Genomic DNA, 43,635 nt, shown 5'->3' with positions numbered 1-43,635 from the left:
TGGCCAATGGTTCCGATATTGATATGCGGTTTGGTTCTCTCAAATTTTGCTTTTGCCATTTTTGTTTTCCTCCTAATTGTATAACGTTATTTTTTAGAAAGGCGGACTTGGGCGTCCCCAAATCTGCTTATTGGGTTTTGCTCAAACCTAAAAAATATTTTAGCATAGTTTTCTGTAGTTTACAAGTCATTTCCATGGTAAAACTGCGGTAAAACCAAAGCAATCTGCCAATGAATACAGCTGCATCAAAAAAGGACGTTTTACATACGTCCTTTTTCACTGTAGCTCTACTTGCGTCTATTCTATTTCCGTTTATAGATTAGTGCTGCACAGCCAGTCCCTGCTGCTGCCAGAATCATCATCCATACTGCCAGCCACAAAAATGCGTCATCTCCGGTCTTTGGGGAACTGTTCTTTGCAGTACCGTTGTCATTCTTCTTTTCAGTTTTATTCGGTTTATCAGCCTTTGGAGTATCAGGCTCGTCAATATCAATGCCAGGTGCTAAAGGTACATCCGGCTCATCAATATCCACATCGCCAGGATCGTCTGGATTTTCTTCTCCCGGATTTGGATCAAGGGGAACATCCGGATCCTCAATTTCTGTCGGCGGCGTTACCGGAATATAGGTACTCCGGTACTGCGCTGTGACGGTCAGATCCTCCTGTACATTGGTAAATTCTTTATCCCATCCCGTAAAGCGGTAGCCGCTGCGCACAGGATCTTCAGGAGCTGCTGCATCCTGACCGGCGAGCACTTCTTCACTCTTTAAAACGTTGCCGTTATAATCCACAAAGGTTACAGTAAAGCAATCTGTATATCTCGGTGTAACATAAATATCACCCTGACGGAATCTCAGGCTGGAAGCATCGCTTTCGTCAACCTTTTCAGTACCGCTGTTCACCCACTGCACATCAAAATCATCTTTCTTTGTGGAAAGGGTATAATCCAGTCCAACTTCCCGCGAATCCAGCTTCGAAGTCTGAATCTGACTCATCGTCTGGTCATACTGATAAGTCTGCAGATTGAGACTTGTAATCTTTTTGCCTTCTACATCAAAACGATTTCCTAAAAGTTCTGCAAATCTGATTTCATTATCCTCATGATAATAATCGTATGCAGCAACTCTCACCCACGTACTCTGTGCCGCATCCCAAACATTTACAGTAAAGAGAGTTGGCTGGTAAAAGATTTCTTTAGAAGACACGTTGTTTCGTCCCACATTAAAAACAATATATCGATTTGAATAATCAGTTTTATCCGGACTGTCTGTAATTCCCGTTTTAATATATCCGCCCACTTCCATCGGCGCAAAGTTTTCCTGCGCACGTACATAGATTTTCAAATCTGTATTTTGTTTTGTCAGATAGGTTCTTGAACCTGTCAGGCGGAAAGATTCTGGCTTTACTGTAGCTCATAGCCAAGATAGCCGGTCTTGTAGTTTGCTCTGTGCTCCACATTGGCAAAACGATAATCCTTCAGATAAGTGGATTCTTTCTCTCCCTGAGGAACCGCCGCCGCAAAAACGAGTACAGGCACAGAATAGTAAGAATCCTGGGAATCCAATCGTGCACCGACAATCCCTGAGCTTGCGTCAGCCTCGTTTCTTGCTCTGAAAGTCAAAGTACCGATTCCGTTTTCATCTACTGTATATTTGTTATCATTGGCAGTCGATCCGACCAGTCTCGGCACCTGCGCAATCCAATTTCCCGATCCGGGCCTACTCTCTCTGTCTGGCAAAGCGGCAGGCAGCACATATCCTTCATCTGCCTGCAAGGTCAGTGTAACCTGCAGACCATCAAACTTATAATCAGTAACCTGTACGTTCCATCCATCAAAATGCAGCCGCGCATAGGTTCCAAAGGTTTTTTCATCTGTGTAATCCGGCGCAATTACATTGTCTCCGTTTAATTCCGCCTCCATTGCATCTACGTAATCATTGTAATTATCTCTTGTAATTTTTTCATTGGAAATCGAAGGGCTTTCTCCATCCGAAATCTCTGCTGCTGCAAAACTCAGCTGCAGTGACATTGCAATCATGAGTGCCATAATCAAGCAGCTAAACTTTTTTAATGTTTTCATATTTTCTTCCTTTCTCCTATAAAGCCCTTATTCTTTTCATTGTTGATTTCACTGCAGCCGCAGCACACCGGCAATTCAACTGCATGAAATTATAATATTAACTCAGTGGACTTATCATATCATGATTTAGGTTAGATTCTTGTTATATTTTGTCACCTACTCCCAAAAATTTCAATTCCTTTAATAAACAAAATATTTCTTTTATCATGCTAACTGCATTTAAGCCGCGCTAAGCCGCGTTTAGGATAGCTTCAAAATATATTTACATTTATTTTTGTATTCATTTTTTAGCATTATTTTTTGAATACATACAAATCATATCACAGCGAATACAATTATGTAAAGAAAGGATTTGAATTATGGCAAAATTTATTCCACAGAAACAAGATAAAGAAGTAATTTCCATACGGCTTACCTCTGACCTATTAAAATCCATCGATGAAAATGCAGGAAAGGCAGACCTAAGCAGAAATGAATTCATCAATCAGTGCATCATCTTCGCCCTGCAAAATATAGAATTTGAGAATTAAATGAGTACCTGAGAAGTAACAATGAAGCTGAAACCTCGCCCTTTTCTGATTCTCTGCAATTTACAAGAGGCAATCTTTCATCACACAAAAACAAAAGACGCTGGAATTCCAACGTCTTCTATACTTGGAGCTGTTGAGCAGATTCGAACTGCCGAACCTCTTCCTTACCAAGGAAGTGCTCTACCTACTGCGTCGCTCCGCTCCGCTGGTTGAACGCGAAAACGTTAAAATTCCAATAGTATTGTTCAATCTTTTAGTTTTAAAGCGCATGATTTATTACTAATTAGACCGCTTCCCTTTTCTATTTTAATTATATCATATTTTTGAGCAAAATTCAATCCAATTTCCGTTGGTTTTTCAACGTTTTATAAAGGTTTTACAACATTTTTTAACATACCAGAATATCCTTTTAACATCTTTCAACATCTTCCATACATCTCTTTACATCTACTCACCTAAAGCAAAGTCATTTCAATAAACATAAATATTTTATTATACCATATAAATAATTTTTTTGCAAAATTTGCAACTGTAATTTTAGTTTGCTATGATATATTCAGAAATTGAGAAACACAAAATTTCAAAGATATAATTAGGGTTGCGACCGAACGCTACGCCACAGAGATGGCAGAAAGGAAGAAGAAAATGAAAGCAGTTATTATGAATTACACAAACAACACTATTGAAGTCTCCAGCGCATTTTACAAGAAAGCCTGCAAGTACGGCTCTCCAGAATACAAAATATTAAAAGACGCAAAAAAAGACGAGCCTGACTTCATCGTTACAATCAAGCAGACCACAAAAAAGACATATAACAAACTCACCTTTGAAGCTATGATTGCTCATATCAAGCTGATAGAAGTAAATGAAGAGGAAAGAAATAAAGCATTAAATGAGTTTGAAGAAATCAAGACCTACTCTGCCGCAAGAGGTTCCTCTTATCCCTTCACCAAGAAATGGTTCTTAAGCAAATATAAAGAGTCATACAATAACGTTTTGGACATGGCAGAATAAAACAGACAACAAATACCACTATATTATAAATGTAAAAAGAAAGGAATTAAAAAATGAATAATAAGAATTATAAAATCAATTTTACCGCAAAGACAATTACTATTTCTAAGAATTTCTGCAAATTGGCGCAAAACCCTGCCAATGAAGAATATAACTTGTTAGTAAAAATCAGAGAAGATTTCAAAGACTTTAGAATCATCACAGAAACTACAAGGACGAGAAAAAAAAATAAGCAAATCACCTATGACAAGATGGTAAAGTATATCTCCTGCCAGCCGGATTCTACAATTCTCTTGAAGAGGTTTGCAGAGGTTAGAGAACTGTCAAAAGGGACATCTTCCCCATATGCTTTCGTCAAGAACTGGTTTAATGCAACTTTCCCAGCCTATGAAGAACTCCCACAATTTGACGAAAAAGGCAATCTGATTCCGCAATATGACCTTACCGCCGCCGACCGCATTTTAAGGGAAGTAACCGCAAATGCCGCATAAGAAAAAGAAAAGGTATGACTACAAAAGTAGCCACGCCTTTTCTGCGTTTTTGAATCATATGTTAATCGTCAGATTTCCTAATCCTTTCAAAAGTTCTTTATAAATTGCGTCAGAAACTATCTTTCTACATTTGCTACTGCTAAAGATATCCCTACCATCATCAAAAGCAATATTTACTGCTGTTTCAATATCGTACTGTAGCCCTCGCAATATATTCTTTATCGACGCTTTATAAATCTGTAATACCATCTGCGGCACAAGTGCCTTTATTTGCTGTTCAGCGACTTCTGCGGCTATCTGCCGCATTTCTTCCCTATGTTCGCTACCTCTGCCACCGTGTCCGTCCATTGCACCATTTGGAAAATATCCTGTTTTTCCATTTCCAATATCTCCAAAACTCCCTCTATAACGCTTGCTCATATTCTGTTCTCCTTGATACTTAAGCTATCGGGATACATTCTGGGAAAAGAGCAAATTTTTTAAAACGAAACTGCCCTATCCTGCAACATATACCCCATGAAAAATTTCTATAATCTCGCTTCTTCTCGTCCTTCTTAGAACCCTAAGTCTTTTGCCGTCACTATATCTCCATTACTATTTTCTTTATCCTCTTGAGAAGTAGAATAGAAATCAGAATGAGAAAAAGAATGTGAATGAGAAAGATAATTGCGCCCTGTTTCTATACTGCTTGTTGCGGTATCTGCGGTATCGTCATCAAAAAAATATTCTTCTGGTGGCAAAATGTTTAAACCATACTCCTTGATTCTTCTTTGAATCGTATCTACTGAACAATTAAATATCTCTGCAATTTTAGCCTGCGTCATTCCCTGTCTCAAATAATTTTCAAGGTCTTCTTTTGGAATATTGATTTTCTTTCGATAGTTTGACTTGGCGCTATCAATACTCGCTATCACATTATCAAGACCATAAAGCCATACCTCATCTTCTTCATCTGGCACTACTCCATATAACCCATACTGCATCACCGCATCTATATAGCGGTTCGCGCCCTCTAACTTCTCTGCTTTTAAAAGCCGCTCAAACTGCGCATATACGCTTTCGTATAGTACAAAACTCTGTTTGTAACTCATTTTTATTTCTCCTTTTGATGTATTTGAAGAGAATAAAAAAGAAACGTGCGACAAGTAGTGGATTGCCGTACGTTTCACATATATCTATAACGGCTGAGCCGTAGAAAAGAAATTTAATTTAATATATTATATCTATATATATGTGAGTATTTGGGGCGACCCCCTCCACTAATTTCAGGCGGTAAAAGCACCGAAAATTTTAAAGTCAATTCCTTCGCGGTAAAATTGCACCTGCCGCAGTTTCTTCTTTATTCACTTTCTATAAATATTATATATGGATTTTAAAAGACTCTCAAATTTTGAAGCGGGTGGAAATTCAGATAAAAAAATCCACACAGCCACCGCCATGTGGATTAATTCCCGATGAAGTTAAAGTGCAGATGATGTGCTTACATCACCATAAATCTCAATCGTATAGTCATCAATCAAGTTAATAGAAGAATCTAAATAACCCTCTGGAAAAACTGATTTTTGAAGTTTTATTCTATCTCCTACTCGAACTTTATCTGTGGTAAATCTCCCTGAGTCCACCACATATCCTTTTGAATCATATACTCTATAGTTTATTCTTCCATATCCTTCCGTTTTAGTTCCCCCATAACTACTTGGTAAAATGCCAGTACAAACTCCCTCAATATTTATCCTGAGAAGACTTCCTTTGTATTCAAGCTTTCCATTTAAGGAATCCACGCGAAAAATTACACCCGAATTGCTTATACAGGCACAAGGCAGTGGAGTTATACAAGTTACACTACCAGTTTTAGGCGGTATATATACATGTATTTTACATGAATACATCTTTCCTTTATATTCAGCCCATACTTTTGTATCTCCCCCTGCAATACCATTCACCTTACCATCACTGGATACAGTTGCTATATTTTCATTTTCACTCCAAAAGTCAACCTTTTGAGGAGAGATTTCTTCTTCTGGAAGATATTTGCACAATTTTACAACTTTACTTTTTCCAACATCAATAGTATATTGAGAATACTTAAACCTATAATCTGTCACCGTGACCCTAAAAGTATACGTTCTTCCTTTATAAGTTGCCTTTAACTTTGCTGTACCATGATATTTTGCTGTAATTTTTCCAGTTGATGAAATTGTAGCTACCCGCGTATAACAACTTTTCCATTTGACTTTAGTTGATTTCACAGTTTTTCCATTTGACAAAATAAGCTTTTGCTGATATGTATCACCTGCCTCTAACGAAATCGCCTTTTTCTTCAAATGCGTTTTACTTGCCGCAAAAGTTTCATCTGTAACAAATGCCGTCATTAAAGTCAAAAGCAATGCCAGAATAACAGAAATTGTTATACTTCTCTTAATTACATCTTTCATTTTCATTTCTCCTTTATTTATTTCTTCTTTATAGGTCGTGGACATTTTGCATCTTTGGGAATACGCCAAGGGCTACCTGGTGCATCTTGGTCAACACCTGTAATCTTTTTCTCTCTACACCATTTCCTTATGGTGGCTTCTGAATAACCCCATTTTTCTGCCATTACTTTTACACCAACCGAATCACTCATTCAAAAAACTCATCCTTTCTTTTTTCAAACTTCTTCAATGCTTTCTCCAGTTCCTTTAGCTTCCCCGCTTTTTTCCAGTTATCCCTTTCCAAAGCAACACTTCCCACTACGAGAAATGCGCAAAGACATACAATTAAGTACGACACAACACGCACTATCCCCGGAATGATACTTCCGAAAAACAAGAAAGCGCCTGCTCCAACCAGCGCACAATAAAACACACCATCTATGTTAGTTTTTTTCATTTCCAACCCTGCAACATTGTCTATTTCCCTAAGTTCAGGAATTTCAGTTATACACTGCGTATATACTTTTGGTTTTTCTAGCCTTAATGCAAATAGCTCCCGTGACTGCATCTGAATTTCTTCATATTTTGAAAATTCCGTTCCCTCTCTTTCTCTAGTAAGTATTTTATCAATTATATCAATTCGCTTTTGCGCCAGCCTACCCCACCTTGACTTCGCCATTATCCAGTCCCGTTCTTCCTCTAACTTTTCTTTTTCCAAGGAATGTTCCTGCCAAAATGAAGTAGTCCGCATTTTTCTATATGCTGCTTCTTCTTGTTCCTTTTTCGCTTTCTCAGCAAGTTCTGCTGCTTTGGCACTATCCTCTTTCCATTTTTCTTTAGCTAAAAAAGCTTTGTACTTCGGGTCTTCCGTATCAGCTTCCCATAGAAAATTAATTATGACGTGATACTGTGAAAACTCCGTAATCCCAGCAGCTCTTTTGGTTCTCTCAATATGAATTACTCTCTTACCCTGTGAATTTAGACTTTGTATAGCTTCACTCTCAAATGCGTCAACAAATGTGCGTTCAGTTCCTTTTACTAAAATCGGAACTTCTCTGCTATCCTTTCCTTGAACAATTGCCATAAGCACTCCTCCATTTCCTAGTATCCGTTCTAAAATTCACTTTCCAAAAGTTTCTGTGTTACTTTACAACTAATATTAGATTTCCCTATAAAGTCCACTTTTTCAATATATCCCTCTTGCTCCATATACTTCACCAATTCTGCGCGCTTCTCACTACGAACGTCAAGAGAAACAGAAACTAAAAATCCGTCAGTAGTTTCTTCCGCCTTTTCTTTTATCTTTTTTAATACTTTCATATAGTCTTCATTCATATCGATTTATCCTTTCTTTTATTCATTCCGATTTATCCTTATTATATTCCAGCTTATGACTTGTGTCAACAGTCATAATACTTGTTTTACAAGGTTTATTCCATTTAAAAAACACCATAAAATTATAACGAGGTGAATAGAATGAACAAAACCTATATCAAAAGCTATAAAAATTTAGGATTGAATATCGCATTTTATCGAAAAAAGCAAGGATTAACTCAACTACAGCTTGCGGAACTGTTAGACATTGACCGCAGCCATATGAGCGCTATAGAGTTAGCAACCGTTGGCGTCTCTTTAGATGTCATTTTTAAGCTTTGCGAAGTTTTAGAGATTACACCGAAAGAATTATTTGATTTTAGAGATTAATTTGAAGAGGTACATATTATGAAATCTGACAACCAAAAAGCTCGGCTTTTCGCCGTCTATCAAATTCTAAAGAAATACACTGATGAAACTCATGGACTTAGTATGCGCGAAATCCTGCACCACTTAGAAAGGGATTATGATATTCACAGCACGCGCCAAACTGTTACCAGTGATTTTGCACTTTTGGAATATCCTTTAAATATTGATTTAGATTCTACCTTTGATACTCCCCAAAGGCATTTTTTATCTTCGCGCATTTTAGAGTATAAAGATTTTATAGATGTTCATATATGTTAAAAGATGTTAAAAAATGAAGAGGGAAGTTCAAAGTTCTTCCCTCTTCGTTCTATTTTGTATTGAGTTCTTCAGCTATGAAGATTCCATCTCTAACGCCCTCTTTATAGGCGCAAGTTACCAGACGGTTTAAAGCTTCCAACTCCACTTCATTCATACCCTCTGCTACATCTTCATACTCCCACTTTGTCATATATCCGTAAAGTTCAGTGTTCTTACAAATATCAGGCTTATCTATCATTGTACTTCCTCCTCATCAATATCCCTTAACGCTTTATTCGTTTTCCTTCTCTTTGTATCTGGGCTAGTGGGGAAAGCTGTTCATAGTTGTTTGCAATATCAGAATCAAATATAGCGCAATAATGTTTTGTCATCTTTAAAGTCGAATGTCCAAGTATTTTTTGAAGGGTGAAAGCATCTCCTCCGCAATCTATCAAATACTTTCTCGCGAAAGTATGCCTGAATAAATGAATACTCGTTTTCTTTACTCCTCTTGAATTGTTATAATGCACTATAGCCAGACGCAAAGCATTGTCTGTGAGTTGCTCGCCATATTGATTGCAAAATAGATAATCAGATAGCTTCCCTTTTCTGATTGCCATATACTCCGAAAGAATTGAACACATCACATTGCAAAGTGGAATAATCTGTACTTTTTTATTCTTCGTGTGCCTGAAATTAACTTGCTTTGCCGCTATATCCACATCTTCATTTCGTATATTTCTTATCGTCGCCGCACGGCAACCGCTATTCATAAGAAAATTTATAATTACCCAATTTCTATATTCACAAAAGCCACTCTCTTTCTTCGGTTTTTTTAAGAGTTTTTCCAGTTCTTCATCTGTATAAGTCGGCTTGATTGTTTCAATTTCCTTTACACCTTCTATGCTTAGTCCACTAATACCTTCTTGATTACACCAGTTCAAAAAAGTTTTCATGACTCTAACATAACTGCTGACACTATTTTGCGCCAGTCCTGCTTCTCGCATGGATACCACCATTTTATTCAGTTTCGCTTTTGTTAATTCGCTTAAAGGCTCTTCAATGTCTAAATGCTTTGAAATACTCTGTAAATGCTCATAATATTTCTTAATTGTAACACCAGCTCGACCTTTTGCCTTTGCTGATAAAACAAAGTCGTCAAAAACTTTTTTTATTGACTTTTCAGCAACATCATTCATCATAATTTTTTTCATAGTTAAACCGCTTCCTTTCCAAATTTTCCACATTTACGGAAGCGGTCTTTCTTCATCACACAAAAACAAAAGACGCTGGAATTCCAACGTCTTCTATACTTGGAGCTGTTGAGCAGATTCGAACTGCCGAACCTCTTCCTTACCAAGGAAGTGCTCTACCTACTGAGCTACAACAGCATACCAATCGTTCTATATATTACTATATTTTCGGCTCTTTGTCAATGGCAAATTTACAAATCTTCACCGCGGTCATGAAAATCGATAAAAAGCGGTTGCGCACAAGGTTTTATGCCTTTGCTACGTATAAAGCCTTTCTTCCCGCTTTCTCCAATTCAATTTTCTAAAAATCGCTGTATCTTTTTCTTGATTCGCTGAATAGCATTGTCCACTGTCTTAGTAGAGCGGTGCAGATGCCCCGCAATTTCCCTATACTCTTCTCCTTTGAGCATATGGTTCCACACCTTTTTTTCCAGAGGACTAAAAATATCATGCTCGTTGGCTTTCAGAAAATCTACAACTTCTCTCATCAGCATCATCGCTTCTGGGTCCGTGTCTGCGCTATTTGCCGCAAGTCGCTCTGACAAAGCGGCTGCTTCCCCATTTTCAGCATTCTCCGCCTGAGAGTTCGGGGACACAGACTCATTGAGAATCTGATGTTTCTGACGATTCGCCGCTTTAATTGCAGTAATAATCTGGCGATTGACGCAAAGCTCCGCAAAGGTACGAAAAGAAGCTGCCTGGGTCTCGTCATAGTCACGAATCGCTTTAAAAATCCCAATCATACCTTCCTGCACTACATCCTCTATATCACCGCCAGCAATAAAATAAGTCTTGGACTTCATCTTGGCAAGTTCTTTATACTTGTCAATGAGATATTCATAAGCAGTACTACTTCCCTCCTGCGCCATTTTTACAATGGATTCATCGGTAAGGATATTTAAATCTTTATTATTTTCCATCTCTCTGTCTGCGCACCTCATATAGCAAAACTGCCGCCGCATTGGAGGCGTTCAAAGAAGTGATATTTCCAACCATCGGCATGGAAACTGTAAAATCACACTTCTTTTTAACCAGCGGGCTAATGCCAGCCCCCTCACTTCCAATCACGATTGCAAGTTTTCCGGTTAAATCCTGCTGATAATAGGTCACACCGTCCATATCACAGGCAGCAATCCAGAATCCATCTTCTTTCAGTGCATCAATTGCCTGTCCAATGTTGGCAACTTTGACACAAGGCATGTACTCGACTGCACCAGCAGAAGATTTTGCTACGGTTTCCGTCAATCCGCAAGAGCGGCGTTTTGGAATAATCACGCCATGAGCACCTGCGCACTCGGCACTACGCATGATTGCGCCCAGATTATGCGGATCTTCCAGATTGTCGAGAATCACAATTAAAGGCTGCTCTCCCGCCGCCTCTGCTTTGGCATAGATATCCTCCATCTCACTATAATGGTAGGCTGAAGCATAGGCAATGACCCCCTGGTGAGGCGCACCGCCGGCAATTCTGTCCAGAGTCTGTTTATCGCTCTGATAAATGGGAATTGCCTTTTCTTTTGCCATGGCAATAATCTTCGCAATGGAGCCCTCTGCGCCTTTTCCGACCAGAATTTTTTCCATTTCTCTGTCATTTCTAAGCGCTTCTATCACAGGGTTTCTGCCTAAAATCGCGCCTGCCGGAAGTTCTGCCTGCCAAAACTTTTCTTCACCTTGTCTCGTTTTAGTTCCCGCAGACTTTGTATTTCTCTCACTTCTGCGGCTTGCCTTCGCTTCCTCTGGCGCTCTGTAGGCTTTGCCCTTGCGGGCGTTAATAGATGCCCAGTCTCTTTTATTTTTTGCCATCTTCTTTTCTCCTATATTCAAAAAACTGGTAACAGATTCCTTTTTCCTCCTGCAGTTCACTTTCCCAAACTACCTCAAATTCCGGCATTTCATCCAGATTGACAAACCAGGTATCTGCCGGAAATTCCGCGTAAATCTTAGTAATATAGCAGGTGTCACATTTAGGCAAAAAATCTCTGTAGACCTTTCCACCGCCGATAATCATGACTTCGTCAGAATCCAGGCCTGCCAGCACCGCAGAAAGTTCTTCTTCAGAATGCACCACGGTTACGCCGGAAGGCGCGTAATCGGCTCTGGTGGAAAGCACAATATTTTCACGGTTTGGAAGCGGTTTGCCGCCGGGCAAACTTTCCAGTGTCGCTCTGCCCATCACCACAGTTTTTCCGGTCGTTCTCTCCTTAAAATATTTCAAATCACCTGAAAGGTGACAGAGCAGTCCGCCCTGATTGCCAATGGCCCAGTTTTTGTCTGTCGCAAGTATCAGTTTCATAAAATCTCCCTTCGCCCTAGTGGATGCTATCTTTCGATCGGCAACATTGACAAATTATTCTTTTTCCTAATTTTTTGTCAATGTTCAGCCGATATTTATCGCGCAAACAACGATATTTTCCTATCAACTTTGACAAAATTGCCAAAACTTTTGTTTTTTGTCAATCCAGGCAATGTTTTCACTCCAAAACCTTGACAAAATTGACAGATTTCCGATTTCTTTTCAATTTTGTCAAAATTGCATCGAAAACCGCAATATTAGCCGAGATTTTTGCCGATTTATTGACAAAACCGCAAAAAATTTCAAAATTTGGCAATGCCATCGCAGCTGAAATACCATAGCTGAATTACCGCAATTAAATCGCCACAGGGATGTTTTTTACCTGTGGATTTTTCTGGTAATCTTCGATTATAATGTCGTCCACGGTAAAGTCATAAAAATCCTTTACGTCCGGATTGAGTCTGAACTTCGGCGCCGGATACTGAGGTCTTTCGATTAGTTCCTCTACAATCGGCACATGGCGATCGTAAATATGGGCGTCAGCGATAACGTGCACCAGTTCGCCAGGAACCAGTCCGCAAACCTGCGCCAGCATATGTACCAGTACGGAATACTGCACTACATTCCAATTGTTGGCGGTCAGAATATCCTGCGAACGCTGATTCAAAATAGCGTTCAGTCTATCTCCCGTCACATTAAAAGTCATACTGTATGCGCACGGCTCCAGTCCCATTTCCATTAAATCATTGAAATTATAAATGTTAGTCATAATCCGTCTGGAGTACGGCGTATTCTTAAGCTGCCAAATGACATTGTCCACCTGATCCATCTCGCCTTGGGCAAAGCGATATTTCACACCTAACTGATAGCCATAGGCTTTTCCAATAGAGCCGGTTTCATCAGCCCAGGAATCCCAAATATGGCTGTTCAGATCATTTACATTATTTGACTTCTTCTGCCAAATCCACAGCATTTCATCCACCGCAGACTTGATTGCAGTCGGGCGCAGGGTCAGCGCCGGAAACTCTTCCTGTAAATCATAGCGATTCACTACCCCGAAATTCTTGATGGTGTGCGCGGGAGCACCGTCTGCCCATTTTGCACGAACCTGCTGTCCTTCTGTAGAAAAGCCATGGTCTAAAATGCCGCGGCACATATTGACAAATAACACATCTGCTTTACTCATTCTTATCTCCTTCTATTCTGCCCACGGCTTCCTTTACTATTTCTGTCATGCGTTCATCCTGTCCATCCAGATATAGATATCCGATTAAAGCCTCAAAAGCCGTCGCCAGCTTATACGCCACCGGTCCTGCGCTTCTGGATTTTGATACGCTTTTGTGATTTCTGGCACGCTTTACAATCGCAGTTTCCTCTTCTGTGAGAAAGTCCCTCATCAAGGATTTTATAGCTTTTGCCTGCGCCTCCGCTCGCACATAAGTCACCGCCATCTTATGCAGCATGTCCGCATTTTTCTGACCGCTTTCCATCACATGTTTTCTTATAAATACTTCATAAACGGCATCGCCTATAAAAGCCAATGCCGTTGTGTTTATTTCCCTTGGATTGAATTGTTCCATATTACTCTTTTATTATCTGCACGCCCTGTGGGGTGTCCTTGAGTGTAATGCCCTTTTCCTTCAACAGATCTCTGATTTCGTCAGCTCTTGCAAAATTCTTTGCCTTTCTCGCTTCCTGCCTCTCATCAACCAGCTTCTGAATTTCTTCGTCGATGGCGCTGTCTTCTTCTACCTGCAAAAGACCTAGCACGTCAGCAAATTCCATCAGCGTATCCAAAGACGCTTTCGCAAATTCTCTTGTCGCGCCGTCCTTTACTGCAGTATTTGCCGCGGTTACCAGCTCGAAGACTGCACTGATTGCGTCAGCAGTATTCAAATCATCGTCCATAGCTTTCACAAATGCCGCCCGGAATGTATCGTAACCTTTCAGCTGCTCTTTTTCTGCCTCGGTCATAGGACCTTCTGCCCCTGCTGTCGTCAGATACGTCAGGTTTTCTTTACAGTTTGCCATTCTGGAAAGACCGTTCTTCGCCTGCTCCATCAGAGCGTCAGAGAAGTTAATCGGGCTTCTGTAATGACCGGAAAGCAGGAAGAAGCGCATAACCTCTCCGCTATACTCCTTTAGAATGTCTCTTACAGTAAAGAAGTTGCCCTTGGATTTAGACATTTTCTCGTTGTCAATGGTGATATAACCGTTGTGCATCCAGTAGTGGGCAAAGGGTACGCCATTGCAGCACTCAGACTGTGCAATTTCGTTCTCGTGATGCGGGAACTGCAGGTCCTGTCCACCCGCGTGGATATCGATGGTATCGCCCAGGTGCTTTTTGGACATAGCAGAGCACTCGATGTGCCAGCCAGGTCTTCCCATACCCCATGGGGATTCCCATGCGATTTCATCTTCAGTTTTTCTTGCCTTCCACAGTGCAAAATCCAGCGGGTCCTGCTTTACTTCGCCCACCGCAATTCTAGCGCCGGACTCCAAATCATCGATGTTCTGCTTAGAAAGCTTTCCGTATTCAGGAAACTTTCTGGTAGAGAAATATACGTCGCCGTCCGCCTCATAGGCGTAGCCTTTATCGCAGAGCGTCTGTACGAAGTCGATAATTTCCTGAATGTGCTCAGATACCCTCGGGTGTACATCTGCTTTCTTAACGTTAAGCGCAGCCGCATCCTTATAGTATTCACCGATATATTTTTCGGAAACTTCCGGCGCAGTAATGCCCTCCTCTCTGGCTCTGTTGATAATCTTATCGTCAACATCGGTAAAGTTCTGCACAAACTTTACTTTATAGCCGCTGTATTCCATGTACTTTCTCAGCGTGTCAAATACAACGAAAGGTCTGGCGTTTCCAATGTGAAAAAAGTTATATACAGTAGGACCACAGACATAGATAGAAACTTCCCCCTCGCGAATCGGTACAAATTCTTCTTTTTTTCTAGTCAGTGTATTATAGATTTTCATCTTCATTTCCTTTCTGTTCCTTGCTTGCAAGCTGATTTAGTTTATTCTCCAGCATAACCACTCTTCTGCGCAGACATTCAAGTTCTGTGGCTACCGGGTCGGGTAAATCCACCTGGTTCAAATCTTCTGTGCTTTCACCGTAACGTCTTACGATTTTTCCCGGAATGCCAACTACCGTGCAACCTGGCGGAATCTCATTAAGAACGATGGAACCTGCGCCAATTTTTACATCGTCCCCCACAGAAAAAGGTCCAAGGACTCTGGCGCCGGAGCTGACAATGACACGATTTCCGATAGTAGGATGCCTTTTTCCGGTGTCCTTTCCGGTACCGCCTAAGGTCACGCCCTGATAAAGCGTCACATCATCGCCGATTTCCGTGGTTTCACCGATAACCACCGCCATGCCGTGGTCAATAAAACACCTCCTACCGATGGTGGCTCCCGGATGAATTTCTATACCGGTGAAAAATCTAGTCAGCTGAGAAATCATTCTTGCAAGCAATTTAATATTATGTTTGTAGAGAAAATGAGCCGGCTTATGCCAAATCAGTGCCCAGATGCCCGGGTAACAGAGCAGAACCTCCAAACTGTTTCTCGCTGCAGGGTCTTTCTTCAGCACAGTTTGAATATCCTCTCTCACATCTTTCCAAAAAGCCATCTTACAAATTCCTCCTACTTTTAACCAAATCTTTACTCAACTACAATCGTCTTAATCTTTACTGGTTCCAGCGGGCAGTCCATGCGGTCTCTTTTCACATTGACTATATCCTGTGCAACCTCCATACCTTCTGTAATTTTTCCAAAAGAAGCGTACTGACCGTCAAGGTGCGGCGCATCAGCTACCATGATAAAAAACTGGGAGCCTGCAGAATCCGGCATCATCGATCTTGCCATGGACAGAACTCCAGTGGTATGCTTCAGATCATTCTTTACACCATTTGAGGTGAATTCCCCCTTGATACAGTATCCCGGTCCGCCGGTGCCGTTGCCCTTCGGACAGCCGCCCTGAATCATAAAGCCCGGAATAACTCTGTGGAAAGTCAATCCGTTATAAAAACCTTCGTTTGCTAATTTCTCAAAATTTTCTACGGTAATCGGCGCAACGTCTTCGTAAAGCTCGCCCTTCATGATACCGCCATTTTCCATTTCGATGGTTACTGTTTTCATTCTATTCGTCTCCTTTATTCTTTATATCTTAATTTATAATAAGTCATGCCATTTCGCTCTTCTTCTAATATACCCCAAATTTCATCATTGAAAAATTTTGGATATATATGCTCCAACGTGTTGATTTCTTCGCGGGACATAAAGCGAACCTCGCGGAGCACCTGATGATCGTCATCAAACTCAGGGTCTTTACCAAGCCCCAGCTGACCACCTCTGATTTCTCCCAGCATATAGTTGACAAAGCGCTGCCCTCTTTCTGGTGAAACCTCTTCAATGTGCCATGCTACGCCCACAACTTCAATATCAAGACCGGTTTCTTCCTTCGCTTCCCGAACCGCAGCTTCGATGGAGTTTTCGCCTTCTTCAATCCCGCCGCCAGGAACCATCCAGATATCTCTATCCTCGTGGTGCTGCCTTACCATTAAAATTTTGTTTTTTTCTTCATTGGTAATGACTACCCTTACGCCGCCTACCCACATAATATTGCTCCTAACACGCCCGCACCGACGATGATTGCGATGGGGCTTACCTTAAACTTTCCTGCTAAGATTACCGTCGCCAGCGCAATAACAATTGCCACCGGATTCAGCGCAGCAAAGGCGCTCTCACCCATAAAGATGACCGCCGCTGCAATGAGCCCTACCGTAACCGGTCTGATTCCAGCAAAAGCACCGTCGATAATCTTACTTTCTTTGAATTTATTGATAAAATAACATACCAGAATCACCAGGATAAAAGAGGGCAGTGCTACGCCAAGGGTTGCTGCAAAAGCACCACCGTATCCGGCACAGTTAAAACCAACATAGGTTGCAGCGTTCACTGCAATCGGTCCCGGAGTCACCTGAGAAATTGCGACCAGATTGGAAAATTCATCAGCAGACATCAGTCCAAACTGCTTCGCTCCCTGGTAAATAATCGGCAGCATTGCCATCCCACCGCCAAAGCCAAAGAGTCCTATCTTTGCAAAGACGAAAAACAGCTGCAGATAAATCATGCCTCGCCACCTCCGTCTTGTTTATTGCGTTTTTCTGTTACTTTCGTGTAAATCAGCCCAAAGATGATGCCACCGATAATGGCCCAAACTGCACTGACAGAAAGTCCTGCGATGAGTCCAAAAGACGCCAGCGCCAAAATCCACTGGAAAGGATTTTTCAAAACCTGTTTTCCCAGTTTATATGCCGAAAAGGCGATAAGTCCTGTGGCTGCCGCTTTTATACCTACCAGCGCCCCCTGTACATAACTGCTGTCACCGATACCTGCAAGAAGTTTTACAATGGCGATGATGATGATAAAGCTGGGCAGTATCACGCCGACTGTCGCAGCCAGCGCGCCGCCAATGCCTTTTTTCTGATGTCCGATGTAGGTCGCCATATTGATGGCGATTACGCCCGGAAGCCCCTGGCTGACTGCAATACAATCCACAGCTTCCTCTTCTGTCATCCAGTGTTTTTCGTCCACGACAATTCCCTGAATCAAAGGAATCATCGCCATCCCGCCGCCGATAGTGAACAGCCCCAGTTTGAAAAAGGACCAAAACAACTGAAAATATATATTCTCTTTTACTCCGCTCGTTTTACCCATTTAAATTTCGCTTTATTTTTCCCTGTTTACAATTTCAATTGCCCTTGCAATTGCTTCGCTGACAGAGATTTCTTCCTTCTCGGCATCTCTTCTCAGCTTGTATTCTACCTTATCTTCGCCTGCCAGCTTTCCAACAGTGATTCGCACCGGAATCCCCAGAAGATCCGCATCCTTAAACTTAACGCCCGGACGCTCTTTTCTGTCGTCCAGCAGAACCTCCACTCTGGCGTCTAACAGTTCCTGATAGATTCTTTCTGCAACCCGTGCCTGCACCTCATCATCTGGTTTTACTAAAGTGATGATTGCATGGTAAGGCGCTACTGACATCGGCCAAATAATGCCGTTTTCATCGTGGTGCTGCTCTACGACAGCCGCCAGAGTTCTGGTTACACCGATACCGTAACAACCCATTACAATCGGCTGTTCTTTCTGATTCTCATCTACATAGTTTGCACCCATGGACTCGGAATATTTGGTTCCCAGTTTAAACACCTGCCCCACTTCAATGCCTCTGGCATGTTTTACTGGTGCGCCGCAGATCGGACAAGGATCTCCTTCTTTGAGCACCTTCAGATCGGTTACAATGTCCCCTTTATAATCTCTTCCGTAGTTGACATTTTTCACATGGTGATCTGCCTTATTTGCGCCTGCGCAAAGGTTTGCAAGACCAGGAAGTTCACTATCCACAACAATGGTACAGTCGTGAAGTCCGCAAGGGCCTGTAAAACCGCCAACACAGCCTGTTGCTGCTGCCATCTTTTCTTCATCAGCAAATGCGATAGCATGTTCTGGAATCTTCAGTGCGTTGACCAGCTTAATCATGTTCAGCTCTCTGTCGCCTCTGACAAAGGCTGCCACATAACCGTTTTCTTCACCTTTCTCATCGTAAGTGACAAAGAGCAACGCTTTGATAGTCTGCGTCTGATCAAGCCCTAAGAAGTTTGCAACTTCTTCGATGGTCTTAGTGCCCGGTGTATGCACTTCCTCCATAGGAAGCAGTTCCACATCGGTCTGCGCTGGTGCGTCTACACACTCAGCTCTTTCAGTGGTAGCCGCCATGGTACAGCTTTCGCAGTATGCGATTTCACTTTCACCGACTTCGGAAAGGGCGGTAAACTCATGAGAGTTGCTGCCTCCGATTGCGCCTGTATCCGCTTCTACCGGTCTGAAGGTCAAACCACAACGGGTGAAAATTCTGTCGTAAGCGTCATACATGGTCTTGTAACTTTCGTCAAGACCTGCATAGTCCTTATCGAAAGAATAAGCATCCTTCATGATGAACTCTCTGCTTCTCATCAGACCAAACCTAGGTCTTGCCTCATCTCTGTACTTAGTCTGAATCTGATACAGGTTCATCGGAAGCTGTCTATAAGACGATACATCATTTCTGATGACATCGGTGAAAATTTCTTCGTGTGTAGGTCCCAGACAGAAATCTCTGCCGTTTCTGTCCTTCAGTCTCCAAAGCTCAGGTCCGTATGCGTACCATCTGCCGGATTCTTCCCAGAGTTCAGCAGGCTGCACTGCAGACATATGAATTTCCTGGGCGCCAGTTGCGTCCATTTCCTGTCTTACGATTTCTTCGATTTTACGAACTGATCTCCAGCCCAGCGGCATAAAACCGTACACGCCGGAAACCAGCTTGCGAATCATGCCGGTGCGAAGCAGCAGAATATGACTGGAAATTTCCGCTTCGTTTGGCACTTCCCTTAAAGTTTTAATATGCATTTTTGATAATCTCATTTTATTTTCACGATCCTTTCTGGACGGATTCTACCGATTCAAAAGACACACAGCCTCTGCCGCAATGCCCTCTCCTCTTCCGGCAAAACCCAGTTTTTCTGTAGTGGTTGCTTTTATACTGATCTTACTTTCGGGCACCTTCAGGGTCTTTGCGATGTTCTCGCACATTTGCCCTATAAACGGTGCCAGCTTGGGTCGCTGACACACCACAGTTACATCGGCATTTCCCAGGGAATATCCCTCCTCTGCTAAACGTTTTCCAACTTCCGCTAGAAGCTTCAGACTGGAAATCCCATGGTACGCTTCATCAGTGTCGGGAAAGAGCTTTCCGATATCGCCAAGAGCAGCAGCACCTAGCATAGCATCCATCAGTGCATGGACAAGCACGTCAGCATCAGAGTGTCCGTCGAGCCCCTTGTCATGAGGAATTTCAACGCCGCCGAGTATTAACTTTCTATCTTCTGTCAGCCGGTGTACATCATAGCCCGTGCCGATTCTTGTTTCCATCTGTAAATCCTCCGGTGTAGTAATTTTTAGGTTGGTATACTCGCCGGGAACAATAGATACTTTCTGACCCAGTCTTTCTACAAGGCTAGCATCATCAGTTCCGTAAAAGCCGTCTTCTGCCGCCTTTTCATAGGCGCGCTCTATCAGCGCAAACTGAAATGCCTGCGGTGTCTGCACGCAAAAAAGCTGACTTCGGTCTAAAGTTCCCTGCCGGTTGTGTCTTATAGTATCTTTAGGCGGCACAGCAGGAATTGCCGCACCAGTGCATTTTGCTTTCTCCACAACTGCCGTAATCAGCTGCGTGCTGACATAAGGTCTGACTCCATCGTGAATAAGCACAATGCTATCTGCTGCACCGATTTCATGCAAAACTTTAAGTCCGTTATAAATAGAATCCTGTCGCTCCTGTCCGCCAGTAACCAGATGTACCTGCCCGGCTTCAATCTCTATAGCAAAAAATCGGCGGCAAAGGTTCATATAATCTGCCCCCGTTACAATTACGGTTCCATCGACAACAGAATTCGAAAGAAACTTCCGCACTGTCTTTTCAAGTATGGTCTTTCCGTCAATCGTTAAAAATTGTTTTGGAAGCGGTGCTGCCATTCGTTTACCAGATCCGGCAGCACCGATAATCGCATATACCTTCGTTCCATTTAACATAAATAATCATCTTTCGCCACAGGCTATTTTTTCAGTCTGCCGAAAATCATTCTTCCCGCGGATGTCTGCAGCACACTGGTCACATTGATGCGGGTCGTCTTGCCAATCATTCTTCTTCCATCTTCAACAACAATCATGGTGCCGTCATCCAGATAAGCGATCGCCTGACTGTTATCCTTACCCTGCTTTACCAGAGTCACGGTCATCTCTTCACCCGGCAGAACCACCGGTTTCAGTGTATTGGCAAGCTCGTTTATATTGAGCACGCCTACACCGTTGATGGTTGCCACTTTGTTCAAATTAAAATCATTAGTTACGACTTTTCCGTTCATCAGCTGCGCCAATTTCAAAAGTTTCACATCGACTTCCGGAATTTCCCGCAGAGATTTTTCGTTATCAGTATTATAGATTTCAATACCATAGTCATCCTGAATCTTATTGAGAATATCAAGACCGCGTCTGCCTCTTGTCCGTTTCAGAGAATCGGAAGAATCCGCAATATGACGTAGTTCTACAAGCACAAATTCAGGAATCACAATTGGTCCTTCCAGAAAACCAGTCTTCATAATCTCTGCAATTCTGCCGTCGATGATGACACTGGTATCAAAAATCTTTGGGATTCCATCATTTTTCTTCTTACCTTTGCCAAACAAGGTGGATTCTGACCCTTGTTGTCCCTGCTGATTCTGCTGGTTCTGTCTGCGCACGCCCATGAAAAGGCTGAAAATTTCTCTGCTCTTCTTCGTCGCGATGACTACCCCCAGATATCCGAATAACACATAGGAAATAATCGTCAAACTGGTATAGAGATACGTATTCTTGATGCTTGCATAAATCTGTGTCAAAAGCAACGCAATGAGAAGCCCCAAAATAAGCCCTACTACACCTGTAACCAAATCATTTGCTGACACTCCTCTGAGATCGTCCTCAATATTATCTGCTACTTTTACACTCTGCCTTCTAATCGCCGGTGTCAATCTGAAAAAAATAATTCCAAATATAATAGCAAAAGCGATTTCGATTCCGAGCTGCTCTCCCCCAGTAAAATACTCACTCAGGTTTCCACCGCTTTTAGTATACCAAAGCACCAGCAGTTCAGATAGACCGTAACCTAAGATTGCACCTAACAATGTTACTAATCCTCTGATTAGTTTCTTAAACATATGCTCTCCCCCTTCCTTTAAAAATACATACAGCGTGCATACCGCTCTTCAGGGAGAATAAGACAAGCACAGCCCCTACTAATCGGTTTGCAAGGCGGGAGAAGCCTAATCCCCCACTTTACATCTATATAAATACAGTATAGTGCATTCCCGCGTCTTGTGTCAACCCTCCTGTGTATACAAATTTCTTGTTAATTGCACGTCTTTTGTGTTAAAATTAACTATACAGTCTTCATGTAATGAACACAATGAAACTGTATGATATAATTAAGTACATTGAATCGTCAATATTCTATCAAGAGGAGGATTATTTATGTATAAACTTTTAGTTGTTGATGACGAACCTAAGATACGTGAAGTCATCAAAGAATACGCTGAATTTAACGGATATGAAGTAACCGAAGCCGAAGACGGAATGAGCGCCGTAGGTCTCTGCAAGCTCAACGAATATGACCTTGTCATTCTTGATATCATGATGCCAAAGCTGGACGGCTTTTCCGCCTGCAAAGAGATAAAAAAAATTCAGGACGTACCTATCATCATGCTGTCAGCAAGAGGCGAAGAATACGATAAACTTTTCGGTTTCGAACTGGGCATTGATGATTACATCGTAAAGCCTTTCAGCCCGAAAGAACTGATGGCAAGAATCAATGTAATTCTCGCTCGCAGGAATGCAGTCTCCCAAAGCAAATCCGACGTACTGCAGTTTAATGGACTGGAAATCAATATGGCAGCTAGAACTGTTACCGTAGACGGCCAACGTGTTGAATTGACTCCAAAAGAATATGAACTTCTTTTCTATCTCATCGAGCATAAAAATCTGGCATTATCCAGAGATAAGCTGCTCTCTGACATCTGGGGCTACGACTTCTTCGGCGATGATAGAACGATTGATACCCATATTAAAAATCTGAGAAATAACCTGGGCCCATATCGGGATTACATCGTAACACTCAGAGGGGTGGGATACAAATTTGAATTTGAAGAATAGATTCGATTTTAAAAGCATACGTTTTAAACTTTGGATTTACTTCATCGGTTTTGCTATGCTTTTAATCGGCTTAATCTGGTTTCTGCAAATTTTCTTTCTCAATAACTATTATGACCACATGAAAACTGGTGAAATCACCAAAATCGCCAACATAGTCATTGATGCATACGAAGATAGCGGAAAAAATCTTTACCGTCTGACTGAGGTTCTAGATGACATTTACGTGACGAACGAAGATATCTATATTCAGGTCGACAGTGTCGACGGTTCTGTACAGATTGCCCCAAGCTACAAGGATCATATTTCCCTTTACAGATATAAATACAACTTGCAAATGCAGACCCTGCTGACAAAGCTGAAGGAGAGTCCTCTCAACAAAGTTGCGACCATTTCTGAAGATACCAATCCGTTGACAGGAGAAAAAACGAAAACCTTAGGCTACGCCTGCTATCTTTCCTCTCCCAGCGTACTTTTGCCTGATTCCAGCGGTAGTTCAGAACTTGTCATGTACATATTCTCGCCTTTGTACCCGGTAAAATCAACTGTCTCTATCCTGCGTGTGCAGCTGATTTATATCACCATCATCGCTACACTGCTAGCTCTTGCACTGGCTCTGTATCTTGCCCGCAGAATTTCCAGACCAATTAAAAATATCACCCATTCTGCAGCCGAGATGGGAAAAGGACATTACGGTATCAAATTCCAAGGTGGTCATTATTCGGAAATTACTGACCTGGCAAATACATTAACCAATGCCTCCAGAGAACTGGAGAAAACCGATATGTACCAGAAAGACCTGATAGCCAACGTATCCCACGATCTTAGAACCCCGCTTACGATGATTAAATCTTATGCGGAGATGATTCGTGACCTTTCCGGTAACAATCCCAAGAAGCGTGATGCACATCTGGCAGTCATCATCGACGAAACAGATCGTTTAAACATACTGGTAAATGACATGCTCAATCTGTCCCGCATGCAAAACAGAACTATTTCGCTGGAGCGCACCAACTTCGACTTAAAAGCTACAGCAGAGTCGCTGCTGGCTTCCTATGATTTGCTGGCTGAACAGGAAGGCTACAAGATTAAGTTCAACTGTTCTGCCCCGATGATAGTCAACGGCGACGAAGCCAGAATCAAACAAGTTCTGTCCAACCTAATCACCAATGCTGTAAAATACTGCGGTGAAGACATGGTCATTATCATCAACCTGAAAAAGGCTGGTCGTAAAGTTCGGTGTGAAGTCATCGACCACGGTGCTGGCATCGCCCCTGATGAAATCAATCACGTGTGGGAGAGATACTACAAATCCAGTACTCACCACGTAAGACCGACCGACGGCAGCGGGCTGGGACTTTCTATAGTCAAGGAAATCCTGACCCTGCACAAAGCAAACTATGGCGTCAACAGCAAGCTTGGCAAAGGCAGCACCTTCTGGTTTGAACTGGACTTAGTGAAACAGGATCGCAGTTTCTTTTATAAATCATAGTAAAGATTCGTTATATTAAGACTCAGAGGTTTTCTAATCTCTGAGTCTTTTTTTGAACTCTTCTATCTTGTACTTCCTATTTTCGATATTCTCAGCATAGTAAGACCCCCTCCCATGCAAGCTTTTTACAAAAAAGTGTCAAAATCCTACAAAAAAATATCAAAATCCGACATCGACCTTGTTTTACTCTTTATCATGGGTTATACTTCCATAAAATATATTTATTGGAAATAAGATTGGAGGTTACCATGAATAAACAAAATAGTAAAAATAACTCACCGAATTCTCAGCACGTCGATGACACTTTCTTCAAAAATCCTAACCGCTGGCTCATCGGCTATGAGGATGACTGGGTATTTCATTATGTCTTTGGGCAAAATACAAAAGAAAGCAAAGATGCTCTAATTGCTTTTCTCAATGTCATTCTCTGCAAAGAGAAAAATCCTATCACAAGCATTGAAATTCTCAACCCTATCAATTATCGCACTTATCCAGCTGATAAAGAAACAACTCTGGATATCAAAGCCCGCACATCACAAAACGAGCTCTTTGATATTGAGCTACAAAATGGAAATTTGAAACACTATCCAAATCGCTGTGTGCAGTACGGTGGGAAACTGGTTAATTTGTCATTGGAAAAGGGAGAAGATTATGATAAAATGGGAAAAAGCATTGTTATCTCCATTGTAACGGGAACCCTGTTCCCGAACATTCCTGGCATTCATACTACATTCCATCTGTGGGAGGATTCCTGCCGCCACCTGCTTAGTGACCGACTGGAAATGCATTTCATCGAGCTGGGAAAAGTGCAGACAGATAAACCAATGGAAGCAATGAACAACGTGGAGCAGCTTGCCGCCTATCTGAAACTGGCAGGCGAAGAAAAATCCGCAAATTATTTAAAGACCCTAATTGAAGATGGAGGTGAAGCAATTCAGATGGCAGAAAAAGTATTTCAGCGTGCATCAGAAGATTTTTATGCCAGAGTTCGTCAGATGGAAATTGAAATGCGCGAACATGATTTGGCGACAAAACGATTGCTGGAGGAAGAAGAACGAGCCGAACGGCTTCAGGAAGCTGAAAATAAAGGCATTGAAATTGGTATGAACAAGGGACTCAAGAAGGGGATTGAGCAAGGACTCAAGCAAGGACTAGAAAGGGGACTTGAACAAGGGATCCAACAAGGGCTTGAACAAGGGCTTGAACAAGGGCTTGAACAAGGGATCCAACAAGGGCTTGTTCAAAGTATCCGAGTACTGATTCTTGATAATCGCTCCGAAGGGATTTCTGAAGAAAAAATTCTACGCAAGCTTGTCACAATATTCAACCTGAACGAGAACGATGCTCTGCATTACATGAATCAGTACAAATAAAATAAATTCAAAAATAGAGGCAGTAAACCGGACTCTCGCAGCGCCGTTTTACTGCCCTGTTGCTATGTAAATTCACAATTGTTTCTACTCATTCTCCGCGGAAAGCATCAATTGCCTGATAAATGTTTTCTGCACCAATCATACTGCAGCTTCCCAGTTTTTTTGTATCAATGCGATCGGCGTTTTTCTTAGGCAGGATAATCTGCTCATACCCCATACGTACTGCTTCCATGACGATTTTTTCAGCATTCTGCACAGAGCGCAAATCGCCAGTCAGACCTACCTCGCCGATTGCCATAACTCGCTTTTGGCTAACAACCCCTCGCATGGAGGAATAAACCGCCAACGCTACCCCTAAATCTATGGACGTGCTGTCTGGCCGCATACCGCCTACCACATTGACATAAACGTCCTGATTAATCATCGTTATACCGGCTTTCTTCTCCAGTACAGCTAAAATCATACTAAGTCTCTGATGATCCACGCCGACTGCCGTTCGTCTCGCAAATCCTACGTTAGCAGGCGCAGTTAATGCCTGAATTTCAAAAAGTACCGGTCTGCTCCCTTCGTATACTGCGGTGATGACAGAGCCTTCACTCTTTACTACAGTGCTTTCTAAAAAAGTGGCCGACAGATTCTTAATCTCGCGCAAACCACCTTCCTCCATCTGAAAGGCACCGATTTCACTGGTAGTTCCAAATCGGTTTTTAAACACGCGAAGAATTCGCAGGTCATGATCTCTCTCCCCGGTAAAATTCAGCACGCAGTCCACCAGATGTTCCACAATCTTGGGTCCAGCCAACTCTCCATTCTTGGTAACATGGGCAACGATAAACACAGGGATATCTCCTGTTTTTCCAAGTTTCATCAATTGGTTTCCCACATCTCTGACCTGAGACACACTGCCGGGCACTGAGTCCAAAGTCTGTGTATACATAGTCTGAATGGAATCTATAATTAAAAACTTCGGTTTAAGATTTTCGCAGGCTGCAACAATATTTTCCATGTTGGTTTCCGCCAGAATATAGAGGTTCTCGTTCAATTCTCCGCAAACCCGATCTGCCCGCATTTTAATCTGTGCCTCAGACTCTTCTCCCGAGATATAGAGAACCGTACCCAGTGACTTAGCCAAATTAGCAGCTGCCTGTATAATCATCGTAGACTTGCCGATACCCGGTTCGCCTGAGATCAAAGTCAAAGAGCCCTTCACCAGCCCTCCTCCTAGTACCCGGTTCAGTTCCCCGATGCCTGTATCAATCCGAACGTAATCTCCTCCCGCACCAATTTCCTTTAGTTTAGATGGTTTAGCTCCTGCGGAGGCTCTTCGTCTCGTATCATTTGTCGGTGCCTCTACAATCTTCTCCTCTACCATGCTGTTCCATGCACCGCAAATACACTGTCCAACCCATTTACTGCTTTCGTAGCCGCATTCCTGACAGACATATACTGTTTTCGCTTTCTTTGCCATAATACGCTAACCTCTCCTCTTTGCAAACATTTGTTCGTATCTTGTATTATACCAAACACTGCCCCATTTGTCCACACCGATTATGCACGCCACACTGCAAAAGTTTGGAATGGCATAAAGGCTAAAGAAAAAACAGAATCCCAAAAGCCACCGACTTCCGGGATTCTGAAATTATTTTATCTAATTATTTTTCCTGCTGTGCCTGATATTCAGCGATAATCTTTTCAGACAGCTGTTTTGGCACTTCTTCGTATCTTTCAAATCTCATTTCAAAGACGCCTCTACCCTGAGTCATGGAGCGAAGAACCAGCGCATAATCGAAGAGCTCAGCCTGCGGCGCTTCTGCAAGAATCTTCTGTCCGCCTCCATTCTGTGGTTCCATACCTAAAATCTTGCCTCTTCTCTTGTTCATGTCGCCCATTACGTCACCCATGTAATCATCGGAAACGAAGATTTCCATGTGCATAATCGGCTCCAGAAGGCAAGGCTTTGCTTCGACGATACCTTTCTTGAATGCCAGAGATGCAGCAATCTTGAAGGATACTTCGTTGGAGTCTACATCATGGTAAGAACCATCGTACAATACAGCCTTAACGTTTACTACCTTGCAGCCTGCAAGAGGACCTTTCTGCATACTTTCAATGAGTCCTTTTTCAACAGCAGGCACGTAGTTCTTTGGAATAGAACCGCCGAAGAGTTCTTCGGAGAATTCAAATTCCTGCTGAGATGGTGAGAATCTGATGTGTACGTCACCGTACTGACCAGCGCCTCCGGACTGTTTCTTATGTTTACCCTGTACATCAGAATTTCCCTTGATGGTTTCCCGATAAGCAATCTTCTGCGGCACAACCTTAACAGTAACACCGAATCTGTCTTTTAACTTCGCCATAATGATACCCAGCTGGATATCTCCCTGACCGCCAAGAAGGGTCTGATGGGTTTCAGCGTTTCTTTCTACTACAAAGGACGGATCTTCTTCTCTCAGTCTTGAAAGACCTGTTCCCATCTTTTCTTCGTCTCCCTTATCAGCAGCTTCAATTGCGACGTAATAAGTCGGAGATGGATAATCCAGTGGCAGATATCTTACGATATCGCTCTTGTCGCAAAGGGTATCGCCTGAAACGGTATACTGCAGTTTTGCAACGGCTACAATGTCGCCTGCTTCTGCATAGTTCAGTTCCAGCTGTTCTTTACCTCTGAGGAAGAACAGCTTGCCAAGCTTTTCAGCTTTTCCTGCTCTCTCGTTGTAAACTTCTGTACCGGAGTTAATCTTACCGGTTACCACCTTCATGATGGAAATTTTTCCTACAAACGGGTCAACAATTGTCTTAAATACAAACGCAGACATCGGTGCGTCGGTGACAGAAATTTTTTCTACCGGCTCGTTCTTGTCGTTGAATCCCGGATATGCACCATGCTGCAGCGGTGTAGGAACATAGGTCAGCAACAGGTCTAGAAGACCTTCAATACCTTGTCCCAGCTGAAATGCCGAAGAGCATACAGGGACAATAACGCCTTCGGAAATGCCTTTGATTAAGCCATTTCTTACTTCTTCATCAGAAAAATCATCTCCGTTGAAGTATTTTTCCATCAGTTCATCGTCAGCCATTGCGATTGCTTCTTTCAGCTCTTCGTCGATTTCTGCAGAAAGTGGCCAGCTGAATGGAATCAGTGTTTCACCGAATTTTGCCTTCAGTTCATCAAAGGTTTTATAAAAGTCAAATTCGTCCTTATCTCTCTTATTGATAACGATGAATCTAGGTTTCTTATATCTTTCACAAGCATTCCATGCAGCTTCGGTTCCTACCTGAATACCTGAACCTGCATCTACCAGAATCACAGCAGCCTCAGCAGCGCGAAGGGCCGCATTTACTTCGCCGACAAAGTCGAAATATCCCGGTGTATCGATAAAATTAATCTTGCTGTTCTTCCACTCAATTGGAACAACAGAAGTATTAATGGAATAACCTTTTTCAATTTCCATTTTGTCGTAGTCGGATACTGTATTTCCGTCCTCGACTTTACCCAATTTTGTGATTACGCCTGTTTCTAACAGAGCGGCTTCCAGGAATGTAGTTTTACCACATCCGCCATGTCCTAATAAAGCAACATTTCTAATTGTTTCGCTTGTGTAGCCTTTCATCGATAAGACCTCCTACATTAATTTTGCGTATGTCAATAGTATAACACATTCTTCTCTTATAGTCTATCGGATTTTCGAATAGTTCGACTATTCCATGAAATTTTTCCCAAATGAAAAAGGCTGCCTCATTACAGCCTCCTTGCTTTTCATTTAACTGCTAAATAGTAAACTGGAATATCGAACCTCCCCGTCCTTATCTTTCCAGCTGATTCCAAGGGTAATCTTGTCCGCTTCGTTTATCGCCGTTTGCGCCAGTCTATATGCTTTCTTTGGTGCTCCCTGCGAAAAATGCTTCGAAACTGAGATTGGCACGCTTTCTGCCACTATTCTGCAAGGTTTTGCTTTCTTGCTGCAAAACGGCTGCACTTCTATTTCGCCAATATTTCCCTCTTCATTGCCCAAATAGCACACATACGCCTGATATGTTCCTTCGCCTCTACCGGCGCTTCTGGATATGTACCCTTTCCAAAGTCCATCCTTACTCTCTGCGTAAAACTCGCCCGAATCCCTTACGACCATCGTGCATAAAAAAATCAAGCCTGCTGCAAAAACAACGATTCCAATTTTAAGCCAAATGTTATATCTGCTTCTCATCTCTAATTCCCCCTAAAGTACTGCCATTTATCCCCTGTAAAAATCGTCCGCTATTTAATCTTTGACTTAACTTCAGTTTATTGCAAAGTTTTATTGCTGTCAATAGCTGTAGGAAAATTGTAAGAATTTAATCCCTTTATATAGTTACAGCAGACTTTGAAAAAATAATACACTCCTTTCAATCAGATTGTCATTATAGTCAAATTCTGCTGAATGAATCGGCGTACATTCCATACCCGCGCCCATCCAAACCAGCGCACCGGATGCTTTTTTCAGATACCAGCCGAAGTCTTCCGAACTTCTGATCGGGTTTTCCAAAGTCTGGGTCTTCCAGCCTTTTTCATCGGTAATTTTTCGGATCTTTTCAATGCTTTCTCCGTGATTATAAGTCTCCGGGAACACATCGTGATAAGCAGTTTGCAGTAGAAGACCATACTGCTGCGCCTGCTCCTTTGCAAAATTTTCAATCCGGTCCCGCAATGCATTCATCTCATCTTCAATTTGTCCCCGAATAGTCAAAAGCAGTTTACCCTTATGGGCTGCTACCCCAAAAGCTCTTTCGCCGATATCCACCTGCACTACCGTCGCCAAAATCAGTCCTTCATGACATTCCGGCGCAGCCATCTTTTCTAACGCCAGCACCAATCTGCTAATCACCGCTGCAGGATTCCTCCCCTTTTCAGGCTGACTTGCATGGGCGGAAACTCCTGTAAACGTCAGCTCCATGCCCATGGATGCACAGTTAATCGTACCTTCCCGAAGAAGCAGCGCCCCTTCTTCAAAGCCCGGAAAATTGTGCAGCGCATAAACCGCTTCAATTTGCTTTTCTTCAATCAACTGCGCACAAACTTTGCCGCCAGCGCCGTTTTCTTCCGCATGCTGAAAAATCAAATATACCTCCCTGTCTGTCCCTGTTTCGGAAAGTTCCATGGCAAAGGCTGCCAAGGCAGCGCTGTGCCCATCGTGTCCGCACTTGTGGGCAACACCTGGATTTTCAGAAGCATAAGGCAAATTGCTATCTTCAAAGACTGAAATAGCGTCCATATCCGCACGAAAAGCGATCCTTCCTTTTTCGCTCTTTTGCTTTGGCTCATATACCGCATAAAACCACTGTCCTCTATCGACCACCTGCAAATCTGTATTTACCTTGATAAACTCCATCAGTATTTTCTTTGTACGCACTTCCTTTTCCGAAAGTTCCGGGTATCGATGCAGCTCATGGCGTAGCGCAATCGCTTTTTCCAGCAACTCCTGTTTCATCTGTTCCTCCTCACATAACTGGTCCCCCACGACCTTTATTCTTGCAAAAAGAGCCGGGGCTTTCGGTTACCCAGGCTCTTTGTCTTATCTTTTTAAAATTCTGCAGTTTTCGGTGTTCTTGGGAACGGCAGTACATCTCTGATATTGCCCATTCCGGTCAAGTACATAATCATTCTCTCAAAGCCTAAACCGTAGCCGGCATGTTTTACGCCGCCGTATTTACGCAGATCCAGGTACCACCAGTAGTCTTTTTCATCAAGACCAAGTTCTGCCATGCGGGCAGTAAGCACGTCCAGACGCTCTTCTCTCTGGCTTCCGCCGATGATTTCACCAACACCCGGCACCAGCAAGTCGCAGGCTGCAACGGTCTTGTTGTCATCGTTTAATCGCATATAGAATGCCTTGATATCCTTTGGATAATCCGTAACGAAAATCGGCTTCTTGAATACTTCTTCTGTCAAATAGCGCTCATGCTCTGTCTGCAGGTCAATACCCCATTCTACCGGATACTGGAACTCCTTGCCGGACTTCAGCAGCAAATCTACTGCTTCAGTATAGGTGACTCTGCCAAAATCGGAATTTACGATATTATCCAGTCTTTCCAACAGCCCTTTATCAATGAAGCTATTGAAAAACGCCATCTCTTCCGGTGCATGCTCGCGCACGTAGTTGATAATATATTTTACCATAGCTTCCGCTAAATCCATATTATCGTTCAAATCAGCAAACGCAATTTCCGGCTCAATCATCCAAAACTCAGAAGCGTGTCTTGTAGTATTGGAATTTTCTGCTCTAAAGGTCGGTCCAAAGGTGTATACGTTTCTGAATGCCATAGCAAAGGTCTCTGCTTCCAGCTGTCCGCTTACAGTCAAACTGGTTTCCTTGCCGAAGAAATCCTGGCTGTAGTCGATCTTTCCATCTTCAGTCATAGGCAGATTGTCCATATCTAAAGTCGTAATGCGGAACATCTCACCTGCACCCTCGCAGTCACTGCCCGTAATAATCGGAGTATGTGCATAGACAAAATCCTGCTCCTGAAAGAATTTGTGCACGGCGTAAGCTACCAGAGAACGCACTCTGAACACCGCAGAGAAGGTGTTGCTTCTAGGTCTCAGATGCGCAATCTCTCTAAGGAACTCCATGGAGTGGCGTTTCTTCTGCAACGGATAATCTGCGGCAGAATCCGCCTCCATCGTCACCTCTTCTGCCTTGATTTCAAAAGGCTGCTTTGCTTCCGGTGTCAGCACCAGTGTGCCGCGAACCAGCCAAGCAGATGCAATCGGGGCCTTTGCAACTTCTTCAAAGTTGCTGATTTTGTCAGCTTCATAAACAACCTGCACGGACTTGAAAAAAGTACCGTCGTTGAGTTCTATAAATCCAAACTTATTAGAACTTCTATTGGTTCTGACCCAGCCTCTGACAACAACTTCCTTGTCGGCATAGGAGGTAGCGTTTCTGTGAAGTTCTCTAAGCTGTATATCTTTCATTCTCATAACCTTCCTTTATAAAAATCGTTTATATCATTTATACATCATACCATGTAATTCCAATGACTTCAAGAGCTGATTGCAGCGATTCTAGCAGAAATCAATGCTTTTAAACTTTCTTTCATTTCTTCCGTTAAATATGAATCCTCACATTGCAAAAAAAAGGCGTCCTTCAGTCCACATATCCTTCCAATCATCTTTTCAGCAGATTTTTCAGGAATCCCGCAATGTGCAGCAAACTCCAAGAAATCCCTTCTCTTCAATCTTTTTCTCTTTCCATTTAAGGTAAGCGCTGTTTCATCAGTATCTTCCGGTATAATCACATTAACAGGCAGTAAATCATATGCTTGCGACAGGCAAAATTCTCTATTTGCCGGCGCAGTTTCTATTAAAGAAAAATTCTTTAAATGCATATCAGAGTTTCCAATAATATAAGAAAACACTAGCCGCATATAAAGTTCTGATAAATCAAAGCCCCTATTAACCGAATACGCATTAATTATTTTTCCACATATTTCGTATGACGCTTTATATTTGTCCAAGGTCAATCTTCCCGAAAGCTGGCAAAAGTCCTCCATGGCATACAGTTCTACCGAATCCCCATCTATAAGTCTGTCAATGCGTCTTGTAATATATGCGTATTCGTCATGAATTTTCACCAGTCCGTGAGGCACTGTCTTTACCCCCGCAATCCTTGCTAACCTCATCGCCAAATCTTCAAACTCCGGAAGCTTCTCAAATTCGTCAGTTTGCGGCTTTAAAATATAACCCGTTGGATAGTCTACAAGTGTAAGACGGGATTCCGTTTCTGTGGATAAGTGCAGTGAAAGCTTCTTCTGCACCCCAGGAACTGTCAATCCTTTATTTACCGTCTTCCTTGCTAACTGATTTAATCCCTCTTTTGTCACATCTAAAATAGGCATTTTATCCGTACCAAAAAAAGCTTTTACACACTTCTTGTGCCAGCAAGAATCTTTCTCCTCCAGCGACACCGAATCCCTAATATCCTTTTGACAGTATAAGCATTTCATCTCTATCCTTTCTCCGTTCTGATCGACACATCACCGATACAATCCCTACAAGTTAAAAGCAATAGACCAAACCGGTCGTTAGCATTGATTTTCCAGTTCCTGCTTGCAACATCAAGAAGCCAGCCTTCTGGAACAAGACCATCAAAAAAAGAAAATAGCGTGCTAGCACTATAACTCTTCTCGCTTAAAGGTAGTGTCAAGCTAACTGCCACTGCGTTTTCCTTGTTTCTATATTCATTATCATAAGAAAAAGTATATCCTTCCTCTGTTTCTGCTACTACCCCTGCGTACTGATTTTGGATATATACATATCCTTTTCGATACTCTGATGGCATTCTATCTCTCCTTTTTAACAGGCATTGCTTCCATGCCAAACATCGCAAGTGCCTGATTTACCTTATCCAGTCGTACAGTTTCCTTCCCCTGCTCTAACTCTCTGACAAAACGCAGTCCAAGGCCCGAACGTATAGCAAATTCCTCTTGCGTCAACCCTAACTTTTTTCTTTCTTGTTTTATATAATATCCAATTCTATTCATATTTACATATTACACCCTATCGGGTGCATTTTCAATCATTTTTTCTATTATATACCCTTTAGGGTATATTTCCGCATTCTATTTTTATAATTTATACCCCTTCAGGTATAGTTTTCTCTTTTTCAAATTCCAGCCGCATATCATTCCAGACTGCACCACCGTGAGCCGACTCTGACACCCCGATTTTCTGAAAGCCGAATTTCTCATAATATGCAATTAAATAATCCTTGCACGCCAGGGTTATTCCCTTAAGCCCTGCCTGCCTTGCCGCCTCAATACTGTACTCCAAAACCTGCCCGGCAAAGCCTTTCTTTCTGTGTTCGTCCGATGTCAGAACTGATAAAATCGCAAAATACGAACCCGCCTCAAGGGATATATTTTCATAAAGCGCATCAGAAAACACATCCCGCTGCGTCAGTCTTCCCACTACCGCGCTGACAATCTCACCATCAAGCTCTCCCACAAAGAACCAGTCGCTGATGTTCTTCAAGCGATACTCATAAGTCTCTCGCAAAGCCGCCTCCGCTGGCGGAAATGCCTGCTTTTCGATTTCCCAAACTCTGTCCAAATCCGGCAGTCTGCCGTTCCGAATGGTTAGTTTCATCACACCGCGCTCCCTTGCAAAGTTTTCTGCAATCCCCTATTTCTTCCCTTTCAGTACTGCCGTTACGATTCTATCACGTCCTGCCAAATCCTGCAGACAGGTCACGCAGGCAAACTGCTCAGTTTGTTCAATGAGACTGCATACAGCTTCCCTCTGATCGTGACCGATTTCAAACATCAGCACGCCATCTTTTTTCAGACAGTCAGCAGCGTCCGCAATAATCCTTCCGTAGAAGTCTAGTCCACCTGCTCCGCCGTCCAGCGCCATCATTGGCTCGTGGTCGCGAACCTCACGCTGCAGCGTTGGAATCACAGAAGTTTTTATGTAAGGAGGATTAGAGATAATCATGTCAAACCGCTTGTTTTTAAACCGACCCTTAAATGGAAGCAGCAGATTTCCCTCCTGAAAAGTCACTTTGACCCCCAGCTTTCCGGCATTTTCCTTTGCGACCGCAAGGGCGTCTTTACTAATATCCGAGCAGGTCACCTTGGTTCCTTTGCAAAGCTTTGCGAGAGAAAGTCCGATTGCGCCACTGCCGCAGCAAAGATCCAGCACCTCCCAATCCTTTTTTCTCTTTGGGAGAAACGCCTCTCCACGCAGTGTTCCATCAGAAATTACACCCATAGCATCCTCTACCAGTGTTTCCGTGTCCTGACGGGGAATCAGCACGCTTTCATTCACGTTAAATTCCAAGCCCATAAAATCCTGCGTACCAGTAATATACTGGAGCGGCTTTCCGCTGCTCCGCAAATCCAACAGTGTAAAATACTCATCGCACAAACTGTCCGGCAAAATCTTCTGATATTCCAAAATCAACTGCGCGCTAGTAATTTTCATTAAATAACAATACAACAGTTTGCAGTCGATCGCTGCATCACCGATTTGGCGTTCTTCAAGCTGTCTTTTGCCAATATTTAAAATTTCTTTCACCGAAAGGCTCATTCTTTACTCCTCTTTATCCCTGCGCATCCGCAGATTCCTGCTGGCCCTGCTTAGCGTCCTCCTTGCTCTTTCTCTCTATCTTATGCTCCTGTATCAAATTTCCTTCAAGGTCACAAATCCCCTCAAAATACGGCGTATCCTCAGGCACCATAACTGCTTTCATAGCACAAATAGCAACTTCCAACTGGTCATCGGACGGATTCTTTGTAGTCAACTTTTGTAAGTACAGTCCCGGCAGGCTAAGAATCTTGACAACCCAGCTGTCACTCCTTCCTGCCCACTTCAAAAGCTCGTAGGAAAGTCCTGCAACCACCGGTACCAGCAGCAGCCTTGACACAATTCGGAGTACCAAATCCGGCCAGCCAAGGAATAGGTGAAGCACGAAACTGATAACCATAACAAAGAGCAGAAAGCTGGTTCCGCACCTCGGGTGCAGTGTATAAAACTGCTGCGCATTGGCAGGAGTCAACTCTAAATTGTTTTCAAAACAGTGAATGCACTTATGTTCGGCACCGTGGTACTGAAACACCGTCTTGATATCCTTCATCTGGCTGATCAGCCCCAGATAAATCACAAAAATTCCAATTCGCATGATGCCTTCAATTAAATTAAAAGCAAAATCGCTGTCAATAATCGGCTGAAGCAGATTTGTCACTACTGTCGGAAGCAAAATAAACAAACCGATAGTCATAGCAAGCGCCAGAATCACAGAAAGGTAAATCATCAGATTCCATGCGCCCTTCTCCCCAAAATGTCTGTTAAGCCATGCTTCCATTTTGTCCTCTTCTGCGTTTTCCTCACTGGACCAGCTGGCTTCCAACACGTCCGCAGAATACATCAGAATGCCGGTCCCCTGCACCAAAGACATGACAAAGGCAACAACCCCTCTGATAATCGGAATCTTTGTCCACTTTCCCATTTTCTTATTCGGCTCTGTTTTCATGTGGATTCGTCCGTCAGGCAGCCTCACCGCAACCGCAGTGCGCGACAGTCCTTTCATCATAATCCCCTCCATGACCGCCTGTCCACCAACGGGCGTTGGGCATGCGTCTTTCAAAAAAATCTTGCTCAAATCCATAATTAACCTCTATCTACTGCTGTATAAAAATCTTTTTTATAATCTGGATAAAATTTTCATTGTTTCTGGTATGCGCCAGATTGTCGATAATCGTCTCTGTCACTTCCTGCACAGGACTGTTCGCAAGAGCTCTTCTCATTGCCCAGATTGCTTCCATCTCATCCTGACTCATCAGCAAATCCTCCTTACGGGTTCCAGATTTGTTCAAGTCGATGGCAGGGAATATTCTCTTCTCTGACAATTTCCTGTCCAGATGGACTTCCATATTACCTGTGCCCTTAAATTCCTCAAATATAACATCATCCATGCGGCTTCCTGTTTCAACCAGCGCTGTCGCCAAAATGGTGATGCTGCCACCCTCTTCGATATTTCTTGCTGCACCGAAAAATTTCTTCGGCTTGTGAAGAGCACCTGGATCAAGTCCGCCGGACAAAGTTCTTCCTGAAGCTGGAACCACCAGATTGTAGGCTCTTGCCAGTCTGGTAATACTGTCAAGCAGGATGACTACATCTTTGCCGTGCTCTGCCAGGCGCTGTGCCCTTGCCAGAACCATCTCCGCAACCTTTACGTGGTGCTGCGGCATTTCATCAAAGGTAGAATAAATAACTTCGCCGCCGCTAAGGGAGCGTTTCATGTCGGTCACTTCTTCCGGACGTTCGTCAATGAGCAAAACAATCATCTCCACTTCCGGGTGTTTCTTCTCGATGTTATTGGCAATACTCTTCAAAAGAGTCGTCTTGCCAGCTTTCGGCGGTGCCACAATCAGACCTCTCTGTCCTTTTCCAATAGGCGCAATCAGGTCAATGAGACGCATAGCAAGTTCTTTGCTGCGATCCTCCAAGGTCAGTCTTTCCCTTGGGAAAATCGGCGTCAAATCCTCAAAATCCGGTCTGCGCATAGCCACACCCGGTTCATCCCCGTTGACCGTCAGCACGTAAAGCAGCGCGCCGAAGCGTTCGCCCTCGTTAGGCAGTCTGGAAATTCCTTTAATCAAATCACCCGTCTTCAGATTAAATCTTCTAATCTGCGTTGGTGAAACATATACATCTCTGTCACTGGTCAGGAAATTATTAAAACGCAAAAATCCGAAACCACCTTCAGCAATTTCCAAAATTCCCTCCACTTCCGGACGTTCCTGTTCCTTGTGGGTAGGGACTTTTCTGCGCACAGGGTGAGCCTCCTCATGTGCGAGCACCTGCGCTCCTGCTTCTTGGACCTGTCCTGCCTCAGGGCCCAATGGCTGCAATTCCACTTCCGGCTCTATCTTGTCTTCCTCTGACCTCTGTAAAATTTCCACCGCAGGCTTTTCTGCCTGCAATGCTTCCTGCAAAGCCGCCTCTTCCCGCGCTTTTCGCGCCAGCGTCTCTGCCTTTGGCGGGCGCCCCCTCCGTTTCACAGGCTTTGGCTCTGCAGGTTCATCAATTTTCCTGACAATTGCAGCTGCTCCTTCATCCACCTGTGCAGCTTCCGCTGCACGCTTTGCCAAAGTTTCTGCCTTCGGCGGACGACCCCTTCTCTTTGCAGGCTTGATTTCTGCTGCCTGTGTTTCTATTTTCTGTGTTTCTTCTAATTTCTTTCTTGGCATGTAATAATCAGACCCTAAGGCCTGTTCCTTTCTGTGTATAGTGATAATAGCTTTAATTGAAAATTATTTATTAAGGGAAAACGTTTAAGATGCGGCTTTCTAAAATAGAAAAAGCCCTTACCATCAAAAGACGAAAACTCTAATTTCATTATAATACAATGTGAAACCAATGAAAAGGGTATTTTTTTGTAAAAGGACCGCGAAAACTGCTGACAAACTAATATTTCTGCGGAGACATTTCAAATAAAAAGTGATATTGAGCCGAAAAAGATTCAGGTCAAATGCGGAGAAACCGACGCGCCACAATCTCAATGTTTTTTTGTATCTATGGCGTTCACCCTCTGGAAAACGCCATATTCTAAGAGTTTTTTTGTATAAATGGCATCAGCCACTCGCCAAACGCCATATTTGAATTTATTTGCTAAAATACTGGCGTGCCTGCCTCCTGATATCCACTTTTTTGATATTTTACTGTAGAGTGCCAAAGTTTTTCCGACTATTTGTCTGCATTTCTTTCTGCATCTGCCTTTTTTTCTTAAAACACTTTTATATGTGGCACTTTTTCATAGGTCTCCGCCATGTATACAGAAATCAATCCCAAATGTGGCACAGGGGCAAATCACCGGCACGACATGTCTTCATTCTCTTGCTGTTAATCTTACTTCCGTACACAAAACTGCCGCTCTAACTTCTTCAAGCGGAGGCGCTGACCTAAAACAAGAAGCTGTCTCATTTTATCTTGAGACAGCCCCTTTTGTGCATATGTTCTATTTATTTTGTATAATCGTAGAAACCGATACCGGTCTTTCTTCCCAGCTTACCGGCTCTTACCATTTTTCTCAGCAGCACATGTGCTCTGTACTTAGGATCACCGTATTCGCTATACAGTACATCCATAATTGCAAGGCATACATCAAGACCAATCAGATCGCCCAGTTCAAGCGGTCCCATCGGGTGGTTAGCGCCCAGCTTCATAGCTGTGTCGATGCCTTTCGCATCAGCAACGCCGTCAGCCAGAATGCCGATACCTTCGTTAATCATCGGAATTAAAATTCTGTTTACAACAAATCCTGGTGCTTCTGCAACTTCTACTGGAGTCTTACCCAGTTTCTCTGCCAGTTCTACGATTGTTGCCTTAGTTTCATCGGAAGTTGTCAGCCCCTGAATGATTTCTACTAATTTCATAGCAGGAACAGGGTTGAAGAAGTGCATACCGATTACTTTGTCAGGTCTGCCTGTTGCAGCAGCGATTTCGGTAATGGACAGGGAAGATGTATTTGTAGCAATGATTGCTTCTGGCTTAACCAGCTGATCCAGTTCAGCAAACAAAGCTTTCTTTGCTTCCATATCTTCTGTTGCTGCCTCGATGATCAGGTCTGCATCTTTTACAATGCTGATATCAGTGGAACCCTGGATTCTGCCCATGATAGCTGTCTTGTCTTCTGCAGTGATTTTTTCTTTCTTGATCATCTTATCCAGATTCTTTTCTACGGTAGCAATACCTTTATCTACAGAAGTCTGTCTTCTGGCTCTCAGTACTACTTCGTATCCGTTCTGTGCAAGTACCTGAATGATGCCAGCGCCCATAGTGCCGGTTCCTAATACACCAACTTTTTTCATTATAATAACCTCCTACTTAATGATTGTTAATTTTATTCAAAAGTTTTGTTAAAAAATTAACTTTCCTTTTTTCTAATTATATCACAATAAAAAATAAAGTAAACCCCTGAAATAAATTATTTCATTCTTACTGGGCTATAACCAGTAAATCCGTGATCCCCTTTGAAAGCTGCATAAACGCGAATAATTGTCCCAGATTATAGTCGTCCATATGGGTCAAAGAAACTTTCACACCGCAGGCTGTTTTTTCAAAGTGGCGATTTGCTTCCTCTGCCATCAGAAGATTCAGGGAGCCATCTTCATTACATCCATCAAAGTACGGCATCATAATATCTAAGCCGTCTTTCTCCACAAGAAGCAAGGTCTGAAATGCTGATTCAAGTTCCACCTTCGCCGATTGCGAAGGCATTCTCCTGCAGCCGCCATACCATGCGCCAAAATCCACAAGCTGATCCTGCCAGACAAGCAGCAGCTCCTCACCGGCGCCGCTGTCCTTACCGCATGCTTTTCGATATGCTGCGCGCCCTACTGCGTAATCTACACCATCCAAATCCCAGGACGGTGACGCCAGCATATCGTAAAACCCTGACAAATACAACTCCAAATTTACGCCTTTAATGGCGAGTGCAAGCAGAAGGGCTGAGGTTCCAGCTCCATATGCCGCCGGAATTTCCGGATAAGATAGCAATGGATAATCCTCCGCGGCTGCTTCCGCTGTCAGAAATTTACTTTCTTTTCCTGCAATGGCAAAAATCCGCTCAGCAGCCTGTTCCTTTCCGCAGCTGGAAATAAGCTGCTGCTTGAGCACGCTGTACGCCCCTCGAAGCTGCAAACTCTCTTCCGCCTCTGATATAGCAAGAAGTGTAAAGGATTTCCCTTCCAATGAATGCAGCAATGACGCATAGGCTGACGGCGAAAAGGTGTCGCCAAAGACGATGACCTTTGACTTTTCCTCTACTGGCTCTGCTGCAGAAATACCAGCGCGAAGCAGCTTCGCCATCTGCCCCGACGCCAAAACTACAGTCACATCTGCTGACTGCGCGATTTTATCTCCCAAAGCCTGCAGTTCCTCCGCCTGCGCCATGTCTGCTCTTGTTATACTGCGGCGAACCCACTGACTTTCCCAAAGCTGATCCAGACAAGCTGGGCATTTTACTTTCAATTCTTCCGTATGCAGTTTTTCAAAATTTCTCGTTTCAATAATAATATTCATATGTTCAGTTTAACATGAAAATACAGTTCGTTCAATTATTCTCTGTCACAATTTTTCTGCTTTATTTTAACTCTTTTAATTCGTAAACTAATTTTCTTAAAAGTAAAATATAGCCTACTAAAAATGGGCAATCCCGTTATGGAACTGCCCACTCATTTTTGAAAACTATGCAATTTTTCCAAGTCTGCAAACCCGCATAAACGATATACTCCCCATATGATAGTTTTGGATATTTCCATTGTCTACCATATGGGGAGCATATCAAAATACAGCTTTATCAAAAACTTTTAATTGTCCATTGGTTTCATCGTCGGGACGAAATCGGTCATATTGATAAGTTCCTCCATAATCTGTTTTACTGTCCTATTTTCTCGATTCTCCAAATCGTCAATCTGTAATCAGGTCATACTATGAATCACTTTTACATCGTGTATGTGTACGATTTGATGTAAATGATGTATGCTCTTATGACTAACTTCTGATTTTATAAGAGAAGTCCTGACATTCCCGATACGGGAACATCAGGACTATATTATTTTACTCATTTTTGAAGTATAAGTCAAGTCCCTCAAATTCGGAGCGCTTGAGTTCCTTTGTCACATCGGTGTAGATATTAAGCGTGGTGGAAATATCCTTGTGACCGAGTGCGTCCTGAATTACCTTCACATTTACTCCTGCTTCACACATTCTTGTCGTGAATGTATGTCTGAGAGAGTGACAGCTAAAGTGTGACAGCAATACCTCCGCATTTTCATCTTTCAATAACTGCTCATCATTACAGTCCCGGATAATCCGGCGGATTGCCTTGTTCAGCGTTGATTGATGTTGAGCCTGCCCGAAGCGGTTAATAAATATGAAATCGCTGTACCCGTCAATGATAACCTCGCAATGTAAATCAAACATTTCCTGCCTTTCCTTTTCCATAAGGAAGGCTTCTTTTACAAAATCAAGCATTGGTACTTGTCTGTTGCCCGCTGGGGTTTTTGTTGTATTCACATTGAAGTAGCAGCCTTTCTTGCTGTCATCGGTTCGGTGATCGTAGTAAACCAAAGTGTGATTAACATCAATAATGCCTTCTTCCATATCAATATCGCACCATCTCAGCCCGGTCACTTCACCAACTCGTAATCCCGTACCGACCATTACCGCAAATATCGGATACCAGTTTTGTACTTTCGGCGTGTTCTTCAGATAGTCAAGAAACAAATCCTGCTCAGGTCGTGTTAATGCCCTGCGTTTTTCCGTCTTAAAAACATGGGATTTTTTCAGCTCTCTCAACACATTGTCAGACGGATTGTTACGAATGTAATCATCATCAACCGCCATATCCAAAATCTGATGAAGCACGGTATGGATACTGTCAATCGTAGAAGCCTTTACTCCTCTTTCGTCGGCAAGATAATTATAGTACCGCTTAACATCAGATTTTTTCAGAGTTGAAATACGCTGTTTTCCGATATTTGGACGGACGAAAGTCTCATACATATATTTATAATTTTCAAAGGTATTGTTTTTCAATCCTCGTTTCAAAACTTTCCACAAATCAAAAAGTTCATTTACTGTCGTATAGCGGGCTTCGGTCTTAATGCCATCGCTTTTATCTTTTGCAATCTGTTCTTCCTTTGCACGAAGATCATCTAAGTTCCTCGCATAGACATAACGCCTCTTTTTGTTTGCGTCCACCCACGAGTATTGGTAAGTACCGTTGCTTCTTTGTAATTCCCCGGTACGAAGAACTACTCTTGATTTATCCTTTCTCTTTTCCTTAGCCATAAGTCACCCCTCCTAAATATGCTTTTTACCCTTGATATAGGTATCTAATTTCTCCCGGACAATAAAAACCTAATTCCCAAGCGGCACTACAAACGGGCATTTCTTTTGCTGTGATAATTGTCTGAGCTTCGTTATCCCGATACCGGAATATGCCGCCGCTTCTTCAATAGAAAGACATTTTTTCTCCCATATTGGCTTGTCAGCATTCCTTGCTTCAAGCTTTGCCTTATAAGTCATAACTTCATCATCCATAGTAGTTCCTCCTTAAATCGAATATGATTTTTTTATGTACTCATCAAAAACTTCTCTTTTTATCAGCCTGCGGTTTCCAATCCACAATACAAATGGGCAATCCTCTTTGTTTGTCATCTCGTAGAGCTTATCCCGACGGCAGCTCTTTTCTTGTTTCCGTTTGTTTCTTTTAGCTTTTTAATCACTTCGTACTTTTTCTGTTCTTTCATTCTAAGTTCAACCTTTCTGATAAAAACCACCTCCGAAGAGATAGTTTACTATGATATGTGTTTTTTAGGAATCCTTTTGGGACATTTTCTCTTGCGCTTTCTTAAGACATTATCACTTTTGGAGCAGA

At 42.7% G+C, this 43,635-nt stretch carries 48 protein-coding genes, 1 tRNA gene and 1 pseudogene; 8 read left to right on the top strand and 42 right to left on the bottom strand.

All coding sequences use genetic code 11. The annotated features are described in order from the left end of the window. Positions 1 to 302: 302 nt before the first annotated feature. Together D1155_RS13775 and D1155_RS13770 are read right to left on the bottom strand one after the other, a co-directional pair. Positions 303 to 1,343 carry an InlB B-repeat-containing protein gene (locus tag D1155_RS13775; protein WP_160202998.1) on the bottom strand — a complete coding sequence of 347 codons (1,041 nt, stop codon included), beginning with the start codon at positions 1,341 to 1,343 and terminating at the stop codon, positions 303 to 305. Between the two features lie 59 nt (positions 1,344 to 1,402). Beyond that, on the bottom strand, positions 1,403 to 2,080 hold the full coding sequence (locus D1155_RS13770) for a hypothetical protein (protein WP_160202997.1): 678 nt from the start codon (positions 2,078 to 2,080) through the stop codon (positions 1,403 to 1,405). Positions 2,081 to 2,439: 359 nt separating this feature from the next. On the opposite strand from D1155_RS13770, the gene D1155_RS13765 reads away from it, so the two are divergent. The 3 genes from D1155_RS13765 to D1155_RS13755 all read left to right on the top strand — a co-directional run bounded on the left by D1155_RS13765 (position 2,440) and on the right by D1155_RS13755 (position 4,115). After that, positions 2,440 to 2,610 carry a ribbon-helix-helix domain-containing protein gene (locus tag D1155_RS13765; protein ID WP_160202996.1) on the top strand — a complete coding sequence of 57 codons (171 nt, stop codon included), beginning with the start codon at positions 2,440 to 2,442 and terminating at the stop codon, positions 2,608 to 2,610. 645 nt (positions 2,611 to 3,255) lie between these two features. Continuing rightward, positions 3,256 to 3,624, top strand: coding sequence for a hypothetical protein (locus D1155_RS13760; RefSeq protein WP_160202995.1), 369 nt, complete (start codon positions 3,256 to 3,258; stop codon positions 3,622 to 3,624). A 53-nt stretch (positions 3,625 to 3,677) separates the two neighbouring features. Next, the gene (locus tag D1155_RS13755) at positions 3,678 to 4,115 is read left to right on the top strand and encodes a hypothetical protein (RefSeq protein WP_160202994.1); all 438 of its coding nucleotides are present in this window, start codon (positions 3,678 to 3,680) and stop codon (positions 4,113 to 4,115) included. Positions 4,116 to 4,169: 54 nt separating this feature from the next. Here D1155_RS13755 and D1155_RS13750 read toward each other — a convergent pair whose 3' ends face one another. From D1155_RS13750 to D1155_RS13725, 6 genes are all read right to left on the bottom strand, one after another. Continuing rightward, positions 4,170 to 4,535 (bottom strand): hypothetical protein, encoded by a 366-nt coding sequence (locus tag D1155_RS13750; protein WP_160202993.1) that lies wholly within the window; start codon positions 4,533 to 4,535, stop codon positions 4,170 to 4,172. A gap of 134 nt (positions 4,536 to 4,669) precedes the next feature. Continuing rightward, on the bottom strand, positions 4,670 to 5,206 hold the full coding sequence (locus D1155_RS13745) for a helix-turn-helix domain-containing protein (protein WP_160202992.1): 537 nt from the start codon (positions 5,204 to 5,206) through the stop codon (positions 4,670 to 4,672). Between the two features lie 369 nt (positions 5,207 to 5,575). After that, complete coding sequence (locus tag D1155_RS13740) at positions 5,576 to 6,550, bottom strand: Ig-like domain-containing protein (RefSeq protein ID WP_160202991.1); 975 nt, start codon at positions 6,548 to 6,550, stop codon at positions 5,576 to 5,578. 17 nt (positions 6,551 to 6,567) lie between these two features. Continuing rightward, positions 6,568 to 6,741 carry a helix-turn-helix domain-containing protein gene (locus D1155_RS13735; protein ID WP_160202990.1) on the bottom strand — a complete coding sequence of 58 codons (174 nt, stop codon included), beginning with the start codon at positions 6,739 to 6,741 and terminating at the stop codon, positions 6,568 to 6,570. After that, positions 6,738 to 7,613, bottom strand: a complete 876-nt coding sequence (locus D1155_RS13730) for a hypothetical protein (protein ID WP_160202989.1) — start codon at positions 7,611 to 7,613, stop codon at positions 6,738 to 6,740. Before D1155_RS13730 ends, D1155_RS13735 begins: the two co-directional genes overlap by 4 nt. A 29-nt stretch (positions 7,614 to 7,642) precedes the next feature. Beyond that, positions 7,643 to 7,864, bottom strand: coding sequence for a hypothetical protein (locus tag D1155_RS13725; RefSeq protein WP_160202988.1), 222 nt, complete (start codon positions 7,862 to 7,864; stop codon positions 7,643 to 7,645). A gap of 141 nt (positions 7,865 to 8,005) precedes the next feature. Here D1155_RS13725 and D1155_RS13720 point away from each other — a divergent pair, with 141 nt between their 5' ends. After that, positions 8,006 to 8,233, top strand: a complete 228-nt coding sequence (locus D1155_RS13720; RefSeq protein ID WP_160202987.1) for a helix-turn-helix transcriptional regulator — start codon at positions 8,006 to 8,008, stop codon at positions 8,231 to 8,233. A gap of 18 nt (positions 8,234 to 8,251) precedes the next feature. Then, positions 8,252 to 8,530: a hypothetical protein gene (locus D1155_RS13715; RefSeq protein ID WP_160202986.1), complete on the top strand. Its 279-nt coding sequence runs from the start codon at positions 8,252 to 8,254 to the stop codon at positions 8,528 to 8,530. A 49-nt stretch (positions 8,531 to 8,579) separates the two neighbouring features. On the opposite strand, the gene D1155_RS13710 is transcribed toward D1155_RS13715, so the two are convergent. The 17 genes from D1155_RS13710 to D1155_RS13630 all read right to left on the bottom strand — a co-directional run bounded on the left by D1155_RS13710 (position 8,580) and on the right by D1155_RS13630 (position 21,858). Continuing rightward, the gene (locus D1155_RS13710; protein ID WP_160202985.1) at positions 8,580 to 8,768 is read right to left on the bottom strand and encodes a hypothetical protein; all 189 of its coding nucleotides are present in this window, start codon (positions 8,766 to 8,768) and stop codon (positions 8,580 to 8,582) included. A gap of 25 nt (positions 8,769 to 8,793) precedes the next feature. Next, positions 8,794 to 9,723: a site-specific integrase gene (locus D1155_RS13705; RefSeq protein WP_160202984.1), complete on the bottom strand. Its 930-nt coding sequence runs from the start codon at positions 9,721 to 9,723 to the stop codon at positions 8,794 to 8,796. Positions 9,724 to 9,823: 100 nt separating this feature from the next. Continuing rightward, a tRNA-Thr gene (locus D1155_RS13700) sits at positions 9,824 to 9,900 on the bottom strand. A 155-nt stretch (positions 9,901 to 10,055) separates the two neighbouring features. Next, complete coding sequence (gene sigH / locus D1155_RS13695; RefSeq protein WP_160202983.1) at positions 10,056 to 10,682, bottom strand: RNA polymerase sporulation sigma factor SigH; 627 nt, start codon at positions 10,680 to 10,682, stop codon at positions 10,056 to 10,058. Next, positions 10,672 to 11,565 carry a 23S rRNA (guanosine(2251)-2'-O)-methyltransferase RlmB gene (gene rlmB, locus D1155_RS13690; RefSeq protein ID WP_160202982.1) on the bottom strand — a complete coding sequence of 298 codons (894 nt, stop codon included), beginning with the start codon at positions 11,563 to 11,565 and terminating at the stop codon, positions 10,672 to 10,674. Before rlmB ends, sigH begins: the two co-directional genes overlap by 11 nt. Continuing rightward, entirely contained in the window at positions 11,552 to 12,055 is a 504-nt protein-coding gene (locus D1155_RS13685) for a dihydrofolate reductase (RefSeq protein ID WP_160202981.1), read from the bottom strand. The genes rlmB and D1155_RS13685 overlap by 14 nt, the downstream gene beginning before the upstream one ends. Before the next feature lie 355 nt (positions 12,056 to 12,410). Beyond that, positions 12,411 to 13,241, bottom strand: a complete 831-nt coding sequence (gene thyA / locus D1155_RS13680) for a thymidylate synthase (RefSeq protein ID WP_160202980.1) — start codon at positions 13,239 to 13,241, stop codon at positions 12,411 to 12,413. Beyond that, positions 13,234 to 13,635, bottom strand: coding sequence for a ribonuclease III domain-containing protein (locus D1155_RS13675; RefSeq protein ID WP_160202979.1), 402 nt, complete (start codon positions 13,633 to 13,635; stop codon positions 13,234 to 13,236). The genes thyA and D1155_RS13675 overlap by 8 nt, the downstream gene beginning before the upstream one ends. A gap of 1 nt (position 13,636) precedes the next feature. Then, entirely contained in the window at positions 13,637 to 15,037 is a 1,401-nt protein-coding gene (gene cysS / locus D1155_RS13670; protein WP_160202999.1) for a cysteine--tRNA ligase, read from the bottom strand. After that, complete coding sequence (gene cysE, locus D1155_RS13665) at positions 15,024 to 15,695, bottom strand: serine O-acetyltransferase (RefSeq protein WP_160202978.1); 672 nt, start codon at positions 15,693 to 15,695, stop codon at positions 15,024 to 15,026. Before cysE ends, cysS begins: the two co-directional genes overlap by 14 nt. A gap of 32 nt (positions 15,696 to 15,727) precedes the next feature. After that, positions 15,728 to 16,204 carry a peptidylprolyl isomerase gene (locus D1155_RS13660; RefSeq protein WP_160202977.1) on the bottom strand — a complete coding sequence of 159 codons (477 nt, stop codon included), beginning with the start codon at positions 16,202 to 16,204 and terminating at the stop codon, positions 15,728 to 15,730. 14 nt (positions 16,205 to 16,218) lie between these two features. After that, entirely contained in the window at positions 16,219 to 16,683 is a 465-nt protein-coding gene (locus tag D1155_RS13655) for an NUDIX hydrolase (RefSeq protein ID WP_160202976.1), read from the bottom strand. Further along, a complete protein-coding gene (locus D1155_RS13650) occupies positions 16,674 to 17,198 on the bottom strand; it encodes a chromate transporter (RefSeq protein ID WP_160202975.1) in 525 nt (174 codons plus the stop codon). The genes D1155_RS13655 and D1155_RS13650 overlap by 10 nt, the downstream gene beginning before the upstream one ends. Continuing rightward, the gene (locus D1155_RS13645) at positions 17,195 to 17,785 is read right to left on the bottom strand and encodes a chromate transporter (RefSeq protein ID WP_160202974.1); all 591 of its coding nucleotides are present in this window, start codon (positions 17,783 to 17,785) and stop codon (positions 17,195 to 17,197) included. Before D1155_RS13645 ends, D1155_RS13650 begins: the two co-directional genes overlap by 4 nt. Before the next feature lie 12 nt (positions 17,786 to 17,797). Beyond that, positions 17,798 to 19,528, bottom strand: coding sequence for a proline--tRNA ligase (locus D1155_RS13640; protein ID WP_160202973.1), 1,731 nt, complete (start codon positions 19,526 to 19,528; stop codon positions 17,798 to 17,800). 30 nt (positions 19,529 to 19,558) lie between these two features. Further along, positions 19,559 to 20,695, bottom strand: a complete 1,137-nt coding sequence (gene ispD, locus D1155_RS13635; RefSeq protein ID WP_160202972.1) for a 2-C-methyl-D-erythritol 4-phosphate cytidylyltransferase — start codon at positions 20,693 to 20,695, stop codon at positions 19,559 to 19,561. Positions 20,696 to 20,718: 23 nt separating this feature from the next. Beyond that, on the bottom strand, positions 20,719 to 21,858 hold the full coding sequence (locus D1155_RS13630) for a PIN domain-containing protein (protein WP_160202971.1): 1,140 nt from the start codon (positions 21,856 to 21,858) through the stop codon (positions 20,719 to 20,721). Between the two features lie 313 nt (positions 21,859 to 22,171). Between D1155_RS13630 and D1155_RS13625 the strand changes: the two genes are divergently transcribed. The 3 genes from D1155_RS13625 (at position 22,172) to D1155_RS13615 (ending at position 25,711) form a co-directional block, all read left to right on the top strand. Further along, complete coding sequence (locus tag D1155_RS13625) at positions 22,172 to 22,849, top strand: response regulator transcription factor (protein WP_160202970.1); 678 nt, start codon at positions 22,172 to 22,174, stop codon at positions 22,847 to 22,849. A gap of 55 nt (positions 22,850 to 22,904) precedes the next feature. Next, entirely contained in the window at positions 22,905 to 24,338 is a 1,434-nt protein-coding gene (locus D1155_RS13620; RefSeq protein ID WP_207709534.1) for a HAMP domain-containing sensor histidine kinase, read from the top strand. A 248-nt stretch (positions 24,339 to 24,586) separates the two neighbouring features. Further along, complete coding sequence (locus D1155_RS13615; RefSeq protein ID WP_160202968.1) at positions 24,587 to 25,711, top strand: Rpn family recombination-promoting nuclease/putative transposase; 1,125 nt, start codon at positions 24,587 to 24,589, stop codon at positions 25,709 to 25,711. Between the two features lie 88 nt (positions 25,712 to 25,799). Here the strand turns inward: D1155_RS13615 and radA are convergent, their stop codons facing one another. The 17 genes and pseudogenes from radA to D1155_RS13530 form a co-directional block, all read right to left on the bottom strand. Further along, entirely contained in the window at positions 25,800 to 27,179 is a 1,380-nt protein-coding gene (gene radA / locus D1155_RS13610; RefSeq protein WP_160202967.1) for a DNA repair protein RadA, read from the bottom strand. Between the two features lie 184 nt (positions 27,180 to 27,363). Then, on the bottom strand, positions 27,364 to 29,322 hold the full coding sequence (locus D1155_RS13605; protein WP_160202966.1) for an elongation factor G: 1,959 nt from the start codon (positions 29,320 to 29,322) through the stop codon (positions 27,364 to 27,366). Positions 29,323 to 29,472: 150 nt separating this feature from the next. Next, entirely contained in the window at positions 29,473 to 29,916 is a 444-nt protein-coding gene (locus D1155_RS13600) for a hypothetical protein (RefSeq protein ID WP_160202965.1), read from the bottom strand. A gap of 144 nt (positions 29,917 to 30,060) precedes the next feature. Beyond that, positions 30,061 to 31,176 (bottom strand): M20 family metallopeptidase, encoded by a 1,116-nt coding sequence (locus tag D1155_RS13595; RefSeq protein WP_160202964.1) that lies wholly within the window; start codon positions 31,174 to 31,176, stop codon positions 30,061 to 30,063. 92 nt (positions 31,177 to 31,268) lie between these two features. Next, positions 31,269 to 32,663 (bottom strand): asparagine--tRNA ligase, encoded by a 1,395-nt coding sequence (gene asnS, locus D1155_RS13590; protein WP_160202963.1) that lies wholly within the window; start codon positions 32,661 to 32,663, stop codon positions 31,269 to 31,271. A gap of 68 nt (positions 32,664 to 32,731) precedes the next feature. Next, positions 32,732 to 33,694 (bottom strand): HipA domain-containing protein, encoded by a 963-nt coding sequence (locus D1155_RS13585; protein WP_160202962.1) that lies wholly within the window; start codon positions 33,692 to 33,694, stop codon positions 32,732 to 32,734. A 2-nt stretch (positions 33,695 to 33,696) separates the two neighbouring features. Further along, entirely contained in the window at positions 33,697 to 34,029 is a 333-nt protein-coding gene (locus tag D1155_RS13580; RefSeq protein ID WP_160202961.1) for a HipA N-terminal domain-containing protein, read from the bottom strand. Position 34,030: 1 nt separating this feature from the next. Continuing rightward, positions 34,031 to 34,231: a helix-turn-helix transcriptional regulator gene (locus D1155_RS13575; protein WP_160202960.1), complete on the bottom strand. Its 201-nt coding sequence runs from the start codon at positions 34,229 to 34,231 to the stop codon at positions 34,031 to 34,033. Between the two features lie 91 nt (positions 34,232 to 34,322). Then, the gene (locus D1155_RS13570; protein WP_160202959.1) at positions 34,323 to 34,835 is read right to left on the bottom strand and encodes a GNAT family N-acetyltransferase; all 513 of its coding nucleotides are present in this window, start codon (positions 34,833 to 34,835) and stop codon (positions 34,323 to 34,325) included. A 36-nt stretch (positions 34,836 to 34,871) separates the two neighbouring features. Continuing rightward, entirely contained in the window at positions 34,872 to 35,777 is a 906-nt protein-coding gene (gene prmC / locus D1155_RS13565; protein ID WP_160202958.1) for a peptide chain release factor N(5)-glutamine methyltransferase, read from the bottom strand. A gap of 13 nt (positions 35,778 to 35,790) precedes the next feature. After that, a complete protein-coding gene (locus D1155_RS13560) occupies positions 35,791 to 36,855 on the bottom strand; it encodes a DUF1385 domain-containing protein (RefSeq protein WP_160202957.1) in 1,065 nt (354 codons plus the stop codon). A 13-nt stretch (positions 36,856 to 36,868) separates the two neighbouring features. After that, the gene (rho, locus tag D1155_RS13555) at positions 36,869 to 38,440 is read right to left on the bottom strand and encodes a transcription termination factor Rho (RefSeq protein WP_160202956.1); all 1,572 of its coding nucleotides are present in this window, start codon (positions 38,438 to 38,440) and stop codon (positions 36,869 to 36,871) included. A gap of 771 nt (positions 38,441 to 39,211) precedes the next feature. Continuing rightward, entirely contained in the window at positions 39,212 to 40,060 is an 849-nt protein-coding gene (locus D1155_RS13550) for a 3-hydroxybutyryl-CoA dehydrogenase (protein WP_160202955.1), read from the bottom strand. A 127-nt stretch (positions 40,061 to 40,187) separates the two neighbouring features. Further along, entirely contained in the window at positions 40,188 to 41,273 is a 1,086-nt protein-coding gene (locus tag D1155_RS13545; protein WP_160202954.1) for a hypothetical protein, read from the bottom strand. A 537-nt stretch (positions 41,274 to 41,810) separates the two neighbouring features. Beyond that, positions 41,811 to 43,046, bottom strand: coding sequence for a tyrosine-type recombinase/integrase (locus D1155_RS13540; protein ID WP_160202953.1), 1,236 nt, complete (start codon positions 43,044 to 43,046; stop codon positions 41,811 to 41,813). Between the two features lie 69 nt (positions 43,047 to 43,115). Beyond that, entirely contained in the window at positions 43,116 to 43,298 is a 183-nt protein-coding gene (locus D1155_RS13535) for an excisionase (RefSeq protein WP_160202952.1), read from the bottom strand. A 12-nt stretch (positions 43,299 to 43,310) separates the two neighbouring features. Continuing rightward, positions 43,311 to 43,430 (bottom strand): annotated as a pseudogene (locus D1155_RS13530) (excisionase); the annotation flags it as partial. Between the last annotated feature and the right edge of the window lie 205 nt (positions 43,431 to 43,635).

Source organism: Anaerotruncus sp. 80 (assembly GCF_009936115.1).
In the GTDB taxonomy this organism is placed as follows: domain Bacteria; phylum Bacillota; class Clostridia; order Peptostreptococcales; family Anaerovoracaceae; genus Senimuribacter; species Senimuribacter intestinalis.
Note: the sequence above shows the minus strand (reverse complement) of the source record. Positions and strands in the feature narration are given on the sequence as shown.

What these genes read in the sequence shown, in the direction of transcription:
- D1155_RS13770 (WP_160202997.1), bottom strand. Translation starts at nt 2,080, where the DNA reads ATGAAAACATTAAAAAAGTTTAGCTGCTTGATTATGGCACTCATGATT.
- D1155_RS13765 (WP_160202996.1), top strand. Translation starts at nt 2,440, where the DNA reads ATGGCAAAATTTATTCCACAGAAACAAGATAAAGAAGTAATTTCCATA.
- D1155_RS13760 (WP_160202995.1), top strand. Translation starts at nt 3,256, where the DNA reads ATGAAAGCAGTTATTATGAATTACACAAACAACACTATTGAAGTCTCC.
- D1155_RS13755 (WP_160202994.1), top strand. Translation starts at nt 3,678, where the DNA reads ATGAATAATAAGAATTATAAAATCAATTTTACCGCAAAGACAATTACT.
- D1155_RS13750 (WP_160202993.1), bottom strand. Translation starts at nt 4,535, where the DNA reads ATGAGCAAGCGTTATAGAGGGAGTTTTGGAGATATTGGAAATGGAAAA.
- D1155_RS13745 (WP_160202992.1), bottom strand. Translation starts at nt 5,206, where the DNA reads ATGAGTTACAAACAGAGTTTTGTACTATACGAAAGCGTATATGCGCAG.
- D1155_RS13740 (WP_160202991.1), bottom strand. Translation starts at nt 6,550, where the DNA reads ATGAAAGATGTAATTAAGAGAAGTATAACAATTTCTGTTATTCTGGCA.
- D1155_RS13735 (WP_160202990.1), bottom strand. Translation starts at nt 6,741, where the DNA reads ATGAGTGATTCGGTTGGTGTAAAAGTAATGGCAGAAAAATGGGGTTAT.
- D1155_RS13730 (WP_160202989.1), bottom strand. Translation starts at nt 7,613, where the DNA reads ATGGCAATTGTTCAAGGAAAGGATAGCAGAGAAGTTCCGATTTTAGTA.
- D1155_RS13725 (WP_160202988.1), bottom strand. Translation starts at nt 7,864, where the DNA reads ATGAATGAAGACTATATGAAAGTATTAAAAAAGATAAAAGAAAAGGCG.
- D1155_RS13720 (WP_160202987.1), top strand. Translation starts at nt 8,006, where the DNA reads ATGAACAAAACCTATATCAAAAGCTATAAAAATTTAGGATTGAATATC.
- D1155_RS13715 (WP_160202986.1), top strand. Translation starts at nt 8,252, where the DNA reads ATGAAATCTGACAACCAAAAAGCTCGGCTTTTCGCCGTCTATCAAATT.
- D1155_RS13710 (WP_160202985.1), bottom strand. Translation starts at nt 8,768, where the DNA reads ATGATAGATAAGCCTGATATTTGTAAGAACACTGAACTTTACGGATAT.
- D1155_RS13705 (WP_160202984.1), bottom strand. Translation starts at nt 9,723, where the DNA reads ATGAAAAAAATTATGATGAATGATGTTGCTGAAAAGTCAATAAAAAAA.
- sigH (WP_160202983.1), bottom strand. Translation starts at nt 10,682, where the DNA reads ATGGAAAATAATAAAGATTTAAATATCCTTACCGATGAATCCATTGTA.
- rlmB (WP_160202982.1), bottom strand. Translation starts at nt 11,565, where the DNA reads ATGGCAAAAAATAAAAGAGACTGGGCATCTATTAACGCCCGCAAGGGC.
- D1155_RS13685 (WP_160202981.1), bottom strand. Translation starts at nt 12,055, where the DNA reads ATGAAACTGATACTTGCGACAGACAAAAACTGGGCCATTGGCAATCAG.
- thyA (WP_160202980.1), bottom strand. Translation starts at nt 13,241, where the DNA reads ATGAGTAAAGCAGATGTGTTATTTGTCAATATGTGCCGCGGCATTTTA.
- D1155_RS13675 (WP_160202979.1), bottom strand. Translation starts at nt 13,635, where the DNA reads ATGGAACAATTCAATCCAAGGGAAATAAACACAACGGCATTGGCTTTT.
- cysS (WP_160202999.1), bottom strand. Translation starts at nt 15,037, where the DNA reads ATGAAAATCTATAATACACTGACTAGAAAAAAAGAAGAATTTGTACCG.
- cysE (WP_160202978.1), bottom strand. Translation starts at nt 15,695, where the DNA reads ATGGCTTTTTGGAAAGATGTGAGAGAGGATATTCAAACTGTGCTGAAG.
- D1155_RS13660 (WP_160202977.1), bottom strand. Translation starts at nt 16,204, where the DNA reads ATGAAAACAGTAACCATCGAAATGGAAAATGGCGGTATCATGAAGGGC.
- D1155_RS13655 (WP_160202976.1), bottom strand. Translation starts at nt 16,683, where the DNA reads ATGTGGGTAGGCGGCGTAAGGGTAGTCATTACCAATGAAGAAAAAAAC.
- D1155_RS13650 (WP_160202975.1), bottom strand. Translation starts at nt 17,198, where the DNA reads ATGATTTATCTGCAGCTGTTTTTCGTCTTTGCAAAGATAGGACTCTTT.
- D1155_RS13645 (WP_160202974.1), bottom strand. Translation starts at nt 17,785, where the DNA reads ATGGGTAAAACGAGCGGAGTAAAAGAGAATATATATTTTCAGTTGTTT.
- D1155_RS13640 (WP_160202973.1), bottom strand. Translation starts at nt 19,528, where the DNA reads ATGAGATTATCAAAAATGCATATTAAAACTTTAAGGGAAGTGCCAAAC.
- ispD (WP_160202972.1), bottom strand. Translation starts at nt 20,695, where the DNA reads ATGTTAAATGGAACGAAGGTATATGCGATTATCGGTGCTGCCGGATCT.
- D1155_RS13630 (WP_160202971.1), bottom strand. Translation starts at nt 21,858, where the DNA reads ATGTTTAAGAAACTAATCAGAGGATTAGTAACATTGTTAGGTGCAATC.
- D1155_RS13625 (WP_160202970.1), top strand. Translation starts at nt 22,172, where the DNA reads ATGTATAAACTTTTAGTTGTTGATGACGAACCTAAGATACGTGAAGTC.
- D1155_RS13620 (WP_207709534.1), top strand. Translation starts at nt 22,905, where the DNA reads ATGCTTTTAATCGGCTTAATCTGGTTTCTGCAAATTTTCTTTCTCAAT.
- D1155_RS13615 (WP_160202968.1), top strand. Translation starts at nt 24,587, where the DNA reads ATGAATAAACAAAATAGTAAAAATAACTCACCGAATTCTCAGCACGTC.
- radA (WP_160202967.1), bottom strand. Translation starts at nt 27,179, where the DNA reads ATGGCAAAGAAAGCGAAAACAGTATATGTCTGTCAGGAATGCGGCTAC.
- D1155_RS13605 (WP_160202966.1), bottom strand. Translation starts at nt 29,322, where the DNA reads ATGAAAGGCTACACAAGCGAAACAATTAGAAATGTTGCTTTATTAGGA.
- D1155_RS13600 (WP_160202965.1), bottom strand. Translation starts at nt 29,916, where the DNA reads ATGAGAAGCAGATATAACATTTGGCTTAAAATTGGAATCGTTGTTTTT.
- D1155_RS13595 (WP_160202964.1), bottom strand. Translation starts at nt 31,176, where the DNA reads ATGAAACAGGAGTTGCTGGAAAAAGCGATTGCGCTACGCCATGAGCTG.
- asnS (WP_160202963.1), bottom strand. Translation starts at nt 32,663, where the DNA reads ATGAAAGATATACAGCTTAGAGAACTTCACAGAAACGCTACCTCCTAT.
- D1155_RS13585 (WP_160202962.1), bottom strand. Translation starts at nt 33,694, where the DNA reads ATGAAATGCTTATACTGTCAAAAGGATATTAGGGATTCGGTGTCGCTG.
- D1155_RS13580 (WP_160202961.1), bottom strand. Translation starts at nt 34,029, where the DNA reads ATGCCATCAGAGTATCGAAAAGGATATGTATATATCCAAAATCAGTAC.
- D1155_RS13575 (WP_160202960.1), bottom strand. Translation starts at nt 34,231, where the DNA reads ATGAATAGAATTGGATATTATATAAAACAAGAAAGAAAAAAGTTAGGG.
- D1155_RS13570 (WP_160202959.1), bottom strand. Translation starts at nt 34,835, where the DNA reads ATGAAACTAACCATTCGGAACGGCAGACTGCCGGATTTGGACAGAGTT.
- prmC (WP_160202958.1), bottom strand. Translation starts at nt 35,777, where the DNA reads ATGAGCCTTTCGGTGAAAGAAATTTTAAATATTGGCAAAAGACAGCTT.
- D1155_RS13560 (WP_160202957.1), bottom strand. Translation starts at nt 36,855, where the DNA reads ATGGATTTGAGCAAGATTTTTTTGAAAGACGCATGCCCAACGCCCGTT.
- rho (WP_160202956.1), bottom strand. Translation starts at nt 38,440, where the DNA reads ATGCCAAGAAAGAAATTAGAAGAAACACAGAAAATAGAAACACAGGCA.
- D1155_RS13550 (WP_160202955.1), bottom strand. Translation starts at nt 40,060, where the DNA reads ATGAAAAAAGTTGGTGTATTAGGAACCGGCACTATGGGCGCTGGCATC.
- D1155_RS13545 (WP_160202954.1), bottom strand. Translation starts at nt 41,273, where the DNA reads ATGAATATTATTATTGAAACGAGAAATTTTGAAAAACTGCATACGGAA.
- D1155_RS13540 (WP_160202953.1), bottom strand. Translation starts at nt 43,046, where the DNA reads ATGGCTAAGGAAAAGAGAAAGGATAAATCAAGAGTAGTTCTTCGTACC.
- D1155_RS13535 (WP_160202952.1), bottom strand. Translation starts at nt 43,298, where the DNA reads ATGGATGATGAAGTTATGACTTATAAGGCAAAGCTTGAAGCAAGGAAT.